Source organism: Runella defluvii (assembly GCF_014195535.1).
In the GTDB taxonomy this organism is placed as follows: domain Bacteria; phylum Bacteroidota; class Bacteroidia; order Cytophagales; family Spirosomataceae; genus Runella; species Runella defluvii.
Genome location: NZ_JACIBY010000023.1, coordinates 1 through 57,671 on the forward strand (window position 1 = coordinate 1; position 57,671 = coordinate 57,671).

A 57,671-nucleotide genomic window follows, 5' to 3' on the forward strand; every position below is an offset into this window, starting at 1 on the left:
TAACGTCTGCAATATGCTTTGAAAGACTCCCGAATTTAATCATGTTGCTAACCTTCAAATCTTCACACACAATCAAAGAATTATCTCTGACGTACTGAAAACTGATTTTGTGCAAAAAGTCTTTGCGAACATCGGCAATTTTTGAATGCAGCTTCTTGAGTTCTGATTTTGTTTTTCTGAACCACTACTCCCTTAGATTTGTGTGTTTGTTTAGACGGTGGTTATCAATTATCATGCCTGTCTAAATTTAGGGGGCCATCACACAACCGTGCAACCAAAATGAATTAACTAATCTTGTAAAGCACAGTGTATGTTATTTGAGTGCCACTCTAAGCCCCTTACTAGTATTACCTAACTTGCCAACTTGCCAGATACTGATTAACCAAAAATATTTGGCGCCGTGCAACTTCCAACTCTACACCATCAATCATTTGTATTTGTTTTATTCGTTTATACTTAGGTAATACAATATAAGTACAGTTGATAATAAGCCCTTTTCGTATCTTCAAAAAATGCGATGGCAGAGTTGGTTCATAGAATGATAAAGTTTTTGAAGATAACACCTGAATGCTATTTCTGAGAATAAACGCTGTATAATTCCCTCGCCCCTCTACTCTTAAGATTTTATCAAATGGAATCACAGTTTTATTTCGATTTAAGTAAATAGCGGATTCTGAACAAGGGCGTAATGATGTTTGCATATTTTGAGATGTTTAATTACAGACTTATACCAGCAATCCCTCTTTTTGTAATGTATGTTCTATATTTTTTATCCAGTAATGCAATATTTTAAATATTTTCGCCCCATACATGATAAATTACCCCACTAGAAGTATAATATGAGTATGAGTTTTAAGCGAGGGCTTTCGGATGATGATATTGTCGATGGAATTTTAGCTGGAGGAAGAGAACGAGACAAAGCGATTGAAGCTATTTATACACAAAATCGGAGTTTCCTAATAAAATTCCTGTCAAATCGCTCAAATACCAAAGACTATGTTAAACAGCCTGAGGATATTATTTGGGAATCGGTAGAAGCTTTAGTGCATAATATTATTGAGGGACGTTATGTTACCCAATCAAGTGCATCACTTTCGGCATACCTAACTACGATTTGTAAAAATTTATGGCATAAATTTCTAAGTCAGGAGTCTAACCGTGAAGAACGAGACGATAAATTTGCAAAAGAAATTTATGAGGACGAACCAGATATTAGTATTTTACTAGCTGAAAAAGAGAGGTGGGATAGGTACTTGGCCATTTTTGACAAAGCAGGGAAACACTGTAAACAAATTTTTACACTGTGGTTAGTTGAAGGAATGAGTGGTAAAGAAATGTCAGACATACTCATATCAGAAGGAAAACTCAAAAGCGAACAGAGTGTTAGGAACGCAAAAAGCGACTGCCTCGAAAAAGTGACATCTCAGTTGATGTCCCGATAATTTACAAAAACAATGAAACGAACTGAAGCAGAAATTCAACTGATAAGTAGTTACCTTCTGAGTCAACTTACGGAAGAACAGAAAAGAGCGTTTGAAGAAAGAATTGCGTCTGATAGCATTCTACAAGAAGATGTCACAAAATTAAAACTTCTGGCTCAAGTCACAGAACGGCAGCTACTAAGGGAAAAAATTCAACAAATTCAAGTAGCTAAATTTGCAGAATGGGCTAACGAAGAAACAACGATTGCTGTAAAAGTTATACCACTAAGGAATAGGTGGTTATTCACAAGACAACTAAGTGCTATAACTTCTGTAGCATCTATCGCAATTGTTATGGGTTATTTGTCATTTAGCGATGTAACTTATGAACCTATGGCTTTTTCAGAACGAAGTAATAATCATGTGATGAATGACCCCGTATTAGAGAAACTTAATAAAGCAGTCTCGTTAGTACAACACGGAAAATCTCTTGAAGCCACCTTGTTTTTTGACCAAATCGAAGAGATTCCCAATTTACACCCTTATTACCGTGATGTGGCTACATGGTATGAAGTCGTAGCTCTACAAAAAACAGGTAAAAACCAACAAGCAAAAGATTTATTAGAACAAATTGAATCCAACCCTAAATTCCAATTTAACATACCAACAATTGATAAATGGAAAGTGAAGTGGAAATTGTTGTTTTAATTTTTTTGTTTTCTCCACAAATAATACCCACTTGCAAGTCCTATCAAAATACATAATACTACAAACCATTGGAAATGGTTTGTTACTGAGCTTTCAATAGGATTCGTTCTTCCGATGAGTATTAAATTTGCCCAGTAATAGGGATGGTCATACCTTCGAGCAAGATGAGAACTCAAAAAGTCCAGCTTAGCCCTTTGTAATGCCTGATCGATTGTAAGACCCTGATTAAGATAAACGTGCAACTTCGTTGAAATGTAAGCTGTTACGTCGTCATTGGCGTTCCAAAGAGTCGTAACTACCGAACGGGTACCTGCATACGCAAATGCCCTAGCAAGGGACATTACGCCTTCTCCTCTATGTAACTTCCCTGCTCCCGTCTCGCAAGCACTCAAAACAACCAGCTGAGTATGGTTCAAATTCAAATCATACAATTCATTGGTAAAAAGACGGTATTCATTGCTATCAGGATAAAAAGCTATGAATGAGCGCATAGGGTCATTGTCATTGGTCAGCGCATGTGTGGCAAAATGAATGATACCGTGATTTCGATATTGCTCCAAGAAGTGTTTTTTAGTAGCATCTTTAGCAAGATAAACATCACCACCAATCTGTTTTACCTCCCTTTCAGAAGCAGGAAGTGGTACAAGGGGGTTATCCCTAAAAGCGCCATTGTTGGGTGCACTACCCGTAAAAGGGGCAATTGATAATCTCGAAGGATAAGACTTTGTTTTAAGGGTATCCAATAAAAGACTCACCGAATAAGCGTAACTGATTGCATACTTTTTTAGTAAATAATCATCAGGTTTAGCAGCTAATACTTCAAACGGCAAATAGTTCAACTCTGTATCACGCACAATAACTAACCGCTTTTTGCTTGAAATCAATGGTATAATAGGTGTGATCAGATTAGTATAAAGGTTTGCAGAAGATTGTTCACCTTCATACATTTTGCTTCCTGGGTTTTGGCTTAACAATGTTCTAAATTGCAAAACTGATTTTCGGAAACTACTATCAACCCCCTGAACTATTACCTGTGAATGTTCACGTGTTAAAACCAATATATAAAGTTGAGTAGGTGTCAAAAAGTATTCAACTAAGGCTGCGTCATTACTAAGAAGTTTCTGTCTAATGTAATTTTTGTTAAATGACTGTGTAGCGTATTTAAGCTGAAAATAGGCGGGAAATTCTCTCTCAAATCGTTCGGTAAGTAGTTCTAATTCAAGTTCTTTATCTAGCAGCTGTGCTTTGTACTTTTTTGTATTGAGGCTGTCAATTTGCTGAATTATGGCTTTTAAACTTGCTATCTGTTGAAATAATCTTTTCTCCTTGGCTAGTAACTTAGCAGGAATTGTTTTAGGCTTGATATCGGCTTCTCGAGTAATATCTGAGAGGGTTGCAGCTCGGCTTTTTTCATAAAAATCATAAATAAGATTTTGGTAGAGAGGTTTATGCGTACGTTTATACATTTCGTGAGCTACCTGAATAGCATGTTCATAAACTGAGTAGCTATTTTCGGTAAAAAATAATTTCGCTTCTGGAGATTGATAACTAAGTCTCATTTTATCGGCTAACTGTATAGCTAACTGATAGGTGTCCAAAGCTGCTTTTAAATCTTTCTCTTGGTGTGTTTGGTTGTGCAGTTGGCTGAAAGCACTGGCTTTACCTAGAAGAGATAGAAAAAACTCACGCTCAATTAAAATATTATTCAAATCTGGGTTTTGATAAAAATCGTCACTTATAGAGTGTCGATGGCCTGCCTCTAGGGATTTCTGGTAAAATGCTAATGCTTTTTTTGGTTGGTTTTGTATAGTGTATAATTGAGCCATTTGCCCCAAGATATCGGCAGTTTCTATGCCTTTCGGGTTGTTTTTTTTGCTTATATTCAACGATAAGTGAAAACAATGAAGCGCCTTTGGCAATTGTGAAATTGCTTTATAATATATACCCAAAGCACGCCAGTAACGTTGCTCAAAGAGTTGATTTGCAGAAACTTTACCCCCAACTTGGTTTAGTTTGTACTTTTTCCAGGAGACATTAATAATTTTGAAAGCTGCTTGAAAATTTTGTAAGGCCAGATAACACTCTGCTAAATTGAGCCATATCCGTTCCGCATTGCTATTAATACGGCTAGATAGAGCCAGTTGGTAGTATTTTAACGAAGCATCATATTTTTTTTGATAAAATAAACTCAATGCCATGTTATTGTACAATACCCCTACATCAAAAGTTGAGACACGGGAAGATATTGAGAGTGTTTTTTGAAAATAAGTATCTGCCAGTTTAAAATCGTTCTCGTGTAAAGCTCGAAGACCTCGATCAAGAAAATGATAAAGAGCTTCATCGCGGGTTTGAACCAGTTTACTTTTTTCAATAAGTGCATCTGCTTTATCAGCAAAATAATCAGCAGAATCACGTTTGTAAAGCCCATCATAAAAAATGGATAAATAACTCACAATACGAAACTCAATCGTATCATTTTGAAATTTTGGAAGTAAACTCAAAGCACTACGGCCTAATTGTACTGCTTTTAAAGTATTACCCTTGGTCAATTCTAGGGCAGCTAAGTCGGTGAGGGCAAAAGCAAATTCTGCAAACTTTTTCTGTTGACGCCGTATTTCAACTACTTGGTGATACCATTTTTCTGCATCTTTGATATTCCCTTTTAAAAAACTAGAATCCGCTTTACGTTTATAATTTACAGCAACGTTTTGTTGTGCTATAACCTCTAGGCCATAGCACAACAAAACAATCATGAAAAATATGTATTTTGTTTGCACGTCTATATTATTTAATTCCCCTCGCTTTTATCATCTGCTGACGACGGGTCTGGTGTATAGCCAATATTAACGGGGCAAACAGGGCATCCAAGCATGGTTTGGCCAGAGAAATCTTTATTTGAATTGGGTATAAAAATTTGAATGGGCAAAGCAAATTTGGCACCTACGCCTTTAAATTCATACTTGATATAATAAACCTGATTGCGTTTTGGTTTCGCTTTGGCTGTTGCAGGTAAGTCTATGAATCCTATAACTGGGTATCCTCCGATTGGGGCTGTTTTGTTACCAACTTTAATCTGCTGATAATCAGGTTTACCCATTCCCACTTTTATGACCGACGATGCTCCTTCAGTCCACACACGACTTTGGAAAACAGTAGGAACTTTATTGTAGTCCAAGTGTACTAAATACGCTTTACGGAGCATTGGTTCGCTTGCTTTGTAATGTCCTTCCAATATGGTATAAAAGTAATTCTTACTGATATTTGGTGCTACATAAATGAGGTCTGCGGTAATCATAGCTACTTGCTTCCCATTAATAGCTACTACCTTGCGGTTATGTCCCCATAAGTCGATGTTTATCACACCATATGAAGTAAGATTGTTGAGATTAAAAAACATATCCTCCTTTATTTTACTGTTAGTTTGGCCTTGTGCTGCCTCTACAGCAGCCATAAACTCGGTCACATTGAAAGGTTTAGGCAATTCCTCCGTTATATACAACTTTATTTTATTACCTTCTACAACATAAAAAGCATTGCCAGAATTGGCCTGTGCTAATTTCAAGCTTTTGATGGGCTTTTGAAGCCAATCTGACGTTGATTTAGCATCAATTTTTACATTAACATATTTGATTGAGAGTTGTTGGTTTGGTTGAAACGATAAAAATCCCGTTACAAAAAGTGCAATAATTGCCAATAATGTTTTCATTCGATTGGTTTGTTTTTTTTCTTATACGTTAGGACAGGAGTTATGTAACCAATTCTTGGTTATTTTTTTAAAACTACTTTTGATGATATTCCAATGCTCCTCAAAAGACATTAAACAGTCAGCATTTTTGGGGGGTAAATAAAAGAGGCTGCCCCCTTTTAAGACAGCCTCTTTTAGACTCCTTTGACATAAAAACACCTACTCTTTGACATCCTCCCCTGCCTAAAGGGCGACCATGCATTCTTGTCCTATGAATTCTCGGTCTGCGTTAAGCATTCAATGGAACCCACCCAAACAATAAAATGTATCTCATTATAAGTGCTTTACGCTTATTTTGGTTAGAGCTTCCCCGTTTATCAAGCATCATCCACAGCAGAGGTGAACTAATCCTATCAGCTACAACAGTTAGACAAAGTATATTATAGTTTATGCCCGCAAACTGCCAATAAGTTCAATCCAAACTTAATATATAAGGCTCTTCTACAGGGTTAATAGCCATCAAAAGCAAAGCGATTTGGTCGAAATCAATGATAAAGTCACTAAAAAAACGTTGTATTCTTCTGAAATTATTATAAATTATCCTATCGTTTAAACTTACAGCATTTAGACTGTAAATGACGCCGTGAGTCCGAATTAGTGATATAATCAGTAACTCTAAGAATTTAATCCTTGCCTTATTCCAAGGTAAATGAGACTGTAAATCTAAATCTATGTGCGTATTTTTAGCCTCCATGTGCCATTATGATTTTTGAAGTGTGAGTCTGGTAAACCCATTTTACAAATCTTTTGGCCCATAGCAAAGTTTTGACATATATTCAGCCCAAACGGTCTATATTCAACAGATTCTTTTTTAAATACTAAATAAATCGCATTTTTGATTGTATATTATTGATATAAATTAGTCGTACAACAAAGCCTTTGGGGGTTATCGGTGACGATGCTTATGAATTAATACCTGCGTTTTCGACGAAATTCAATGTTGATATTAGTAGATTCAGATTCGCAGAGTATATCTATTCAGAACCTAGTGTGGTTTCTTTTAATCAAGCGAAAAAAGATAAGGAATTAACAATTGGGATGTTATTGGAAGCTGTAATATTTAGAACGTTAGAATAATTTAAAAGAGGAAAGTCCTTTAATGGAAATTTCACTCTGTAAACTCAACGGTTGCCTCAACAGCGGTGTTCAAGGTAAAACCATCACTTCTACCCAAAAAATTGTAGATGGGCGATACACAGCTATTAACCAAGTTACCCTATTGCCAGGCTTTGAGGCCACCGCAAAAGATGCGTTCTTAGCTAAAATTGGCTCGGTCAGTGCTTACTAACTTATAATACTATACTCCTTATAGATATGGGTGGGAGTGGGAAGGAGAGTAGGGGTTTCACAGGCAAAACGCAGGGGAGCGTGCGTAAGGTTTTCAACTCCTTTGTGCGTAGGGTGTTTTTTTCAAACACGCTAAAATGGCTGTGCGATGCCATAAAAGGGGTTGAAAGCGCCAAGAGTAGGGAAGGGGTTTGCGTGGGGTTATCCCTACTGTGCGGCTGGGGGTGGGCTAACACACTAGTCCTTATTACGAAGACTCGCGCTATTCCTAGCATCAATTAGTTGTTTTTTTTCTACGTCTGAAAGTTCTTTTGCAAAATAGGCAACGGCTTCTTTCATCGAATTGTTAAAGTACAGCGAGACAAATCTAGTAGTTATGTACCTTTGATATTCCTCTTTGGTAATAGCAGGGCTATACATGTACGTCCTGTTATTAAGGTTTCTGTGCTTTACAAAACCTTTGTTTTCAAGAATGCGAATAAACGTAGAAACGGTATTATAGAGGGGCTTTGGCGTCATTTGAATACACTCTAAAATGCTCCACACGGTCCCTTCTTCAAGTTCCCACAAAACCAACATTACCATTTCTTCTGCTTTAGTTAACTCTTTCATCCTTGTTTAATATTATTTTAGCGTACAAGTAACAAAAAATAATGACATAGTCTATTTTTTGTTGAAAGGCTAAATGAATTTCTTTGTACGTTACACGGCAGTGGCTGATGAACTATACTTTTTGGCCACACGACCTATGATTTGTCCTACCGTTTTACTTCTTCCATACTGCAATTACGGCCACAACATCCAGCAATGGCGGTTAGGTCTGATATTTGGCGCGAGCGCGCTTTCATACACGGGCTAAAATAGAAGCTTGCATAGGACGGCTCTTTAGGCTGAATAGCCGCCTAATGTAACATAAAGCGCCGAGATAAATCGGCATATCCTTCGGGTCGCTTGTCCAAGGGGGTATTACAATTCTACTCTTTTTCTCAAAAATCTATAAATTTCCTAATATTCATCGCTTTTTGGGTCTCTAAGTTAGCCTATTGTCAACACATATCTGCAATCACTTGAGTACTCCTATAGATAATAATCCCAGGATAGGATGATAGCTCGTATGGATATTGAAGAGTATAATTTGTTACTCAATGATGAGATTCTGGAAGAATCCATGAAAATCGCACAGTTTTGAACTAAAGAAGCTATTTCAATATAATTCAAACTCGGATTTAAAGCGAAAGTATTATTCACTGAAATCATTCACTCGTATAAATTTTAAACTTTCTTTAAAATTGAATATCACCTTTGAGCCATAAAATCTAATAATATGATGCAGAGAACCTCCTTGATTTCGTTAAAATGCACGCTTTGGTTTATGTTCTTACTCACGATTCAAGCACCACTGTTTGCTCAATATTCCGCGGTTAACGTTTCGGGCGTTGTCAAAGACAATCAAACCAAAGCGGTGATTCCTTTCGTAAATGTTATTCTAAAAAATGCTCAGGACAGTACGTTCATAGCAGGTACCATCAGTGGCGATGACGGGCGTTTTACGTTGGCAAAAATCAAACCCGGTAAATATACATTACAGTACTCATCCATTGGCTATGCGCCTGGGCAGCAGTCGCTTTTTGTCGGAAACTTGTCAGAATTTATTGATTTGGGCAGTATTGAACTGCAAACCGATACCCACACGCTCAACGAAGTAGTCGTCACGGGTCAAGCCGATGAGATCAGAGAAAAATTGGATCGAAAGACCTTTTCGGTGGAAAATAATATTTCACAAAGCGGCGGTTCTATCCTGCAAGTGATGCAAAACCTGCCAGGTGTTACCGTTCAGGAAGGCAAAGTCATGCTGCGCGGAAGCGATAAAGTAGCGGTGTTGGTGGATGGTAAACAAACGGCGCTCACGGGTTTTGGAAGTCAGACCAGCCTCGATAACATTCCTGCTTCGGCCATTGATAAAATAGAAATCATTAATAACCCTTCCGCCAAATACGATGCCAACGGCAATGCAGGAATTATCAATATTATTTTCAAAAAGAACAAGCAGGATGGCTTCAACGGAAAAGCGGGAATGATGGCGGGTTTGGGAGCGTTGTGGATGAAAAAAGTAAATTTGCCCAATATTCGTCCTCAGTTTCAAAATACTCCGAAACTCAATCCATCGCTGGCGTTGAATTATCGTAAAAAGAATATCAATACGTTTTTTCAAGGAGATGTACTGTACACGCCTACACTCAACAAAAATGAATTTGTCACCCGTACGTATGACACGGGAGAGGTAATCAACCAACAAACTAAACGTAACCGCAAAACAACCATAAGTACCCTGCGGGCAGGGATGGATTGGAACATTGACCCCAATAACTTATTTACGATTTCGGGTCTTTTCAGCAGCGAGAAAATTTTGGATGATGGCGACGAGCCCTTTTTTAATCAAACCCTGACGGAAAGAAAACGTTTGTGGCAATTTTTGGAAGATGAACTAAAAACCACCATTACTGCGGCTTCGTCCTTTCAGCACAAGTTCAGCCAGCCCGGGCGTTTATTGAATTTTGGCCTTAATTATACGTTTCACAGAGAAGACGAAAAGTATTTTTTTACCAACATCATGCCCACCTTTACGGGGTTGGATGCGTTCAAATTGCTCTCAGATGAGCACGTGATTGATTTTACAGCAGATTATATTCGCCCGCTTCGATACGGGCGTTTGGAAGCGGGAATGAAATACCGTTGGCGGCAAATCCCCACCAATATGCAGTTTTTCCCAGGCCAAAATTCTCCGTTGGACGTCAACGCTGGAGGGAAAGCTACCTATAAAGAAAACATTCCGGCACTCTACGGCAATTACGTCTATGAAAATACAAAGGTTGAATTGGAGGCGGGACTTCGCATGGAATACGTGGATGTGCGCTATCTGGTTGATCCTAACCACAATACCTATAAAAGTGATGGCTACCACTACACGCAGCCGTTCCCGAATCTTCGGGCGGCATATAAAATCAATGATCGGAACAAACTGTCGTTATTTTTCAACCGTCGTGTAGATCGCCCCAATGAAGTGGACATTCGCGTATTTCCCAAATACGACGATGCTGAGATTATCAAAGTGGGAAATCCTGCTTTAGCGCCGCAGTTTACCAACACGTTGGAATTAGGTTATAAAACCAATTTGGCAAAGGGATATCTCTACATGGCGGCTTACCATCGCATGGCGAAGGGCACTATTACCCGTATCGCGAGTATCGTTTCTGGCAGTACATTGATTTATTCCATCATGCAAAACGCTGGCAAAAGTTACAATACGGGTCTCGAATTGATGTGGTCGCAGGAAATGTCTAAATGGTTTTCGTTCAATCTAAACCTCAACGGCTATCGTAATCAGATTAATGCGTTTAGTGTAGTTAATAAATATCCTGCGCTGAATACCTTTACAGCACCTACCGAGCAACTTCTTTCGGGCAACGTAAAATGGAATGGACTTTTTCATTTTCCAAAACAAATTGACCTGCAAATGACCGCCATTTACTTAGCGCCCGATTTGATTCCGCAGGGAAAAATAGGACAGCGGTTTTCGTTAGATGTGGGCATTAAAAAGTCAATGCAAAACGGCAAACGGGAGTTTTATCTCAACGCTACTGACTTGCTGAATACAATGCGAATCAAAAAGACCATTCAAGGTGCTGGTTTTAATTATATTAGTACGGACTATTACGAAACACAAGTGGTCAGAGTAGGATATAACTATAAATTTTAATCAAATTCCGACGCGAGGCGTGCTTATGAAACTGTTGTTGATTGAAGATGAACCGTTGTTGATGGACGAAATGGAGGTCTATTTGACCGAGCAGGGGTATCGCTGCGAAAAAGCGATGTCCTTTGCAGCGGGAGAAGATAAAATAGCCTTGTATGAGTATGATGTTGTCATTCTGGACATTACGTTGCCGGGTGGAAATGGACTTACTTTATTGCAAATGCTCAAAAAACAGCACAGCGAAGCTGGTGTATTGATTGTTTCCGCCAAAGATTCACTGAATGATAAATTGATAGGACTCAATCTTGGAGCCGACGATTACATTACCAAACCTTTCCATCTGGAAGAACTGAACGCGCGGGTCAATGCGCTTGTAAGACGAAAATCGTTCAAAGGAAATGCGCAGATCATTGTGGATGATTTAGTCATCGACCCTGTTGCCAAAACTGTTTTTTATAAAGACACGCTCGTGAATTTCACCAAAAAGGAATATGAATTGCTGCTTTATTTTATTGTCAACAAAAACCGCGTGGTGAGCAAACAATCCATTGCCGAGCATTTGTGGGGAGATCATTATGATATGGCCGATAATTTTGATACTGTTTATGTGCATACAATGAATCTGCGCAGGAAAATTGCGGCACATACGGGAATTGACTACATCAAAACGGTCTATGGAATGGGTTATAAATTTACGTCAGTGTGAAACTGCTTTATAAAACCACGCAAAATTTTTTGTTGGCAATGGCCGTCATTTTATCCATTGCTGGCATTGCTCTGTACCTACTGTTAAGGCAGGAAGTAACTGCTGAGATGAAAGAACAGCTTGAATTACAGGCGGATATGGTTACGGATCAAGTGGCCCAGCGCAAAGCCGTAAATTTTCCACTTACGACAATTACGGAAGTCTCCGCTGATTTCCCTCCCAACAAACATTGGGGTGATACGCTGATCTATGATCGGTTGCAGCACGAAAAAGAGGGTTACTATTATCTCACGCTTGTTAAAAAAGTCAATCACCGCAATTACCAAATTACGGTAATGACCTCTTACATTGGTTGGGAACGTTACTATAAAACCATTTTTATCTCTTTTTTGGGAGTGGCGTTGTGGATGGCATTTTTTGGCGTATTGATCAATTACTACTCTAATCGAAAAATTTGGCGACCTTTCTTCTTAAATCTGGAAAACTTAAAACAATTCTCGGTGCGTTCAGCTCAACCGCTGGAATGGCATGATTCTACCATCACCGAATTTAAAGAATTGCAGTACTCTCTTAAAGACCTCACCGAACGCAGTCGCCGCGAATATTTGGCCCTGCGGGAGTTTACCGAAAATGCTTCGCATGAAATTCAAACACCGTTGGGAATTATTCAATCCAAATTGGATCGGATGAGTCAATTGGAGGTCAGTGAAGAAATGGCACGTTATATTGTGCAGGCCAAATCGGGCGTGGAACGGTTAAGCAAAATGAATCGTAACTTATTGTTATTGGCCAAGTTAGACAATCAGGTTTATTCCGAAAAGCAACTGATTCGTGTAGATGAGCAACTTCAGCAACATCTGGAGCAAATGGAGGAGCTGTTTTCGGTTCGAAACAATGTACTGATAACCACACTGAAGCCCGTTACGGTAAAATCAGACAAGTATTTATGCGATATTTTGCTTTCTAATCTGCTTTCCAATGCGCTGCGTTATACTCCTTCTCTTGGTGAAATAGCCATTTTTTTAAGTGAGCAACAACTCATCATCAGTAATCCCGGTTCAGCGTTAGATTTCCCGTCCGAACATTTATTTGAACGGTTTACCAAAAATGCCAGTCATCCTCAGGGGACAGGGTTGGGGCTAGCCATCGTCTATCAAATTTGTTTATTAAACGGCTGGACTATTGCACACACCTATCAGATAGGAGTTCATTATTTTTCCATTGATTTCAATTGATTATCAATCATGTGGAAATATTACGTGATTTTCTCCGCTTTTTTTGCCGCCCTAACAACTATACTGGCAAAAATAGGAATTAGCGGTGTTAGTGGTAACGTTGCTTCTGCAATTCGGACGGTCCTTATTCTTGTAATTGTGTGGTGCATTGTTATCATTGGCGGCGAACACCGACAAGTAATCGACATTCCAAAAAGAAGTTTATTATTTGTCGTTCTCTCAGGAGTTACGACTGGTTTCTCATTTAAAGCCATGGAAACGGGATTGGCGTCTAAAGTAGCTATAATTGACAAATTAAGTTTAGCATTTACACTTATTCTGCTGAGAGAGCCCATCAGTTTGAAAATTTTGATTGGCTTGCATTATTGCAGGGATGCTTATTGCCTTGAAGCGAATAGCAATGCAGCTTTATAATGAATTTTATGTAAAGTAAAATATCTAAATGTACTGAAATAAGTTAGTGGTTAAATCGGTACACCTCTCGCATAAGCGGCCTAAAAAGCTGTACCTCCCTGAAAAAGTCTTGAGTTCGAACCTCATTCGAGCTTAATTTAGTCTCAGTGTTTAGATGTTGAGCAACTTCGCAATATTGTACGGCACGGGTCGCCCCGATTTCTACTTTTTATTATTCCTACAACAAATAATCCGATGAACTTTTTGCGTGATAAGTTCTTGACAATTGGAGTTTTTGATAAAACACTGGTAATTTCGCTTTCAGGCCTTGGGTTCATGGGAAGTGAGATGTTTTGGAGCTTGGTAACTATAAAACTCTTATTTTCTTCGCTTCTTACCTAATTTGCCCTTTTTTTTGCAGGGTATAGTACTAACTGTATTTCCTAATATACGTTTTTTTGTTTGCCAATTAAAATGAAAAAACCACAATGTATTACTTCTAAAAGATGCTTGGAAATGGATTAATCGATGGAAGGTAAGAACTACTTAGCTTCTTGAGTGACCTATTAACAGAAAACAAATAAATATTTATGTGTTTTATTGTCAAATGATTACATCTAGAGCGTTTTATCTTGCTAATAAATCGTGTACAGTGTTGACTGGAAGTTTTGGAAAGAGGTCAGTATATTATTTTCATATATCACTTCTCACACGGTAAAATTTATTTTTGTAAAAAGCCTCTCTGATTTTAAAGATATATCTCCAGCTTTGAATACCCTTTGAAGCTAGTAGGCCATCCTGTTGTCCCTCTTCATCAATTGTTTCATAAAATATATTCGCTACTGGAATAGCTATTTCAAAAATAGGATCAAATATTTTTTTTGCCGATGGTGTAATTTGTAAAATAGAATATATTTGTTCCTTAGCGGTTACAGGGAACTGAAATACTCCTATAGGTAATAAGTTAATAAAATAAATATCGGTTTGAGTTTCATCTTCAGTTAACAGTTCATTTTCATCCATTTCTTCCATTTTGCTCACTAGATATTTTATTTCATTCTCTGGGGAATTTGGTTTATTAAATATTTCTTCTAATCTTTCTTTAAGTTGTTCATGATGTGTACCTTTATTTTTTAAAAAAATCAATTTTTGATTTTGCTGGTCTAAATCATAGGCTTCGATTAAATCTTCTATTTCTTCTATTACTTGTTGGGCTTCTATAAACTCTTCATTAAAATGATATAGTTCATATACAATCGATAAAGTGGCAATTATATTTTCAAGATGATTTATTCTTTTAAAGTATGTATATGCTGAACTAATCATATCAATTAAACTAGCAATAGATTCCTTATTGTCTGGAATTTCAGGCCTATTCATTCCTGGGATAGGCTTCACTATTATAATATACTTTGTGTAAAGCAAGAATTCATATCTGACTTTTACTTCATAAATAATTATCCAGTAGTAGTTAAATTCGTTTTTTCCTTTGATAGCCTCTTCTTTAAGATCTTGAACATATTTAAACCAATTTCTATTAGATAAAATAAATTCGTTTGCCAGCCGTAATCTTTCCCATATATTTATATCCTGCACAGTATCTAATGCATTTATCAAACTTACTTCTGTCGCATATTTTATATTATTTTTATAACCTTGAATTAAAGCCAATTCGCCTTTAGCATTAAATATAATATCTTCATTTGCATTTGGATGATTAATAATGTCTAACAAGTCATGTTCCATTTTTTCATTAGTATTTCCTGAATAATCAAATGAGTTAGTGTACCCATTTTTTATTTTCTCTAATTTTACATATAACCCCACAGCACTTGATTCTTCAAGATTATTTATCTGAGCTATATATTCTTTGTCAGATAAGATTCCAATATCATGCTTAACTGTAAGGTAGTAAAATTTTAAATACTCTAAAAGGCCATTATTTAGGTTAAATTTGAAGTTTTTTGCATGTTTAAAAAAGCTCAGTGCTTCAGTTAAGTTACCACTATAATAATTTGCGACACCTAAAATAAAATTATATATCCCTGTTGAAGCAATAGTGTTTGAAGAATTTTTATGTATTTTTATTATCTCACTCCATCTTGCTTCATTTATTAAATGTAATCCAATAGATTCAACCATTTTTCTTATTTGGGAATCATTTGACATCGACAAATCCTTTCCAATAAGTATTTTATCAGCGAAGTTTGTCGATAATGATTGTAGGACTATATTTTCTGTTAGTTTTCGATAAAATACTCCCTTTTCAATTGTTACATTATAAATATTATCAACTCCAGCGGTATCCAAAACTTTGAAAAACCTTAAAGTATGAGTTGGTTGATCATTCCAATTCTCATTTTTTTCATCCAAAACTTTAACAAAAGAGTTAATATCTTCATAATAAAACTTGTTTTCGCTTTTCAAGTATAAAACATAAAATGCTGGCATAGAATTATTTAAAAGATAATTGATATTACCAGTATCTATTTGAAGGCTAATACTACCGTCGTGGTTTAATATTTTTGTATCTGTAGCCTTAAGTTGAACTGCAAACTTGAAGTTCAGATAACCCGCTTTACCAGTCTTTTTACTAACTCGTTTTAGCTCGATAAAAAAATCAATGCCTTTGTCTCTGAGATTCTCTGGGCGTATTTCGAACCTACCAGTATCAAAAAGCTGTCTAAAATAATTGTTGGAAATAGTTTCTAAATCTTCATTTGAATTTGACAAAGGTAAATTCAAATCATCTAACATATCATCTTCCATCTATTTTAGATTGTTGGTTGTAAAATAATGAGATTAAAAAATTATAAAATTAATACAGAAAATCTCATTTCTAAACTAATTACAAATTCCTATTAATCAATTGCTTACTAATCAAACGGAATGCTCTGTCTTGATTCTCACCCTCTAATAATTATGAAAACCAAATAAATTGTAATTTTTTATGAGAATAAAATGTATTCAGTAATACCTCTTGCTTCTTTTTGGCTTGCAATGCCTGACGGGTGCGAATGCTGATAAGCTCCCGCTCTCGTTGGGCTATGCCTGCATATATCGAGAGGGTTAAAGCATCGGTAGTTGGTAAATCGCAACTCTTGAAATAAGCACCTAATTGTTTTTGTATTTTAAAGATGTGTACTACATCACGGCTTAGGCGGTCAAGCTTGGCAACTATTAAAACCGCCTAGTGAGTTTGGGCATATTCAATAGCGGCCTTTAAGATAGGGCGGTTTGAAATATCTTTACTGCTTTCAGTTTCAATGAATTCTTTAACAATCGCCGCTTTATCAATTTCTGCGTAATGCTCAATGATTACTTTCTGGGCATCAAAAGACAGGCCGCTGCGCTCCTGCCCTTTAGTGTTTACCCGTATGTAAGTAATGTACTTCATTGCAAAAATATTTAACAAGAATTATATTTGGATACTCCAGAATACTTTTAACTTATTTAATTAAATAAGTTAAAGAATAAAATATTTACAAATTCAATTGTTTTTTATCATTTTCAAACATATTTCTAACATTTATCCAGTCACTTTTCCCCTCAGTAGCCGCTTCAATTAACACTTTTTCACTTGATGCTATTAATAATTTATTTGCATGAGAACAATGACAAACGTTATATTCTATCACTTTATTTGGCGCCCATAAAACAGGTATTATTTTTTCTGCTCCTTCAAATAAATTATTATCTTTTTCTCGTAAATGAATTAAAAGTCCATTCAAAGGAGAAAGTGGAAAGAAAAATCTATCAATACCGTGATTTTCAAAATTTTCAAAAACTAATGACCATGTATTCTGTCCACCTAAAAAAAGTCCCGGATTATCTGATGTAATAAACTGATGCTTTAGGCTTGTTCTTATTATTTCCCACCTAGTATTCAACAGTCGATTACCAAGGTTTTGAAATTTATCTATTAAACCACCTCTATCATTACCCATTTGAAAAGCGCCAGAGTGTAATGTTTTTAGTAGTTCGTTAGGGTTATTCATGTCGTACTCAAATTTCTTATAAAGCTCATTTGCATAATTTAATAATTGAGTTTCTTCAGGCGGTACTTTGGAAATAATTTCATCAATTAGTTCATAAGCGCTACTTCGATTATCTTCCACAACATGTATACCTGTTTCATAAGCCCTTCTAGTGTACGGATTTCTGAACTTTATACTGATTAAAGCATATATAAAAATATTTGTATCTTCCCAAGATAAAGCTTGAGAATAAATACCTTTTTGAGTCAATTTTTTTAATATTTTTGGTAGATTATTTTCATACGAGAAACCTTTATCTTCAATAATATTAGGGTCATTACCAATACTAGAAGCTAGAAAGCTTTCTTGTGGGTTAATTCTATAAAAGTCTTTCTCTGAACACAAGTCTTTCCCTATATAAGTTTTCTGTGGCCTAAGATTAGGTTTACTCAAATCTATTTTCCAAAGGTGTAAATCATTGTTGGCACCTAAACCAAATTGTCTTAGGTATCCTTTTGGCACAAAATGGTGATTTTTTGTTGCTGACACGACTATTTTAGAATTTGTCAGGTTATCAATATATATACTTCATGGAGCAATATACAACAGGGGTAACACTTCTGCAACGGTCGTCCCTGATTTGTAACACGAAAGAGTTAATACCCTCCATTTGGCACAAATTAGGTAAAATCAGAAGCTAAATACCATCCTTTGAATTGCCGTTAGCGGAAACTTCTGGTAGGTTAAAGTGAAAAAATGGTCTATTGAACTTGCTCAACTTAAAATTATACAGCCTCAAAAATCGAACTCTCAACCGTTTAAGACTGTCTAAAATTCATAACGCGAATTATAGCCTTCAATACAGACTTCTTATTTTGAACGCCTTCCACCGTCAAGGTCTAACCATGCTGTTATCGGAGAAGAAGATTCTTTCTTAGCGAAACATATACGGATCACTTGCTCCGCGCCAACGTTTCAAAGGCACCAGTTTCATTATTGTGATTTTTTCGAGTGATAACGGCGGGGTGAGTTATCACTAGAGTACCCGAAATGCCGAATTTAATGGTTCTCAACCAAGCACTTCATTTTCTGGGCAAAAAACGGAAGCCTACGAAGGTGGGGTACACGTGCCTTTACTTGTCAGATGGCCGGGAGTTACCAAAGCAGTGATTCTAGCGAGAATAGTAATTTCTATGAAACAAACAGTTAGTGACTGGATTGAGGGCTAAACTGCGACAAATTCAATATGGTGGACGAAGTCGTTAAAAAACCAGTAATTAAAAGTGCTTACCAAGTTTTATAGGTCAGAACTTGTTCAATCTCAACAATTATCCAATTTACACACTAATGATAACTACCCGCAGAACCTTTCTTAAAAGCTCTTTGGGGCTGGCTTTGACTCCAACTTTAGCTATTTCAGCAAAGAATGTTAAACCTCGATTAGCTTTCTCGACCTTAGGTTGCCCGACTTGGCCTTTACCCAAAATCATTCAAACTGCGGTGGCTGAAAAATACGAAGCCATTGAAATTCGAGGCTTGGAAAAAGAAATGTTCTTACCTAAACGTCCAGAGTTCAGTACGAACATTGCCCAAACGCGCCGCTTATTGGCCGATAACAAGCTCAAAATATGTAACTTAGGTGCTTCGTCCAACTTGCATTTTATGGATGCGACTAAGCGACAAAAAAATATGGATGAAGCCAAGCGCTTCATTGACCTTGCGCAACAATTAGCATGCCCTTATGTACGGGTTTTTCCTAATGACTTGCCCAAAGATCAAGAGCGTCAACAAACGATTGACCTAATTAGTGAAAATCTTTTAGAATTGGGGCGGTATGCCAAAGACGCCAGTGTAACGGTATTGCTGGAGTCACATGGGCAGGTAATTTGGAAAGCTGTATTGTTAGAAATCATGCAAAAAGCCGAGCACCCCAACGTGGGGCTGATTTGGGATTTTTTTAATATGTGGTCTGTTACAAACGAATCTCCGACGGAGGTGTACAGGGTTTTGGGGAAGTACATTCGTCATGTACATGTAAAAGATGGAAGTATGGTCAATGGCAAACCAGCATACACTTTTATAGGCAAGGGAATTGCGCCTGTGAAAGAAACTGTTGACCTCTTGAAAGCAAGTGGTTACAAAGGATATTACAGTTTTGAGTGGGAAAAAATGTGGCATCCCGAAATAGCCGAGCCTGAACTTGCCTTTACCGATTATCCCAAAGCCATGCAGCGGTATTTTTAGAAGATTGTATTCATAAAAATCTGTTTCCTTACCCTATGTTTAAAATATCAAATCTTTGCCTGATTGTTGTGCTAATAGTTGCTTGGGGATTTCAGACCTTGGATAGTTACATCGATTGGCCTGAATACAATGGTAATGGTGCCCGTAGCCATTATTCACCTTTAACCCAAATCAATAAAGCCAATGTCGGGCAACTGAAAGTAGCCTGGAGCTACGCTTCTGGAGGAGCAGATACCCTTCAAAATCGGACTCAAATGCAATGCAATCCGATTATTATCGACGGGGTTCTCTACGGGGTTTCGGCCAATACACAAGCGTTTGCAGTAGAAGCGGCTACGGGAAAACCACGTTGGAAAACCGATTTTGCCGACAACGGCGGCACTACGAGCCGAGGCGTTACCTATTGGTCGGAGGGATCAGACAAACGTATTTTCTTTGGAGCGGGCAAATGGCTTTATGCGCTGGATGCTAACACTGGAAAACTCATTGGAAATTTTGGCGACAATGGCCGAATTGATCTTAAAATAGGCATCGAACGGCCGGGTGCGGATAATTACGTGGTATCAAATACTCCCAATACCATCTATAAAAATCTGCTTATTACCGGCACACGTGTGGCTGAAAGTGAAACGGCTCTGTTGGGCGATATTCGCGCGTATGATACCCGAACGGGCAAGTTGGTTTGGACTTTTCACACGATTCCCCAAAAAGGAGAACCTGGCTACGAAACATGGTTGCCCGAAAATCCGCGCCAACGCATTGGAGCGGCCAATGCATGGATGGGCATGGCTATTGACCGCGAGCGAGGAATTCTTTACGCACCTACAGGTTCGGCAGGTCCTGATTTTTACGGAGCCAATCGAAGAGGGAATAACCTCTATGCCAACTGTTTACTGGCGCTGGACGCTGCTACAGGCAAACGAATCTGGCATTATCAGTTGGTGCATCATGACATTTGGGACCGCGACCCACCTGCTCCCCCCAACCTGCTTACTATTACCCGCAAGTGTCTCGACGGTCGGCCTCAAAAAGTAGATGTCGTAGCCCAAATTACGAAGCAGGGGTTTACGTTCGTTTTTGACCGTGTAACGGGCAAACCGATTTTCTCCATCAAAGAGACCGCCTTTCCACAGGAAACGGCTTCGGGAGAGCAGCCCAGTCCCACGCAACCGATTCCACAGTTGCCTGTACCTTTCACCCGGCAATCGTTCACCGAAAAAGACATCAATCCTTGGGCTGCCAATCGCGATTCTTTGAAGGTAATGCTTAGTAAAGCCCGTACGGGAACGCCTTACATTCCATTGAGCGAAAAAATGACAATCTTTTTTCCTGGCACCGACGGAGGGGCACAGTGGGGAGGAGCTGCTGCCGATCCGGAAGGCATACTCTACGTACCCGCCAAAGAAAATCCCGTACACATGACCCTAATTCGGCGAAATCAAACAGGGAAAAACGGAAATCAAAACAATAGCCCCTATAAATTGTACTGTTCGGCCTGTCACGGATTAGACCGCAAAGGCAATCACGACGGTTCGTATCCTTCGTTGTTGCAACTGGAAAAGCGGCTTTCAAAGCCACAGTTAGTCAAACTATTGATGACTGGACGGGGCATGATGCCTTCTTTTTCGCATATTTCGGCAGCGGAACGTACTTCAATTATTGAATACCTGTACAATAATGTGACAGATAAGCAAGTAGTTACGACCCAAAAAGAGGTAATTCCGTACCAACATACCGGCTACAATCGCTGGTATGACAGCGAAGGATATCCCGTAAGTACCCCACCTTGGGGCACCTTGACGGCCATTGACCTCAATACGGGTAAGCACCGCTGGCAGGTACCGCTGGGTGAGTATCCCGAACTCACCAAAAAGGGAATTGCACCTACGGGAACCGACAACTACGGAGGACCACTGGTGACGGCAAGCGGATTGATATTCATTGCGGCGAGTCGCGATGAAAAATTGCGGGCTTTCGATAAAGAAACTGGTAAAATTGTCTGGGAATATCCCTTGCCTGCGGGGGGCTATGCCTCGCCGAGTACGTACGTAGTCAATGGCAAACAATACATCGTGATTGCCTGTGGAGGGGGAAAACTCAAGACCAAATCGGGCGACAAATACCTGGCTTTTTGTTTGGGAAATTAAACGAAAACCTAAGCCTTGGAAAGGTTCCAAACTTTTCAAAGGTTAAAATTTCTTATCATGCTTAGAATTCTTCCTTTTTTCCTGATTGTCATCGTGGCTGTAGCTTTTTACCCGCGCTTTGACGATAAAAACAATGACGATTGGGCTGATTATTTGGGCGGCCCCGACCGAAATCACTATTCAGCTCTGAATCAGATTGATACCACTAACATAAATCAACTCAAAGTGGCTTGGTCGTACTCCGCACCCGATACCGGACAAATGCAAATGCACCCGATTATTGTAAAAGGCGTATTGTACGGGATTTCTTCGGCGCTACAGGTGTTTGCCTTAGATGCGGCTACGGGGCGTGAACTGTGGCGGTTTGGCGACCCTTTCAAGTCGGGCGTCAGTACTAGTCGAGGAGTAACGTATTGGACAAATCGGCAAGGTGACGACCGCATTTTGTTTACATCCGGGGCATGGTTGTATGCCTTAAATGCTACTTCGGGCAAACTTATCGAAAGTTTTGGTGAAGCCGGGCGCACGAGCTTACGGGCTGGATTTGGCGAACAGGCCAAAGAAAAGTTTGTCATCTCCAACACACCGGGTACCGTTTTTGAAAACCTCATTATCATGCCCATGCGCCTATCTGAAAGTGCCGATGCCGCTCCCGGACATGTACAGGCCTTTGATATACAGACGGGGAAATTGGCATGGGTGTTTCATACTATTCCTCAACCGGGGGAGTTTGGCTACAACACGTGGCCCAAAGACACGTGGAAAAATACCGACGTAGGTGGAGGGAATAACTGGGCAGGGATGGCTGTTGACCTTCAACGCGGAATTTTGTTCGTCCCGACCGGTTCGGCAGCCTTTGATTTTTACGGTGGCAATCGCAAAGGACAAAACCTTTTCGCCAATTGCCTGCTGGCATTGGATGCCCGAACCGGCAAACGACTTTGGCATTATCAATTGGTTCACCATGATGTATGGGATCGTGATTTTCCTTCTCCACCCAATTTAGTAACGGTTAATCACAATGGAAAACAGGTAGATGCCGTAGCCCAAACGACGAAGTCGGGGCATGTGTTGGTGTTTGACAGAGTGACGGGCAAATCACTTTTTCCCATCAAAGAAGTGCCCGTTGAACAAAGCAATCTACCGAGAGAGTTCACTTGGCCGACCCAACCCCAACCGCAAAAACCCGCTCCTTTTGCGCGTCAATCGTTGACCGAAAAAGACCTTAATCCTTATAGCAAAGATTATGATTCGTTGGTGACGGTTTTCAAGCGTCTTAAAAAAGGGTACATGGCTCCACCAAGCAAACAGGGTACTCTTATTTTCCCAGGCTACGACGGTGGGGCTGAGTGGGGTGGTGCTGCTGTTGACCCCGACGGCATCATGTACGTCAATTCCAACGAAATGGCGTGGATATTGACCATGGTAGATACGCCCAAACAGAGTGAATTGGCGCACCTAAGTGAAGGAGCCAAGGTGTACACCTTATACTGTACGGCTTGCCACGGCCCCGAACGAAAAGGGAATGCCAAGAGTGGGTATCCTTCCTTGGTGGATATTCAGTTGAGGCAAAATCGGGATTATGTCAAAAACATCGTGAGCAATGGTAAAGGAATGATGCCTGGATTTATGACGCTGAAACCCGCAGAGAAAGCCGCGTTGATTGCGTTTTTGTTTGGGGATGAAAAGCAGGAAGCGACGGGAGTCGTTAAAACCAATACGCCCCAAAAGCCAGTACTTCCCTATAAAAATACGGGTTATAACAAATTTTTGGACAGTCAGGGTTATCCAGCTATTGCACCTCCCTGGGGCACATTAAACGCTATCAATCTACATACGGGCGAGTACGTCTGGAAAAATGTTTTTGGCGAATATCCTGAATTGAAAGCAAAGGGTATCCCCCAAACGGGCAGTGAAAACTACGGTGGCCCTGTGGTGACGGCGGGAGGGTTGCTCTTTATTGCCGCTACGCGTGACGGGATGTTTCGGGCGTACAACAAACGCGACGGCCGCCTGCTTTGGGAATATAAACTTCCCGCTGCGGGATTTGCCACGCCGAGCACGTATCAAATCAATGGCCGTCAATACGTGGTCATTGCGTGTGGAGGAACAAAATTAGGAACCAAAAAAGGAAATCAAGTGGTGGCTTTTGCGCTGCCATGACAATAAATGCTTTTCTTTGAAAGTTGTAAGTCGTTTAAAATGAATATATTATGAAAAAAATGTGGTTGGTTGTTCTCTTAGCAGGAATGATGGAAGCAGGATACGGGCAGCGGAGTTCGCAACCCAACATTGTCTTTATTCTGGCCGATGATTTGGGTTGGAAAGATTTAAGTTGCTACGGCAATCCGTTCAACGAAACTCCCCATCTGGACAAATTAGCGCAGAACGGTGTACGTTTTACGCAGGCGTATGCAGCCTGCCCGGTTTGTTCGCCAACGCGAGCTTCTATTATGACGGGCAAATATCCCGCCCGTTTGCGGCTGACCAATTACATCGCTGGTAATCGGACAGACAAAGCTTCGCCCGTTATCCCACCGAAATGGGAGGCACAATTGGAGGCTACAGAAACGACCATAGCGGAATTGCTGAAAAACAAAGGATACGCTACGGGTATGGTGGGAAAATGGCATTTGCATTCCAAAGAAGCGGGAAAGTTGCAAACTCAGGGGCCGTGGAGTCAAGGATTCGACTACAGCCGTATGATTGGTAAAAACGGACTGGATTATTACAACTATAGCATTCTCAAAGATGCCCCTAACCAGACTGATTATGAAGATAAAGGCACAACGTACCTGACCGATAAGCTAACGGATTACGGCGTGGAGTTTATCCAACAGAATGCCCGTAAGCCGTTCTTTTTGTATTTGGCGTATTCGGCTCCGCATATTCTGATGATTCCGCGAGCTGACAAATTGGGCAAGTATATGCAAAAGCATAACCAATTTGATGGAAAGTACAACCCAAACTACGGTGCCATGTTGGAAAGTCTCGACGATGGGGTAGGGCGGATTATACAAACGCTGAAGGAGCAGGGACTTCTGGAAAATACGCTCATTGTTTTTACCTCAGACAACGGAGGATTGGGGATGAACGAACAGGGACCAACCCCGACCACCAACGAGCCGCTGCGCAAATGGAAAGGCCACATTTATGAGGGCGGAACGCGCATTCCGGCCATTGTGAGTTGGGAAGGAAAAATCCCCAAAGGCGTAACCTCCGATGTGTATTACAGCAGCATTGATTACTTACCCACCTTGTGCGATTTAACGGGAATAACCGCTCTGCCAACCGACATCGATGGGATAAGTCAGCGGTCATTGTTTTTAGATCCAGCAAAAACTTCATCGTCCGAACGGCCTATTTTTTGGCATTATCCTCATTTTTCCAACCAAATGGGTCGCCCGGCAGGAGCTGTACGAATGGGAGATTATAAATTAGTTGAATTATATGAGACCAATACCTTTGAATTGTATAACCTTCGGGATGATGTGTCGGAAGCAAAGAATTTAGCTGTCCAAATGCCCCACAAAACCCAACAAATGAAACAATTATTGGTCGGTTGGCGCAATCAACTCAACGCACAAATGCCGCTTCCAAATCCTGATTACGCACTGAAAAACGCTGAAAAAAAATAGAACATGAAACATTACTTTTTGATACTTCTATTCGCTTTCCTCGGAGGGAATGGTGTTGCTCAACAAGCTGTTGTACGCCAGCCCAACGGTACACTTACGTTGGAAAAAATTCCCAATTCCCCTCCCCGAAATATTATTTTTATCCTAACCGACGACCACCGGTATGATGCTTTGGGTTTTTTGAATACCCAAACATTTATCCAAACTCCCAATCTCGACCGACTAGCAAAAAATGGGGCGTATTTGCCTAATGCTTTTGTAACTACGGCCCTTTGTTCACCTTCGCGGGCTTCGATTTTGACGGGTTTATACGCCCACAAACACCGAGTGGTAGATAACAATAACCCCGTGTCTAAACACCTTATTTTTTATTCTCAATACCTTCAAAAATCGGGTTATCAAACAGCCATGATTGGGAAATGGCACATGGGAGGGGAGTTCGACGACCCTCAACGCGGGTTTAATTATTGGGTATCTTTCAAAGGGCAAGGGTCTTATTTGCCCGAAAAAAACGGATTCAATGTAAACGGCAGGAAGGTGCCACAAAAAGGCTATATCACCGACGAACTGACCGACTACGCTATGGATTTTCTTCAAAATCGTAAGAAGGATAAACCCTTCATGTTGTACCTTTCCCACAAAGGGGTACATGCGGATTTTATTCCTTCTGAGCGTGATAAAGGCCGTTTTAAAGACCATACCTTTAAGCCTCCTGTCAGTATGGCTGTTGACAGTCAGAAAGATGCGCCCATGTGGTTACAGAATCAGCGTAACTCGTGGCACGGTGTGGAATTTCCCTATCACAGTCAATTGGATATTGGCGAATATTACAAACGTTATTCAGAAACCCTATTGGGAGTTGATACGTCAGTGGGGCGAGTGTTAGACTACTTAGAAAAGGAAGGATTATTGGGCTCGACACTCGTGGTGTATATGGGGGATAACGGGTTTATGTTTGGCGAACATGGCCTTATCGACAAACGTACGGCTTATGAAACCTCCATGCGGGTACCAATGCTGGCGCACTGTCCCGACTTAATCAAACCCGGAACAGTAGTAAATGAAGTCGTAGCCAATATTGACGTAGCGCCTACTTTTTTGGAAGTAGCAGGTCTGAAAATGCCTAAATACATGGATGGAAAAAGCTTTTTGCCGTTTTTGCGCGGGCAAACGCAACCTTGGCGAACAGGGCTTTTGTATGAATACTATTGGGAAAGAAACTACCCGCAAACGCCCACCATGCACGCGCTGCGAACCGACCGTTATAAATATATTCACTACCACGGCATATGGGACACCGACGAACTCTATGATTTACAGGAAGATCCCAATGAAACAAACAATTTAATTCATCAGCCAGCACAGCAATCAACCGCAAAAAAATTGAACAAAGATTTATTTGACATATTGCAGCAGACCAACGGCATGTCGATTCCGTTGTATGAAGATCGCGGGCAACGGAACGACTTACGAAGTAAAAAAGGGGCAAAAGCCGCCGAATTTCCTGTCTATTTGGAACGAGAGGGCAAAAATGAAAAATAGAAGACATAAAAAATGCAGTGGCAAAGCCTCCTGTTAGCCGGTATCTTGTTTTGTTTAGGGTTAATCCAAAATCAACTCAGAAGTTTGGTTTGCTAAGTGTCAATAAATGAGTTAATTATCGCATGAGACGTTTTTCTAAACATGTTTTTTTCTGTTGGATTCTGTTTTTAAACAGTTATGCTGTTGTGATTGCTCAACAGGCCGATACCTTGCAATTGACCCAACGTGTGTTGCCAGGCGCGCAGGTTGAAATCTATAAACAGGTAGGGGAAAGTCAGCTACGTATCAGTATTTTTTTCCCGCGTGCTCACCTCAAAAAAAGTGCATACCCAGCCGCTATATTTTTTTTCGGTGGCGGTTGGCGGCGCGGGACTGTTAAACAATTTGAGGAGCAGTGCCATGATTTAGCAGCACGGGGAATCGTAACGATGGCGGTTGATTATCGCGTCAGTACCCGTCAAAAAAGTACACCCATGCAGTCGGTGCAGGATGCCAAATCAGTGATGCGATGGGTACGCAAAAATGCAGTAAGGCTACATATTCAGCCCGACAGTATTGTGGCTTTCGGCGGTTCGGCAGGGGGGCATTTGGCATTGGCCGCTGCGGTTTTAACGGGCTTCAATGAGCCAGGCGAAGATACTACCCTAAGCACGCGACCCAATGCCCTTGTTTTGTTCAATCCCGTTGTCAAAACGACCTTGGGCGGTTATGGACACGAATGGTTGGCCGAAAATGCCGAAGCACTTTCTCCCGTTGCGCATCTACAAGAGGGCGTACCACCAACCCTTATTTTTCACGGAGAAGCCGATACAACAGTTCCTATCGCTAATGTGGAAGAATTTTGTCAGCGAATGCAGGCTTTGGGGAATCCATGCGAGCTGTATCGCTTTGAAGGACAAAAGCACGGATTTTTTAATTCCCTCCCCAAAGATTCCCCTATTTACGAGGACATCAACACGCGTATAGACCAGTTTTTAACAAAATACGGTTATTTGAAACCTGGCACAAACAGAAATTAAAAATTGCCCTACTACTGTTTATTATCTTAAAGCTTTCTGAATTTCGCTTTTATACAGCATTCAGAAAGCTTCTTTTTTTAGCTTACTGCTTGGCAGAAGCAAGCTAAAAAATATATTTTAAATATATATATTTTTTATGTGGGGTATAATAATACAATTTTGTCTTGGTGTTGTTCAATAATAGCTTAAACCAGTATTATGACACAACCTTTTACTCCGAATCCAAAAGAGACAGTTCCAGAAATACGACTTTTGCCCGATGAAGATACAACTGTGATGAACCAAGAGGAGTTTCTTCGAAAGCTTTTTGAGCAGGATCCCCAAAAGGGCTGCGAGCACTTGTTTAGGCGTTATTATGCCAATTTGTGCAATCATGCTATTCGGTTTGTATATGCCAAAGACATTGCTGAAGAAATCGTTGCGGAAGTATTTGCTAATTTTTGGCAGAATCGAATTTTTGAACGCATCACGGTTTCTTATCAGGCGTACCTCTACAAAGCAGTGCGTTATCGTGCTTACAATTACCTTAAATATGAATTAAACCGATCTGCCGATTTGGAGTCGGTCATTCAATTGAGTGAACCAAGTATGCCGCCCGATGCACAATTACACTATAATGAGTTGGCTCATAAGGTAGAAAACCTGATTCAAGGATTGCCCCCGCAATCCCGTAAGGCGTTTCAATTGAATCGGATTGAGGGTAAAAAATACGCAGAAATCGCCGAAGAATTGGATATTTCGGTAAGTGCAGTCGAACGGCTTATCAGCCGAGCGCTGGCCAAGCTTCGTCAGGGACTGAAAGGGGAATGGTTAATTGTATTCTTTATTAACCTGCTTTTCTAATAAAAAGTCAATACGCTCAGGGTAAGGTACTCCCTGATTAGTTTGTCTATATGCAAAAATAATGACATGAAAATGAATACGTCTATTCCTAAAAACGTACTGTTTGACTTCTTTGAGGGGAAAGCCACTAGCCTTCAACGACGGCTGATTGAGGAGTGGTTGGCTCACCCTGAAAACGAAATACTTTATTTCCAGTGGCTTAACGAATGGGAAAGTCAGCACCCGCAATATATGCCAGAAACTGAGCTGGCATTACAACGTTTTAAAGGGCTGATGAATGATTCTGATTCACAAACACCACCGAGAATCAATGACGTATCGACAGAGCAACTCACTCCTACTATTAATCGTTTTTGGAGAAAGTGGGCGATCGCGGCATCTATCATATTTCTGGTAGGTATTTCAGCCATTTTTTTTCAGCGTACGCTACGCTATGAACGTTTCCAAACGGGCAATGCCCAAACAAAAAGTATTCTGCTTTCGGATGGTACACGGGTAACATTGAATGCCAATTCAACGCTGTATGTTCCGCGTTGGGGATTTGCCAAGACGCACCGCCAGGTCGTATTGGAAGGGGAGGCGGAATTTGTGGTTTCGCATACTGTTGACCATCAGCGGTTTGTGGTTCAGACTGACGATGATTTTAACGTAGAAGTGTTGGGGACGGAGTTTGTGCTATTTGCCCGTGAGCGCGGCAAGAAGGTGATTCTCAACAAAGGAAGTGTAAAAGTACATTATCAGGAAGGTAAACAACTGGCTCTTAAACCGGGCGACATGATTACGTTTAATACCCTCGATAACCGCCCTCAACTTCAGAAAGTAAATCCCCAACATGTACATAATGCCTGGAAAAACCACCAATTTTATTTTGATAATACACCGCTTTCAGAAGTAGGAGAGATTATTAAAGAACACTTTGGGGTTGAAGTCGTATTGGCCGATACCAGTTTAAACCAGCGCCGCTTGTCTGGCTACTTCAAAGCGGATACACCTCAGGAAATTGCTCAGATTATATCCACACTGCTTAATATTTCCATTGAACAAACTGAAAAAAGATTAGTAATTCATAACCCGTCATCTAAAAATCTATGAAAAACTTTACCCCTACTTATCAGTTGCCACTGTTATTGCTGATTTGTCAACTCGGCACGGCAGGGTGGGCACAAACGATGGCTTTTACAAAAAGTAAAGTGATACCGCAAACGGATATGTCGGTAAATGTATCAGCCCCAAAGCGACTCAAAGATATTTTGAATGAACTAAGTCGTCAACACAAAGTCAGTATTTTGTTTGAGGAATCTGTGGTGAAAGGCATTACAATAGGTTCTGAAACAGTACAGACGTCGAGCAGAAAGCTCGAAAAACAACTGGAATCTTTACTTAAACCCTATGGGCTGAACTACAAAAAGATTGGACAATCACAATACGTTGTTTTTTCAACTAAATCCGAAATGTTACCAAGTGGGCAAAATACTCCTGGGACTGTCGAGATGAAAAATCCCCTGGTATTGCACGTGGAAAGAGAAATTCAGACCCCACCTGTAACCCCATTAGTTACGATGCCTACTTCAACATTAGTGAACAAACCCATTGCTGAGATTTCGATTTCTGGGAAAGTAATCGACGAAAAAGGAGATGGTTTACCTGGGGTAAGTATCGTTGTCAAAGGAACACAGCGGGGTACTACCGCTGACGGAAACGGCAAGTATAGTCTGCAGGTTCCTGACGAAAAAACCGTATTGGTCTTTTCTTTTGTAGGGTATTTACCCAAAGAAGTAATCGTAGGAAAACAAACCCAAATCAACGTATCTCTGCAAACGGATACAAAAGCGCTGGAAGAAGTCGTCGTTGTCGGTTATGGTACGCAGAAGAAAGTAAATCTAACGGGTGCTGTTGCCACCATTGATATGGCCAAAGTGGCCGAAAGTCGCCCCATAACGTCCTTGTCTTCAAGTCTGTATGGCTTGGCTCCTGGCTTATCAGTCAACCAAGGAAATGCCCGTCCAGGGGGCGATGGTGCTAGTTTATTAATTAGAGGCTCAGGAACGCTCAATAATGCCAGTCCGCTTGTGATTGTTGACGGGGTCGAGTCAAATATGAATAACCTTAACCCGCAGGACGTCGAAACCATTTCAATTCTGAAAGATGCCGCTTCGGCGGCCATTTACGGATCGAGGGCAGCCAATGGTGTCATTCTTATTACGACCAAAAAGGGAAAAGAAGGTACCATGAAAATCAACTATAATGGTTACGTGGCTGCTCAAAAAGCTACTCGATTGGTCGAAACAGTCAGTGACTACGTTAGACATATGGAACTTTATAATGAGTCCCTTCAAAATACCACTCCCGGAGTTTCCCCAACCTTTCCGCAGTCATCCATTGATCTTTGGAAAAATGATGCTGGTCAAAATCCTCTGATGTATCCCAATACCGATTGGCGTGATTTGTTTGGACAGAACGTAATTTCGCAAAATCATAACATTTCCATGAACGGTGGCACCGAAAAAATCAAGTTTTTTAGCTCGTTTGGCTATTTGAACAATCCTGGTATTATTGAAAACACAGGTTTTCGGCGGTACTCAGGTCGGGTAAATCTGGAGGCGAAAGTAAAACCGTACTTGACGCTGGGATTATTGGCCAGCGGTACTAACTCCAGTACTGATATAGGTACTGATGCCCTTGATAACAACAGTGCCTTTCGCTGGAGTGCTTCTACTTCACCCGCCATGGTGTATCGTTCTCCCGATGGTCGTTATGGAGCGTCTAACAGCCCCGACGGCAGTGGAGTGACGAATAACGCCTTGGCTACTGTCAACTCCCGTAAAGGTGATATTAGTCAGAATCGTTTAGCTACCCGCTTTTTCGGTGTTTTCAATCCCATAAAAGGGCTAACACTGGAAGGGTCTTATAACTATGAACAAACAGGGTATTTGAAAGAACAACAACCTGTCTTTTTGGATCGCTGGAGTTTTCGGACCAACAGTGTTGTCGTAGCGGGTACAGGAAGAACATATGTCCTGAACCGGAGCGAACGAACTCTCCGTAAGTACATGGATGGACTGATTCGGTATCAGAATAACTTTACCAATGGCTTGAATATACACGCTATGGTAGGAGCCAGTCAGGAATATTATAAATCCTCTTGGTTTGAGGCGCAAAAATACGATCTTACCGACCCATCCTTACAAGTAATAAATTCGGCAACCATTGATGCTGATGCTTCGGGTACAGCCAGCGACTGGGCCATGAACTCTTACTTTGGGCGCTTAAATTTAGGGTGGAAAGATAAATACTTGTTGGAAGGAAACCTCCGTTATGATGGCTCGTCGCGGTTTAGAGCTGGCGATACGCGCTGGGGAGTTTTTCCTTCCATATCGGCGGGTTGGCGCATCACCGAAGAGAACTTCATGAAAGGAATGGGCTGGCTGGATAATCTTAAACTTAGAGCTTCCTATGGCGCTTTGGGTAACAATAGCATCGGTAACTACGACTATCAGGCTCTTTACAACTCATCTAATTATATCTTAAATGGTACGTTACAGACGGGTTTTGCCCAAACGGCCATTGCCAACGCTATTATCACTTGGGAGAGTACGTATGTGAGCAATATAGGATTGGATTTTGGAATGTTACAAAATCGTTTAAGCGGTTCATTGGAGTTATTTAATAAAGATACGCGCAATATCCTGATTGGATTACCCGCCCCAAACGTTCGCGGAACGGCCTCACTACCTCAGCAAAATGCCGCTCGGGTGCGCAACAAAGGAGTAGAGTTGAACCTCAACTGGAGCAATCGGGTGGGTGAGTTAAAATATCAAATCGGTGGAAACATGGCTTTTGTTGACAATAAAGTCACAAAGTTCAAAGGAGATGAACGTACCATTTCCAACGAAAACCTGTTGCAAGAAGGCTTGCCAGCTAATGTACTTTTTGTATTGGCTGCTGATCGAATTCTGCAAACACCTGCCGATATGGAAATAGTTCAGGCAATCATTGCCAACGCACCAGTAAATGCCGCTGGACAGAAACAAAACCCATTTGCAGCTTTTGGTACGCCCCAATTGGGCGACATTCTTTATAAAGATTTGAACGGCGACGGTATTATCAACAACGACGACAAATACGTTGTTGGCCATGGTACTTCACCTCGCCTTATTTATGGGATTAACCTTGGGTTACAATGGAAAGGATTTGATTTTGCGTGTTTACTTCAGGGAACGGGAGGGTTTAAAGATTACTGGCTCGACGATTGGCGAACACCGACTCCTGCCGCATTGTATTTAATTAATAAAGATGTGGCCGATGGGCGCTGGGTACCGGGTCGTACGGATGCTACTTATCCACGCCTTTTAACTTCAACGACTACTATCAACAGAGCTCTCAGTGATTTTTGGATCGTTGACAAATCCTACCTGCGGGTAAAAAACATTCAGTTAGGGTATAGACTTCCGAAAGCCGTGACCCAAAGAATGTCCATTGAAGGGATTCGGGTATATTGTAGTTTAGAAAACTTCTTAACCTTTACGAACTACAGAGGTTTTGATCCTGAAATTCGAGGCGGAAATTCGGGTATTGACAGTTTCAATTATCCTACAATGAAGCAATCAACCATTGGACTAAGCATTGATTTTTAAGCATTTACTGATATGAAAAGATATTCCAAATTCTTATTGTTGACTTTAGTGTTGGGAAGCCTTAATGGCTGCATTAAATTAGACACTGTCCCCTACGACCGCATCAGTTCCGAAACCTTTTGGCAAACCCCCGAACACGCCAAGCAAGCCATTATGGGGGTCTATGGCGGATTACGGCGCGACGAAGCCTTTGGCAAGAAATACATGCACGATAACATGGGAGGGTTAGCTTTCGGCTGGCAGGAAAACGGTTATTTAAGTTTTATGCTGGGTACTGCTACCGAACAAACGACCTACATCAGTAATTATTGGCGACACATGTACGACGAAATTCAACGGGCAAATCAGGTGATTCGCCGAGTGCCGAAAATGGAAATTGCTGATAATATCAAAAATCCAATTGTGGCCGAAGCTAAATTTTTACGGGCGTTTCACTATGCTGAATTGTTTAGTTATTTTGGGGGAGTTCCTTTATACGATGAATCCGTAGATTTGAATGCCGATTTTAATAATTTAAAGAACCCACGCAGTACTCCTGAAGAAGTACGAACATTTATCTTGAAAGATTTGGAGGCTGCTATTAAAGATTTACCTGTGGCGTGGCCTCAGGCTGATTATGGACGAGTCACCAAAGGTGCTGCTTATTCATTACGTGGGAAAGTGCACCTGTACGCAAAAGATTGGAAAAAAGCGATTACTGATTTTGAAGAGGTTGTTTATAACAAATCAAACAACTATGGCTACGCACTTTATCCCAAATACGCTGATATTTTCAAACTGGCCGGTCATAAAAGCAATGAAATGATTTTCGCCATTCAAACGCTTGCCGGTGTGGGTTTGGAATATGGCCTACCCTTTGCCTATAATATCGGTTTCAGAGGGTCTTTTGGAGGGGGGAATTTCGGAATTCCTACCACCGAACTGGCTGATAGTTACGAAAACAAAGACGGTTCAAAATTCAATTGGAATGACTATATTCCCAGATTCAACGAAGATATTGCCGTCAAACGCAAAGCCTTCATGGCGACCCATACCAATGGAAAACTTAACTCTATCCCGGACACAGCTTTGCTGGGGAAAATTTATCGCGGTCGAGACCCCCGCATGAACGCATCTCTGATTGTACCTTATTCCTATCATATTGGATTTGTGGCTAATCAGGTACGGACATTACAGTTTGTGGTGGCTACTGGGGTAAGCGAAAACTTCGGACAAACGCGTAACAATTCGGGCTGGTACACCTACCTGTGGCGTAAATTTGTGCCTGAAGGCAATGAAAACGGAGCCATGAGTGTTCGCGAACATACGCCTTTCAACTTTCCTTTAATTCGTTTTGGGGATGTTTTGTTGATGCTTTCGGAAGCGTATAATGAGGATGGTCAGCTGGCCAAGGCTGTAACCGAACTCAATAAAGTACGCGCTCGCGTCGGAATGCCGGGTCTGAATAGTGGAGCGGCGTGGTTGCAGGTGACGACCAAAGCCCAGATGTTTGACCGAATTGTACACGAACGAAAAGTCGAATTAGCGGGTGAAGGGCATCAATTCAGTGATGTCAGACGTTGGGGCATTGCCAAAGCACAACTCGATGGAACAGTAGTTCGCAATTTGTTTGGCGAAACCCATTTTATTCGCAAGTTTACCGAGCGTGACTATTTATGGCCAATTCCTCGTACCGAAATAGAAATGAATGCTGCACTTACACAAAATCCAGGTTGGTGATAGTAGTTCTAATCCTGAAAACTGATAGGTGAATTAAGTGAGTGAATTAGGAAAGCCGGAAATCTTTTCCGGCTTTCCCTTAAAATAGCACTGCCAGTTTTTTATTACCCTACTTTATATTATTGGATTTACATCAAACAGATAAATCAAGCTCGATGAAATCTATAAATCGTCCTGTTGTTTTATGCCAACTCTTATTATGGGGGTGTATTTTTTTCTTTATGTCAACAGAAAAGGCAGAGGCTCAAAAAGAATACAATGTTTTGCAAAATTGGTTTTTGTTGCGCTCAGATGATAATGGGCTTTTTCGACATCTGCTCCAACAATCTACGAATCATCTTGAAAAACGCACCAAGACCATCGCCCAAATCAATACCCTCAACGACTGGAAAAAAAGACAGCAATGGGCGAAAAAAACACTCCTTGAGGCCATCGGCCCATTCCCCGAGCGAACCCCTTTAAATGCCAAAACGCTTCGGGTAATTCATAAAAAGGGATACCAAGTGGAACACATTTTGTTTGAATCTCAGCCCGGATTTTATGTTACTTCTACACTTTTTATCCCAGAACCCCTGACAGGTAAAGCACCAGGCATTGTGTATTGCAGTGGCCATTCACCTACGGGCTATAAAGCTGCCCCTTACCAACAGGTATTGTTAAATCTGGTTCAAAAAGGTTTTATCGTCCTAGCATTCGACCCTATTGGACAGGGAGAGCGTTTAGAGTATTTGGATGAACAAACGGGAAAGTCAAAGGTAGGTAGTCCTACACGTGAACACGATATGCCAGGCCCACAAACGTTTATAACGGGCAGCAGTCAGGCTCGCTACATGATGTGGGATGGAATCAGGGCGGTGGATTACCTTCTGAGTCGTCCCGAAGTTGACCCTGCTCGCATCGGCATGACGGGGCGGTCGGGGGGAGGTACGCAAACAGCTTTCATCGGAGCACTGGACGATCGAATATTGGCTACTGCTCCTGAATGTTACATCACTAATTTTACCCGATTGCTACAGGCACTTGGCCCGCCCGATGCCGAACAGAATTTGCCGAATATCATAGGAAAAGAGTTTGACGAGCCTGACTTTCTCATTGCCCGTGCGCCCAAACCTACGTTAATGATTACCACGTTGAATGATTATTTCAATCATCAGGGTTCTCGCGATACCTATAAGGAAGTGTCGCGCATCTATAAATCGTACGGCAAATCGGAGAATTTTGGCATGGTTGAAGACATCGCTTCGCACGCATCGACCCGTAAAAACCGTGAAGCGATGTACGCTTTTTTTCAGAAAATGCTCAGTAACCCGGGCAATTCCAAAGAAGATTCCGTTGAATACCTAACAGCAGACGAAATACGTGTAACGACCACCGGGCAACTGTCAACTTCCCAAAAAACAGAAACGATTTTTAGTCTCAATGCCCGCCACGCTGATAAACTCGTAGCCGATTTAGAGATTGCTCGAAAAAATCCAAGCGTTCATTTGCCTATTGTGGTTCGACAAGCTAAGAAACTATCGGGTTATCTTCTGCCAAATCTCACTGATAAGCCTGTTTTTGTGGGTATTATTCCTAAAAAAGGGTTTCAGATTGAAAAGTATTATATCAAGGGAGAAGGCGATTATGTCATTCCGTATTTGCTTTTTATTCCATCAAAAGCAAACGGTAAAGCTGTTTTATATTTCTCACCAAAAGGGAAAACCAAACTTGCCGAAAGTGAAGAGGTATTAGCTTTGGTCAATGGCGGATGCCATGTACTCATTCCCGACCTGATTGGAACGGGCGAAACCGGACCAGGGCAATGGGCTGGAAGTAATTATTTTCAGCACTTCAAAATGGAAGGGTTAGGCTATGATTTGTGGTATGGATCGGTATTAATAGGCAGAAGTTTGGTTGGACTAAGAGCGGGAGATGTGGTCAAATTAGTGCATCTATTAAGAACGAACGGTATGTCAGAAGTGGGGGGAGTTGCAGTCAGAGAACTTTCACCAGTGTTGTTGCATGCCGCTGCTTTTGATCTATTTATCTCGCGGGTAGCACTCATCAATCCATACGTTTCCTATCATTCCTTAACAAGGCATCAGTATTACACCCTTGATTTTATAGAGGGGGCAGTCCCTTCTTCACTTACGGCCTATGATCTCCCCGATTTGGCGGCAAGTTTGGCACCCCGTAAGTTGTTGATGACATATGTAACTGATGCAATGGGTAATGTGGATACAGGTCAGACGATAGTCAGACCCAAAGACAGCAAAAGGTCAACTGAGCCTCAGAATGTAATTCAAAAGGAGTTGTACTTTGTAGAGTCCATTTATCAACAAGTAGGCAAGAAAGAGAATTTAACTTTAGATAGGAATAACAGTAAAGAGAAGCCCCTAATTGATTTTTTTTCGGATTGGATAAAATAACAACCGGTGAATAAATAAAGATGAAATATACGATTGCTTTTTTGTTGTTACTTTTTTGGAAAATATCCGTAGGTCAGGAAAAACGAAACCTGCTTTTGGATAACTTTTCCCGAAAACTGGTCAGTTCTGTTGTTGTGAAAGGCCAAGAATGGGTCACCTATCCTTCCTATTCTGACCGAGAGGCATGGGCCAAACTCCCCGAATCAGTAAAAACAAATGCAATCAAAGAAGGCGAAAAATACCTTGGATATGGTTGGCCACTTACCACCGCTACCTTATACCTGACCTACAGCCGAACTGGCAATAGGGAGGCAGCCGATAATAGTAATCGGGAAAAACTGAATGCGTTACGTGCCTTGGCATTGGCAGAATTAATAGAAGGGAAAGGGCGATTTTTGGATGATTTGATTAATGGGGTATTTGCCTATTGCGAACAAACAGTATGGAGTTCTCCTGCCCATTTTTACATGTACGGCTACGAAGGCTCCCTTGGTAACATTACGACTTTATTGCCCGATAAAAATAACCCAATCATTGATTTAGTAACGGGTGATACTGCCGCTGATTTGGCTTGGATTTGGTATTTCTTTCATACTGAATTTGATAAAGTCAGCCCCGTCATTTCGCAGCGGTTGCAACAAGAACTATACGCCAAAGTACTCGACCCGTTTTACCAAAGAAACGATTATTGGTGGATTACGGGTTGGGGAGAAGGTCGGGTCAACAACTGGACGCCTTGGTGCAGTTATAATGTGTTGACTTGTGTTTTATTATTGGAAACTGACCCCCAAAAACGAGAAGATGGCATCTACAAAACAATGGGTGCCATTGACCATTTTATCAATTCTTATCCCGAAGACGGCGGCTGTAGCGAAGGCCCGGGCTACTGGGGTGCTGCCAGCGGTCGGTTGTTTAGTTACCTTACCTTATTGCAAAAAGCCAGCCAAGGGAAAATTGACATTTTTAGTAACGAGCTCATCCGAAACATGGGTCGATACATTTATCGCGTCTATGTCAGTAAGGGAGAGTATTACGTCAATTTTGCCGATGCGCTGGCAAAACTTCATCACAATGGCGGGCTGATTTATCGCTTTGGGAAAGCAATTCAAGAACCTGTCATGCAGCAATTTGGCGCGTATCTGTCAGGCAAATCCAATGGAACCGAAAGGATGACCGGCGGACGATTGGGAAGTAATCTGGAAATGTTGTTCAGTCATGAAGACTGGCAGAACGTTCCGAAAACAGAGCCACTTTTAAAACAATATTATTTGCCCAATCTGGATGTGGCAGTAGCCCGTGACAAGGAAGGCACTGACCAAGGATTTTATTTTGCGGCCAAGGGCGGTCATAACAACGAACAGCACAACCACAACGATGTAGGGTCGTTCATTTTGTTTTACAATGGGATACCAGTGCTGCTAGATGTGGGCGTAGGAACTTACACGCGTGAAACCTTCAGTAAAGAACGATATACTATTTGGACGATGCAGTCCAACTACCACAATGTACCACTCATCAACGGCGTTGCGCAGCGTCAGGGGCGTAATTTTGCTGCCCAAAAATCCACCTTTACCGATACTAAAAACGGCGTTCGTTTTTCGACCGACATCAGCGGGGCCTACCCAAAAGAAGCACAGGTAAAAAGTTGGGAGCGAGCCTATCAGTTGGAACGTGGAAAGCGATTTCTCATACAGGATACGTATCAGTTAGCAGCAAAAACGGGCGAAAATCGCCTGCACTTCATGACAACCTTGCCCAGTCAACAACCCAAGGAGGGAGAATTACTCCTCAACGGTGATAACTTCGACCTCCTGATGCGGTATGACCCCAAAATAATGATGATTACTGTGGAGAAGAAAGCGACAGACGACCCGAAACTGGAAAAAGCAATTGGGAAAGTTGTATATCGCATCGTTTTGGAACTGAAATCAACCGCCCTGAACGGAATTAACTCCATTGAAATTACGGAGGTTAAAAAATAAGTTTGCCTTTATGATGCTAAAAAACTGTCTGAAAACGAGAGACTTAATTCGTACAATGTGTACTTTTAATCTGTAAAGCTAAATGGGAATAAAGGTGTTGTACGAGTGGCCAATGCACTTAAAGAATTGCCGCTTTTGCCGTTTAGAACCGATAGGTGGCCAATCAAAAAAGTAGAATAAGAATTTGATTATAAACGAATTATGAAGTATGAAATTGAAGTCTTTTACTATTCTAACGGGTATTCTTCTGTTCCTGACAACGGTATCTCAAGCCCAAGATGAATTGGCCGTACTCCCTTATTGGAAGTACTATGGTGCTCAACCGATGGCGTTGTACCATCATTTGTGTGACCAAGCTTTTGCGCAGTTGAATCAACGAAAAAAGGCCGTGCAAGCACTAAAAACCCTGCAGGATTGGCAAAAAAGACAGGCTTTTGTTCGTCAGAAATTACAGGAAGCGGTGGGGGCGTTCCCTGAAAAAACACCCTTAAACCCAGTCATTACGGGAAAAATAGAACGAAACGGCGTCACGGTTGAAAAACTCTACTTTGAGTCTATGCCCAATTATTTTGTAACTGCGGCTTTGTTTTTACCCGCTCGTGAACGCAAAAATTTACCCGTAATCATTTTTTGCAGTGGCCATGGTGCCCCAGCTTTTCGAAGTGGCGTTTATCAGCAAATGGTACTGAATTATGTGCAAAAAGGCTTTGCGGTGCTGGCCTTTGATCCTATTGGACAAGGAGAACGCACTCAGTACGTCAAATCGAATGAACTCAAACGTTTCGGAAATCTCAAGCCCACACTGGAACATTCGTACCCCGGTGCGCAGTCATTTGTAGCGGGCGTATCTCCTGCGATGTATTTCATCTGGGACGGCATTCGGGCGGTAGATTACCTGCTGACGCGTCCCGAAATTGATGCCAAACGCATTGGAATTACGGGACGCTCGGGAGGAGGAACGCAAAGTGCGTATATCGCCGCAATGGATTCGCGCATTGCAGCGGCAGCACCCGAATGCTATTTAACTACGTATGATAAACTGCTCAAATCCAACGGCCCGCAGGATGCCGAACAAATACTGTCGGGGATGTTGGCCAAGGGCCTGGATTTGGGAGATTTGGTAGAAGTCCGCGCTCCCCGCCCAACCTTAATGGTGACAACTACGCGCGATATGTTCAGCATTGACGGGGCAAGAGAATTGTTTGACGAAGCAAAAAAAGCCTACAAAGCCCTTGGAAGTGAAGCAAATCTGGAAAAAACAGAAGACGATGCAGGCCATGCTTCTACCCAAAAAAATCGCGAAGCAACCTATGCTTTTTTTCAAAAACACCTTCACAACCCCGGTTCAAACGCCGATGAAAAGATTGTGCCATTTACTGAAGATGAACTAAAAGTAACACCTACTGGCAACGTTTATACTTCCCTGAAAGGAGAATCGCTGTTTTCCCTGACGCAAAAAAGGGCGAGTAAAAGTAAGCCCAAAAGCAATCCGCAAAATTTAAACAAACAAATCATTTCCCTAACGGGCTATACACCCCCTGTGTTAGAGGAGGTTGTTTTTTCAGGGAAATTTCCGAAAGAAGGTTACGACCTTGAAAAGTACCTCGTGAAAGGTCCTGGAGCTTACTATTTGCCAGTTCTATGGCTTCGCCCCCACACCCAATCAAATAAAACGGTGTTGTATATTTCTTCAAAAGGCAAAGCAGACATTGCGAAAAAGGAGGGTGTAGGTGAACAACTTGCCAAAGCGGGTTATCACGTAGTAGTACCCGATTTGAGCGGAGCAGGTGAACTGGCCAATGCCTATTTGCCGGGGGGAGATTCTTTCATCGACAGCACATCGCTGAATGTGTGGTTTGCAGGCATTTTGACCCAAAAAAGCCTTGTGGCTATTCGTATGGAAGAGATTCAACTGATAACTGAGTTTATCAAGACAAAAGCACCCAATACCACAGTAACCGCCGTCGGAGTTGGGACATTTGTACCTGATTTACTTCATGCTGCAGTGGTAACTCCTTCATGGAGTCGAGTTGCATTAATAGATGGATTGGGGGCCTATCGCTCCCTGACTGAGCATGAGCAATATTTGCCCCGATACATTCCTTCTGTAGTTTCGGGTGCCATTTTGGCCTACGATTTACCTGATTTAGTAGCTGCTCTTTCGCCTCGTCGGGTAGGGGTTTCGGGGATGCTGAATGGGGCGGGACAAGCACTTTTATTGGAAGAATTGAAGAAATTATATCCAACCAATGCCACACCCCTGCGTTTATCTACTTCTGCCGAAGCTAAGAATGAAGGTGTTGCGCTGCTTGAGTGGATAGAGAACGACAAATAAACTCAACACTTACACAAAGACTTGGTTTATGAATGCCTTGAAGAAATTTTATTGGACAATTTTTCTGTTACTTAGTTGGAATATATGGGCAAAATCCTCAGACCGCCCTAATATTGTACTAATCGTAGGCGATGACCACGATTTGAGCGCAGTGGGCTGTTATGGAAATCCTCAAATTAAAACTCCTAATCTGGACTATTTAGCAAAGGAAGGCGTACGGTTTACCCGCGCTTATGCCACCACGTCGAGTTGCAGCCCGAGTCGCTCGGTTTTGCTTTCAGGACGGCATAATCACAACAACGGACAGTATGGACTTCAGCAGGCTACGCATCATTTTCATTCGTTTGAGGGTATGAAAACCCTGACCCATTTTTTAAGTCAGGGAGGATATAAGACGGCACGCATTGGCAAATTTCATTTGGAACCTACTGGTACGTATCCTTTTGATGTAAGGCTGGAAGACAACGGAAATAATCCCGTCAAAATGGCTGAAAAATGTGCCGATTTTCTGGGAACTGCCAAAAATCAACCCTTTTTTCTTTACTTCTGCCCCACCGACCCGCACCGCACCAATCCTCGTCGTGACTTGCCCTTGCAGCCTAATGGGCACGGTAATCGCCCCAATGGACAAGAAGGAGTCAATGAGACATTATACGGAGCTGATTCGTTACGAGTGCCGTATTTTATTCCCAATTCTCCCGAAAGCAGGGCTGAATTGGCGCAGTATTACCAATCGGTTTCTCGGTTGGATCAAGGTATCGGGAAACTCATTGACCAACTGAAACAGAAGGGTTTGTGGGAAAAAACCATTTTTATCTATGTCTCTGACAACGGTATGCCTGTACCTGGAGCGAAAACTACGCACTACGAACCCGGGGTTCGGTTGCCGCTGATTGTGAGAAATCCGTTTTCTACCCAAAAAAACAAAACGTGTGAGGAGTTGGTCTCTTGGGTCGATATTGCTCCTACTTTGCTTGATTTTGCGGGTGTACAGACTCCTCCTGCTACTCAAACAGAGGAACGGGGAGGCCCTACCTCCTACATGCACGGCAAATCTTGGAAGTCAGTATTTGATGGTACAAATACATTTCGCTCGGACACGCTGTTTCTTTCGCATTCTTTTCATGGCTTGACGCAATACTACCCTATGCGAACGATTGTAACACGCCAATACAAACTCATCTGGAACATCGCACATGCCCTTGAGTTTCCTTATGCCTCGGATTTGTGGGACTCGGCCACGTGGCAAGCCTTTCTAAAGTCGGGGCAAAAACAATATGGGGTAAGAAATATAGAAGCTTATAAAAATCGACCCGCTTTTGAATTATACGACCTAAGCAAAGACCCGCAAGAGTTAGTCAACCGTGCCAACGACCCTGCCTACAAAGCTGTTTTTGATAAATTATTGGCATCCATTAAAATACAGCAGCGAAAAACGGGTGACCCGTGGTTGGGTAAATGGGTGCATGAATAAAAAACTTTAAATTTATTCTATTTTGAAAATTTTCTTAAATCACTTACTGTTAAGTGCTTTTTTATCAACATCTTGCTTTGGTCAAAAAGCGCAATCAACTGATTTGTTTAATCAGCAGGTTGAAGCTGTATTGGTCAGAATAAAGCTGCCTGCGTTTCCTAAAAAGGAATTTATGGTAAAAATCAAGCAGGGCCAAAATTTTCAAAAGGCAGTTAATGAAACCATTAAAATTTGTCACAAAGCGGGTGGGGGAAAAGTGGTTATTCCCAAAGGTGAATACCTCTGCAACGGCCCCATCAAAATGCTTTCAAACGTCAATTTGCACCTTTCCGAAGGAGCAATTATTCGTTTTGGGACAAACCCTACGGATTATCTTCCCGTCGTGAAAGTGCGTTGGGAAGGCACCGTTTGTTATAACTATTCGCCCCTGATTTATGCCAATGGGCAAACCAATTTGGCTATTACAGGAAAAGGTACATTCGATGGGCAAGCGGATAAATTCTGGTTTTCGTGGAAAAAACAACCTAACGGTGATGACCAGGAAAAGGCCAAAACCATTTTGCGAAAAATGGGCGAAACGGGTGTTCCAGAATCACAACGTGTATTTGGGGAAGGGTACAAATTACGGCCTACGTTGCTGGAGTTTTACGATTGTGAAGGAATTTTGTTGGAAGGCTTTACGGTACAACAGAGCCCCTTTTGGACAATTCACCCCGTTTTCTCCAAAAATATAACGATTCGTAACCTCAACATTCATCATGGTACCACCAATGACGACGGTATCGACCCCGATTCCTGCGAAGATGTTTTGATTGAAAATTGCGATATAGATACCGACGACGACCCTATTTCTATCAAAGCAGGACGTGACCAAGATGCTTGGAATCGAAAGGGAGCACGCAATATAGTAGTGCGTAAATGTATCCTTCGGTCGCGCATTGCCAATGGCTTTTGCATTGGCTCTGAAATGTCGGGAGGAGTAGAAAATGTGTGGGTCAATGACTGCATCATTCCAAATACCAACTTAGGAGTTACCCTCAAAGCCAATCTTGATAGAGGAGGTTTTGTTCGCCATCTATGGGTACGCAACGTCACGATTGATAGTTGTCGGCAGGCGGCAATTCGGATGCAAATGGATTATCACAGTTATCGGGGCGGTAACTTTCCACCTGATTTTGACCAACTTACATTTGAGAATATTCACGTTCGTTCAGCGCGTGATTATGGCTGGTGGTTAGTCGGCATCCCTGCCAAATCCATTGGCTTGGTAACCCTTCGCAATATTAAAGTTAGCCAGGTAGGTAAGGGAAACAAGGCTGAATTTGTCAATCTAAAAATGAACGAATAAACGTCTTGAGTTATGCAAAGAAGAGATTTTTTATCAGCAACATTAGCGGGGGCTGCTTCGGCCTCACTTCCTTTGACGGCATTGGGTCAGGAAAACGAACCGAAAGTACTCGTTGGCAGTAGTTTGAACGAGCCTGCCCGTGATATTCCTGTGGTAGATAATTACGATGTCATTGTGTGTGGAGCTGGTCCAGCTGGGGTGGCTGCGGCTATCGAAGCAGGTCGTACTGGAGCTAAAACATTGCTGTTAGAAGTTCACGGCTGTTTGGGGGGCGTTTGGACCTCAGGGTGCTTGACTTGGATTATTGATAATAAAAATAAAGGGGGGCTGGTCGCTGAAATCAAGGAAAAGCTTCGGGAGCGAAAAGGCAATGCCACCATACCGACTGGTAATTCCTTTTCTTTTGATGCAGAACAAATGAAAATCTTACTCGAAGAACTTTGCATACAGGCTGGAGTTACTATACGTCTATTTACTCGATTGGTATCTACGGCACAGACAAATGGACGACTTACTCACGTTATCACTGAGTCGAAGTCAGGACGGGAAGCGTGGGCAGGAAAAATCTTCATCGATTGTACGGGCGATGGAGACTTAGCCGCCCGTTCGGGTTGCAATTTTGACTACGGTGACAGTGCTGGACAGGGCCAACCTATGAGTATGCTTTGCCTGGTTACGGGTGTTCATTATGCTGAGATAAAAGAATTTATTCGTGATGAAGAAGACAGCAAGATAGGTTCAAGATCAAAGAAGCGATTGGAGGAGGCAATTATTAAAGGTGGTCATAAGCCATCTTATACACGTCCGAGTCTCTTCCCAATTTATGAAGATTTACACATGCTTATGGCCAATCATGAATATGGGTATTTGGGAACCGATGCTCGTCAGGTAACTGAGGCCACATTGAAAGGACGAGCCGAAGTCCACAAGATTATTCATAGTTTACAGTCTTTGGGAGGTTCATGGAGTAATCTAAAAATAGTTGCTACAGGAGAGCAGATTGGTATTCGAGAAAGTCGCCGAATTCATGGCCTTTATACGGTTTCGCGTTTAGACTTGATGAAAGGAGCTCGTTTTGAGGATGCGGTTTGTCGAGTTACGTTTGGGGTGGATGTTCACTCGGTTAAAAAAGAGGATGAAGTAACAACCCAATACAACAGGGGCACCAACAGCAAGCCTTACGACATACCGATTCGTGCGTTAATTGCCAAAGACGTTCAAGGGCTGATGATGGCAGGCCGCTGCATCAGTGGCGACTTTGTTGCCCATTCCAGCTACCGGGTCACGGGCAATGCCGCAGCGATGGGTCAGGGAGCAGGGAGGGTAGCGGCTTTGGCTGCACAAAAAAATATTCTACCACAGGATGTCAAATGGTCAGAGGTGAAATGGTCGGTTGAGTAATGTTTTTGGTGATTGCTAAGATAATATTGGAGTACATTCTCTATTCCTCCTTGAGCCCAATTTTTTCGATTTTAACTTGTGTCTAGTGTGTTATCGGGCTGGCAAGATATATGTTGTAAGAGAAAATCAAACCGTTAGATAACTTTCGTTACCGCTTAATAAATTAATATGTCTTTTTAGGTAAATATCACTTAGCTTGAGGTTACATTTCATTTATACCCGCAAGCAATCATGAGTGCAAACCAAAAGCAAGGGGAAAGGCAAGAGAGGGCCAATGTAGTAAGTACGTTGTCAGAAGAGCGATCTACAAAGTCAAATGCCATAGAAATACCTCAGATAACGCTTCCCAAAGGCGGAGGAGCGTTGAAAGGTATTGATGAGAAATTTCTGGTGAATGCGGCTAATGGCACGGCCTCTTTTGCCATTCCCTTGCCTGTTTCGCCCAATCGCAACGGTTTTACCCCGCAGCTTTCGCTGTCCTACAATTCGGGGGTAGGCAATGGCCCGTTTGGCATTGGTTGGGAGTTAGATTTTCCCTCTATTCAACGTCGAACCGATAAAAAGCTACCTCGTTATTTTGATAGTAATGATATAGAAAAAATCGCAACTGAAGATAGTTTTATGTTTTCGGGTGCAGAGGAATTAGTGCCTATGCTGGAGTTAGATGGAGGTCAATGGAAAGTAAAACAATTTTCAGATGACACCACTAACTTTATTATACGGCAATATCGCCCCCGTCTTGAAGGCTCATTTTTGAGGATTGAGCGTATTTTTGAAAAAGAAACGACCACTTATTATTGGAAAGTAACTACCAAAGAAAACATTACTACTTTTTTTGGACTTAGTGCTTCTTGCCGCATTGCCGACCCGACAGATGAGTCAAAGGTCTTTCAGTGGCTACCCGAATTTGCTTACGATGATAAAGGCTCTTGGGTATGGTATGAATACAAAGAGGAGGATTTGACAAATGTTGCCAACGAAGTGAATGAGAAAAACCGCTTTGAGGGCATTGCAAAATTTACAAACCGCCACCTAAAGCGCGTAAAATATGGAAATAGCGTAGCCAAATACGTGGAGGACTCTCCCTACCAACCTGCCCTACCTGTGGGCGAAAGCTATTTTTTTGAGTTGGTTTTTGACTACGGTGAACACGCCGAAACCCTTCCTAAGACAGAAGAACTAGAAAAATGGAGTGCTCGGAACGATGCTTTTTCGTCGTATCGGAGTGGTTTTGAGTTGCGCACTTATCGCTTGTGTAAGCGGGTGCTCATGTTTCATCATTTCTCGGAATTAGGTAATGAACCTACGTTAGTACGTTCTTTAGATATGGACTACAAAAAGTCGCGTATTTACGGCGGCATAGAACAAAAGGAAGCTGAAGTAACTTACCTCAGAGCCATAGAGCAGTGTGGATATGTCAAAAATGGGGCAGCTAGTTACAGCAAGAGAACATTGCCTAAACTGACTTTTGAGTACCAAGAACTGAACTGGAACAAGGACGTAAAAAACGTAAGCAATGAAAGCCTTATTCACTCCCCAAGCGGCCTCTCGGGGAACTATCAGTGGGTGGATTTGTACAATGAGGGAATTAATGGCCTACTGACCGAACAAGCCAATGCCTGGTTTTATAAGTCAAATTTCGGGGTTGTTGAAACGGATGAACTTCATTTTTCGCAAGCCCAGATGGTCATGCCTAAACCCTCTTTTTTGGGTTTGGGAAATGGCTCGCTCCAATTGCAAGACCTAAATGCTAATGGCGAAAAACAGTTAGTGGTAAACAGTGGCGGAGTACAAGGGTATTTTGAGCTGAAAGACGACGGCGAATGGCAGCCGTTTCGTACTTTTTTGAAAAACTTGCATTTGGACTTGAAAAACCCCAACGTTCGCATGTTGGATGTCAACGGCGACGGTAAACCCGAAGTGGTACTTTCGGACGAAGGCGCATTTTGGTTTTGGGAAAACGAGGGCAAAATTGGCTATGATGCCCCCGAATTAGCCGCAAAACCCTACGATGAAGAACAGGGTGCTGCTATTGTCTTTGCCGACCAGGAACAGCGCATTTTCCTTGCCGATATGTCTGGCGATGGCATGACAGACATTGTGCGTATTCGCAATGGCGAAGTTTGTTACTGGGCGAATATGGGTTATGGTCGTTTTGCACCAAAAGTTACTATGCGTAATTCGCCCGTTTTTGACCATTCGGATTTGTTCAATCCTAGTTATATTCAGTTGGCGGATGTTAGCGGAACAGGGGCGACGGATATTATTTACTTGGGGAAAAACACCTTTAAAGCGTACTTGAATTGCAGTGGAAATGCGTGGACCGACGGCGAAACCATTGAGCCTTTTTTTTCGACCGAACAGCCGAATCGGATAACCATCACGGATTTACTCGGTAACGGAACGGCCTGTATTGTGTGGTCGTCGGAAATGCCTGCTTATGTCAATGCACCTATGCGCTACATGGACTTGATGGGGGGGAATAAACCACACTTAATGAAGAGCCATGAAAATGGTTTAGGCAAAACGACCAGTGTAGCATATAAAAGCTCCACCTTTTTTTATTTAAAAGATAAACTGAATGGAACTCCTTGGATAACCAAACTGGCTTTTCCTGTACAAGTCGTTGCCAAAACGATTAGTACAGATAGCGTTACGAATGTCCGATTTTCTGCTGAGTATTCGTACCATCATGGCTATTACGACCATGCAGAAAGAGAATTTAGGGGGTTTGGGAGGGTAGAGCAACGCGATACGGAAGAATTTGAAGTAACCGACTTTGCCAATTTAAGCACAAGTGAACACCATCAACCGCCTGTTTTGACAAAAACATGGTTTCATACAGGCGCATTTTTAGATAGGGACAGAATTTTAAACCAATTCAAGCAGGAATACTGGTATAAAAATGAAGCATTAGCTGACGTTTCAGAGTATGAATTGCCCGATGCCGTTTTGTTGGCAGCCGATCATTTAGGAGCTTTTGATATCAATATCATCAGTGCTGACGAATGGCGCGAAGCCCTGCGTGCGTGCAAAGGTATGACACTGCGCCAAGAGGTCTTTGGTTTAGACGCTAAAAAACGGATTGCTGACGAGCGAAAAGCCAAAAATTACGTTGATGGCAACGCTGATTTTGAAGCATTCAAGAAGGAGGTAGCCCTAAAAGAGTTAATTCCTTACAATGTAGCCACGCACAACTGCGAGATACAATTGTTACAAGCACGAGGAAAAAATCGTTATGCCTCTTTTATTGTCAAAGAAAGTGAAGCCATTACGTTTACCTATGAGCGTGACCACGAAGACCCGCGCATTGCCCACACCTTGAACCTAGAAACGGATGAATTGGGTAATTTGTTGGAAAGTGTAAGCATCGTTTATCCAAGAAAAAAAGAAGAACCATTATTAGAAAATGAGCCAAGTGACAACGATGCCGCACGGCGTGCCAAACAGCACGGCAAAGACGGGCAGAAAAAAACTTGGATTACGTTTGCGAAAAATGATTTTACTAACGACATCCTAGCACCTGCCAATTACTATCTTCGTAAAAATTGGCAAACACAGACCTACGAACTAACAGGCGTAAAGCCACAGTCTGGATATTTTAAAATTGCTGATTTTAAGAACAAAGTAACCAATTTTCAAGAAATTGAATACCAACAAATTGCGTCAGGTTCGTTGCCTCAAAAACGTTTGATTGAACACATCAAGACCAAATTCTATGATGCAGATTTGAGCCTACCTTTGGCGGATGGGCAAATAGCGACACGTGCCGTACCTTATGAAGCGTATCAGTTGGCTTTTACCCCTCATTTAATCAATAATATTTTTACGCCAAGTACATCGTCAGCTCAATTTGAAGTGACAGAGACTGATTTGTTGGCGGCAAAATACTTGTCACTTGATGCCAAATGGTGGGTACAATCGGGCACGGTCATTCATAAACACAATGGAGAAAATTTTGACGATTTAAAAGGCCGATTTTTTGCATCTGTTGGCTACATTGACCCTTTTGATAGCGAAACTGCCGTTGAATACGATGCCCGCCACCTTTTTATGCAAAGGGCTTTGGCGTATATTGATAAAACGGCCAATATCTTCAATGAAACAAAGGTTTTGCGTTTCAATTACCGCACGTTGTCGCCTGATGTTATGCAAGACATCAACGACAATATCAGTTCGGTCATCGTTGATGAACTCGGTTTGGTAAAAGCAACGGCGATAGAAGGCAAAGATACCAATAACGACCAACAAGGCGAAGAAGCCGACAACCTCAATGGCTTCAAAGAACATACCGACCAGGCTGAAAAAGAGTTAATCGCCGCCTTTTTTGCCACCGCAAAGGTGGCATTGCCTAATGTTTGTGCCTACAATCAGTTGCAAACGTTGGCGTGGCAATTACTCGGCTCGGCTTCGGCTCGTATGGTGTATGATTTTTCGGCCCAGCCTACGGTGGTGGCGAGTATTGTCAGAGAGCAACATGCCAATGTGAACCTACAAAGCCCATTGCAAATCAGTTTTGAATACACCGATGGTATGGGCAAAGTTGCCATGAAAAAAGTACAAGCCGAACCTGGTATCGTCAAACTACCTAACGGAACAGAAATCAATACCGAAAACAAACTCCGTTGGATTGGCAATGGGCGTACGGTGTTGAACAACAAAGGAAACCCTATCAAACAATACGAACCGTATTTCTCTACGACTCCCGCTTACGAAGCCGATCCTATGCTGGTGGAGCAAGGCGTTTCACCAATCTTGTACTACGACGGTGCAGGACGGAATGTAAGGACGGAGTTACCCAACGGCACATTTACCAAAGTCGTTTTTGATGCGTGGAAACAACTGACTTACGATGTCAATGACACCATAGAGGAAAGTACTTGGAAAAATGACCTCAAAAATGCCACAGCTTATGCCAAAAGCAAAAGTCATGCAGATACTCCTTCGTGTATTATTTTGGATAGTTTGGGCAGACCAACGCTCGGAATTGACCACAATAAGTGGCTTGACTCCAATGGAAACCCCAAAGAGGAAAAATACTTTACCTATTCTACTATTGACATCGAAGGCAATGCACTTTCTGTCACCGATGCCCGTGGCAATACCGTTATGGCGTGGCGGTACGATATGCTGGGGCATAGAGTGATGCAAACAAGCATGGATGCAGGTAAACGTTGGATGCTCAATGATGCTTCAGGTAAGCCAATCCGTGCTTTTGACGAGCGAGGGCATGAGTTTATTTTTGAATACGACAAAGCGCATCGCCCAACGAAGAAAATTGTCAGAGGCGGCGATGGCGCAGTGGCACTTAACCATTGTTACGAAACGATTATCTATGGCGAAGGTTTACCCAATGACAAGGCGAAAAACCTAAGAGGTCAAGCGGCTGTCTTGTACGATACCGCAGGAAAAATCACATCTGAACGCCATGATTTTAAAGGAAATCTCTTAGAAAGTACCCGTGTTTTTGCCAAAGACTATAAAAACACACCACATTGGGATACTCCCAATCCAGATGATTTTTTGGAAGGTACAAAGTACACCTTTACCACAAATACGACATACGATGCGCTCAATCGCCCCGTACAGCAGATTACACCTGACGGTAAAGCAACTTTGTCAACTTTTAATACAGGTGCTTTATTAGAAAAAGTAATCCTACGAGAAGGTAGCCGCAGCACCGAATATGTTAGTAACATAGACTACAATGAAAAAGGACAGCGCACCCGAATCATATACGGCAACGGAGTAACCACCAAATACGATTACGACTCTCTTACGTTTAGATTGCAACGTTTGTTCACCTCTTCCCTTAGTGGAAGTAGAGAGGAGGTTTTACAGGATTTGAACTACACCTACGATCCAACAGGAAACATCACCACCATACAGGACCGTGCCATACCAACCGTATTTTTCAACAATCAGAAAATACAAGGCAAAAACGAATACACCTACGATGCCCTCTACCGCTTGGTAACTGCTACAGGCAGAGAGCAAAATACCAACTCACCCAACTTCGATACGTGCGACAATTGGAACGATGCTTTTGCGCTATTCAACCACAATAGCGGCGATACTATGGCAATGCGTAACTACACGCAACGCTATCAATACGACCAAGTTGGTAATATCCTGCAAATGAAGCACGAAGCAGGTGCAAACGGCTCATGGACCAGAAACAACGCCTATGAAAGCAAAAATAACCGCATTAAAAATACGACCGTAGGCAATAGTACTTACAACTTTACGCACCACGCATTACATGGTTACATGGAGGTCATGCCGCACCTAAGCAGCATGGTATGGACATTCAAAGAAGAACTACAAGCCACTGCCAAACAAGTAGTGAATAATGGCACGCCCGAAACCACTTACTACGTCTATGACAGCAGCGGACAGCGCGCCAGAAAAATAACAGAAAACCAAGCAGCAGCAGGGGTAATGCCCACTTTTAAGGACGAACGCATTTACGTGGGGGGCTATGAAATCTATAAAAACCAAAATGGCTTAGAGCGAGAAACGCTTCATATTATGGATGATAAGCAGCGTATTGCCATGATAGATACCGAAACCGAAGCACGTACCTTTTTAGGAATGAATTTGGGGCGAACTTCTCCTGAGCAGACGGTAAGGTATCAGTTGGGCAATCATTTAGGCTCTGCCAGTTTGGAGCTTGATGAAAATGCCGCTGTAATAAGCTATGAAGAATATCACCCTTACGGCACAACAGCCTACCAAGCACGCAATGCAGTAATAAAAGCAGCAGCGAAACGCTATCGCTATACAGGTATGGAACGTGATGAGGAAACAGGCTTAGAATATCACTCGGCGCGGTATTATATGGCTTGGCTGGGTAGGTGGATAAGCGGTGATCCTCTTGAATTAAAAGATGGCATAAATGTGTTTGTTTATGTGAAATCAAATCCTTTAAATCTTTATGACCCTAGCGGAACTTTAAGTTGGGGACAGGTTGCAGGAATTGCTGCTGCTGTAGTTGTTGGTACAGTTGTAACAGTTGCTACTGCTGGAGCAGCTGGCCCTGTTGTAGGTGTAGCATTAGCAACTGTAATTGGTGGTGCGGTCGGAGGAGCAGCAGGAGGAGCTGTTGGTGAAGTCGTTGAGGCGCACATTGATAACAGAGAAGCTCATGTTGGACGTGCTGCATTAATTGGAGCAGTTGCAGGAGGTGTATTTGCTGGCGCTGGTGTAGCTGCTGGAGCAGTAGCAAGATCGGCTGGAGGGCAAGCAGTAGCGAGTGCCGTGGGGCGAAGTGCTGTAGGGCGTACAGCAACAACAGCAGTATCAAGAGTATCTGCGGCAGCTGGGAGAGTAGCGGCTACCGAAGCAGGGCAAGCAGCTAGAAGTGTTGCTACTCGTGTTGCAAACTCATCCGTAGGTCGCGTTACTGCTTCTGCTGCAAGAAGGGCAACAACAGGGTTAGAAGCTATTGAGAGAGTAAGTGAACGAGCAGGATCTTCTCTTGCGAGAAGAATTCCTGGTTCTGCTTTAAATAGAGCAGAGGCAAGTGCTACTACTGAGTGCTTACAACAAATGACTGGTGCATTAAACACAACTGAACAAGTCGTTGCTTCACCTAGTAGATTATCAGAGAGAGCTTTAAAAGGTAGAGCTGATGAACTAGCAGAACAATTAAGTGAACAAGGTTTAAAGCGTTCTTTTGGAACAGTAGGGGTTTTGCAAGGGGAAGTAGATGGACAGGTTATAACACTAGTTGGTGGCACTAATCAAAGATTTACTGATGCTTTAAGACCATTACTAAGAGAGGGAGAAGAAATAGTCGAACCATTATTTTTTAATAGAATAAAAGACGGAACGGAGAGAGTACTTAGAAGTGAACGCTTAGGTATTTGGGTTCATACAGAACAAGTTTTAGCAAATGAAGCTAGCGAAAGAGCACTTGTTAATTCATGGGTTGCCACATCAAACAATGCCTGTAAAGGGCTGTGTAGATCAAGTTTTGGGCCATTAGGGGATTTGTTTCCTGAGGTATTACACATTAATCCTGGACATTGAAAGTGAAAACACTAAAAAATTATTAAATCACTCACAATGCGAATAATGGGTTAAAAATATTGAAATTGGCTAAAAAATAAGTTTTTGGTCAATGAGAATCGCTTAAAGCCGTTTTTGAACAAAATTGGAAGCTACAAGCGATTCTCTGACAATATCGTTCTCTATTTTTGCTTGCTTTAAGGCTAAAAAGGTACTTTTTGAACGATTTTAACCCATTATTAGCATTCACAATAAACTATATAAAATATGCAAAATCCAATCAACAACTCGCTATTTAACTTGATGGCAAATGACCTCAAAATAGTAAAAATACAAAAAGAGTCCAATGAGACCATTCGTGGGTTGCTTTTGGAGAAGGGACACCTCATACCTGCCGATTTAATACCCCATGCAGAAAAGTTCATCAGCGGTTACCGACTGCGTTGGTGTTTTTACCAAGTAACAGCAAGGCGGTGTTAAAACAAACAAAAGATGAAATCACTATCAGAAAATACCAATCTCTCTATCTTAGAGATATTCTCGGTGCTGTTCCCAGGCGGCGCTATGTCACTCTTATGTTGGCAAGTGTATGATATACAAGTAGTTGTGCAGGATTTGTTAGCCTATATAGACAGCGAGTGGCAGGTGTCTGTTGCTTTTTTAGGCGTATCGTACTTTTTGGGCTATTTGCTGTTTTATCTCAGTTCTTTTTTAGATACTTACGTATATGACCGCTTAAACAAAGACCAAAGGCAAGTACTAATCAATAGAGTTATCGAGATTAAAACAGCCGCCTTCGGTTATGACAGCAAGGCAGAAATCAACGCTTTCAAATGGGCTTGTGCTGTGCTTTTAGCCAAGCAACCCGCTATGTTTGCCGCCGTAGAGCGGTTTATGGCAGCTTCAAAATTTTTTAGAAGTATGGTGATAGTGTTATGTTTTGCTGCTGTACTTTTTGTACTACAAGGTACTTTCCTCGTAGCCTTCGTAGTACTCGTATTTTCTATTATTTCCCTATTTAACTACATCCAACAAAGAGATAAAGCCATTGATGCGGCTTATCAATACCTAATTACGACAGCAAATCTTAAACCCTGAAACACTCAACATCATGCCAAATACATCAAACAACCCCTTGCGAACCTTCTTTGTGGCTGATTTCAAAGCAGCTAATATTAGAGGCAATGCACTAAGTGCCAAACTCGATGATTTGTTGATTACTCACAACCATGACTGGCAAGTGGTCAAGCCGCTTTTGGCAGCTGATGATACCTTCAAGGCAGTTTTGCCCAAATTGGATTTTACGCATAGTCTCGCATCATGGAGCGGCAATAATGCTACGCTTATCACCGCTTTTCAGGCTGATGTACAAAGCAATAACATGCGAGATGTTGCACTGAATTTTAACCGAGAAAAGCTATTATCGCTTGTGAAAAAAGATGCCAATATTCCCTTGGAAGAACAGCAAGTAGTTACTCAAAAACTACATACTCAGCTTTTTCAGATAGAGCCAACGGCTGTGCTTATCAACATGGTGAAAGACCCGCAAGTGTCGATGTTGAACAACAACGTTGGGGCGAGTGTATCGGCTTTTTTGGAAAATCAACTCGATTTTAACATCAAAACAATGTCTGTTTATGAAGTTTTAAAAGCGAAAGATGCCTTCAAGGATATTGACGATGTGGCGGGGGTGACTACCCAACTCAAAAATCTGCAACGCATGGTGGCCATTAGCCCCGTACCGGAGGCCGTACCGATGCTCTACCAAGCCAAGTTACACACAGCTTTGCAAGTGGCAACTATGCCATTGGGGCAGTTTACGGCGGCTTTTCAAGGTAAACTACCCGAAAGTGAATTGATTCAGTTGCACCAAAATGCACAATATACCCAAGTACGCAATGAGCAAGCACTCATGGCTTTTAGAGAAGTAGGTAGAGGCACGGGCATTGCTATGATTGACAAAAACTTGGCAGTTGGAGAGGCAATGCCTACCGAAATGGAGCGCACTAAGCAAATGTCTATGGTGTATAATCCGCAGCAAGTAGCCAAAGAAGCCGCTGAAAAGCACAATCTAAGTTGGGATTTGCTCTTCGCCGATGCCGATTTTTGCGAATGTGGCGAGTGTACGTCAGTCTATAGCGCGGCTGCTTACTATGTGGAGTTGTTGCAATATTTGAGAAACAATAACCTCGACCCTGATGCAATAGGCCCAACGGCTATCAAAGCAAACCCAAAAGACATATCAGGCACGCCCTTAGAAAAGTTTTTTGCACGTCGCCCTGACTTGGGGTGTTTGGAATTGACTTGTAAAAATACGCATACCATTTTGCCTTATATTGATTTGGTCAATGAGGTAATGGAGCATTATGTGGCTTTCAAGAAACTCAAACCCTTCAACGTAGAAGACGAAACCAGCGGCGAGTTGCTATCTGAGCCACAACATACAGAGTATCAAGCCTATTGCATCCTAAAAAAAGAGGTCTATCCATTTACCCTGCCTTATCATCAGCCCATTGATGCCGCGAGAATTTACCTTAACTATCTTGATACGAGCCGTTATGAGGTCATTGATACTTTCCGAAAAAACAACGAAGGAACAGATGCGCTTTTGACTCAAGTGCAAGACGAACACTTAGACCGCGCGGCTGATGCCGAGTTTTTGAACATTACCAAAGAAGAATACGTCATTCTGACCAAAGAAAGTTTTGAGAGTAAAGCATTTAAAAATAAACTTCTCAATAAAACGCTTGATGATACGGAGTATCAAAAGTTGATTGGCGTAAAACCTTTGCACGAATATTATGGCTATGCCGATGCCGGCGCGATGATGGCTGAAAGTGGGATCAAAAACATCAAAAAGGAGTTTTTACGTCGCACGGGTATTGATTATTTCAATCTGGTTGATTTACTCAAAACCGAGTACATCAACCCCTGTATGCCCAAAGGAAAGTCTAAAGCTATCATGGAAAGCCTGCATTTTAGCTATCGTTTTTTACAAAATTATGCGGCGATACATGGCATAGATAAAATGGCCAACGACTTGGTGAAATTAGAAAACTTTGTCGCGATTTATCCGCAACTAAAAGAAGTCATTACCATTCTAAGCAACCAAAATCAAACCCAAGAACTCGCTTGTCCCGACACCCACAAAAACAGCATAAAAATAAGCGATAAGGACGTGATATGTTGGGTAAAATGTCATTTTGAAAAAATTGGAAAATTAATTGTGATTGAAAGCGGGAAAGCTTGTATAAATGGGCGATTAATACTGAAAGGAAGAGCCGTAACTATTAAAACTCCCACAATTACAGTCAAAGACTATATCATCTATCTTTATAATGAGAACGGCAATGAAGAAGCAGGAACGCTTGATAAAAAAACGGGTGAGGTAAAGTTTAAAACAGCGCTTTTGGAAACACAACTCAAAGACTTTTTCAGCCAAGGAACTTTTATAAGCGATAGAGGTGAACAAGGCGCATTTGTAGTTGTCGAAGGCAAGTCGTATTTATGGATGCTCAATCAACAAGATAATTGCAACCTTGACACCGCCATACTCCAACACCTCGACGGTACGCCACTCATCAAAGCTGAATACGACCGCATACACCGTTTTCTGCGTTTATGGCGAAAAATGGGCTGGACGATTGATGAAACCGACAAAGCAATTGTGGGTTTGAGTGGAAAGGAAATACAAGGCG

At 41.8% G+C, this 57,671-nt stretch carries 33 protein-coding genes and 2 pseudogenes (1 of these 35 running past the window's edge); 27 read left to right on the top strand and 8 right to left on the bottom strand.

Features of this window, described 5'->3' with window-relative positions; translation table 11 throughout:
* Together FHS57_RS32220 and FHS57_RS29245 are read right to left on the bottom strand one after the other, a co-directional pair.
* Nucleotides 1–166 (bottom strand): annotated as a pseudogene (locus tag FHS57_RS32220) (transposase); the annotation flags it as partial.
* A 181-nt stretch (nucleotides 167–347) separates the two neighbouring features.
* Complete coding sequence (locus FHS57_RS29245) at nucleotides 348–701, bottom strand: LytTR family transcriptional regulator DNA-binding domain-containing protein (RefSeq protein ID WP_183979963.1); 354 nt, start codon at nucleotides 699–701, stop codon at nucleotides 348–350.
* Nucleotides 702–845: 144 nt separating this feature from the next.
* Here FHS57_RS29245 and FHS57_RS29250 point away from each other — a divergent pair, with 144 nt between their 5' ends.
* Both FHS57_RS29250 and FHS57_RS29255 read left to right on the top strand, forming a co-directional pair.
* Nucleotides 846–1,442: an RNA polymerase sigma factor gene (locus FHS57_RS29250; RefSeq protein ID WP_221225763.1), complete on the top strand. Its 597-nt coding sequence runs from the start codon at nucleotides 846–848 to the stop codon at nucleotides 1,440–1,442.
* A gap of 12 nt (nucleotides 1,443–1,454) precedes the next feature.
* Nucleotides 1,455–2,129, top strand: a complete 675-nt coding sequence (locus tag FHS57_RS29255) for a hypothetical protein (RefSeq protein WP_183979967.1) — start codon at nucleotides 1,455–1,457, stop codon at nucleotides 2,127–2,129.
* Here FHS57_RS29255 and FHS57_RS29260 read toward each other — a convergent pair.
* On the bottom strand, nucleotides 2,126–4,882 hold the full coding sequence (locus tag FHS57_RS29260) for a CHAT domain-containing protein (protein ID WP_183979969.1): 2,757 nt from the start codon (nucleotides 4,880–4,882) through the stop codon (nucleotides 2,126–2,128). The genes FHS57_RS29255 and FHS57_RS29260 overlap by 4 nt on opposite strands.
* A 35-nt stretch (nucleotides 4,883–4,917) precedes the next feature.
* A complete protein-coding gene (locus FHS57_RS29265; protein ID WP_183979970.1) occupies nucleotides 4,918–5,835 on the bottom strand; it encodes a hypothetical protein in 918 nt (305 codons plus the stop codon).
* 918 nt (nucleotides 5,836–6,753) lie between these two features.
* Here FHS57_RS29265 and FHS57_RS32225 point away from each other — a divergent pair.
* Together FHS57_RS32225 and FHS57_RS29275 are read left to right on the top strand one after the other, a co-directional pair.
* On the top strand, nucleotides 6,754–6,951 hold the full coding sequence (locus FHS57_RS32225; protein WP_183979971.1) for a DUF1493 family protein: 198 nt from the start codon (nucleotides 6,754–6,756) through the stop codon (nucleotides 6,949–6,951).
* Nucleotides 6,952–6,973: 22 nt separating this feature from the next.
* Nucleotides 6,974–7,162, top strand: a complete 189-nt coding sequence (locus tag FHS57_RS29275; RefSeq protein ID WP_183979972.1) for a 3-coathanger stack domain-containing protein — start codon at nucleotides 6,974–6,976, stop codon at nucleotides 7,160–7,162.
* A 236-nt stretch (nucleotides 7,163–7,398) separates the two neighbouring features.
* Here the strand turns inward: FHS57_RS29275 and FHS57_RS29280 are convergent, their stop codons facing one another.
* Nucleotides 7,399–7,773, bottom strand: coding sequence for a BlaI/MecI/CopY family transcriptional regulator (locus tag FHS57_RS29280; RefSeq protein ID WP_183979973.1), 375 nt, complete (start codon nucleotides 7,771–7,773; stop codon nucleotides 7,399–7,401).
* A 712-nt stretch (nucleotides 7,774–8,485) separates the two neighbouring features.
* On the opposite strand from FHS57_RS29280, the gene FHS57_RS29290 reads away from it, so the two are divergent.
* The 4 genes from FHS57_RS29290 to FHS57_RS29305 are packed head-to-tail and all read left to right on the top strand — an operon-like array spanning nucleotide 8,486 to nucleotide 13,270.
* Nucleotides 8,486–10,918 (top strand): TonB-dependent receptor, encoded by a 2,433-nt coding sequence (locus tag FHS57_RS29290; protein ID WP_229601490.1) that lies wholly within the window; start codon nucleotides 8,486–8,488, stop codon nucleotides 10,916–10,918.
* A 25-nt stretch (nucleotides 10,919–10,943) separates the two neighbouring features.
* On the top strand, nucleotides 10,944–11,621 hold the full coding sequence (locus FHS57_RS29295) for a response regulator transcription factor (RefSeq protein ID WP_183979975.1): 678 nt from the start codon (nucleotides 10,944–10,946) through the stop codon (nucleotides 11,619–11,621).
* Nucleotides 11,618–12,856 carry a sensor histidine kinase gene (locus FHS57_RS29300; protein WP_183979977.1) on the top strand — a complete coding sequence of 413 codons (1,239 nt, stop codon included), beginning with the start codon at nucleotides 11,618–11,620 and terminating at the stop codon, nucleotides 12,854–12,856. The genes FHS57_RS29295 and FHS57_RS29300 overlap by 4 nt, the downstream gene beginning before the upstream one ends.
* A gap of 9 nt (nucleotides 12,857–12,865) precedes the next feature.
* Nucleotides 12,866–13,270: an EamA family transporter gene (locus tag FHS57_RS29305; RefSeq protein ID WP_183979979.1), complete on the top strand. Its 405-nt coding sequence runs from the start codon at nucleotides 12,866–12,868 to the stop codon at nucleotides 13,268–13,270.
* Between the two features lie 672 nt (nucleotides 13,271–13,942).
* On the opposite strand, the gene FHS57_RS29310 is transcribed toward FHS57_RS29305, so the two are convergent.
* The 3 genes and pseudogenes from FHS57_RS29310 to FHS57_RS29325 form a co-directional block, all read right to left on the bottom strand.
* Entirely contained in the window at nucleotides 13,943–16,018 is a 2,076-nt protein-coding gene (locus FHS57_RS29310; RefSeq protein WP_183979981.1) for a DUF4365 domain-containing protein, read from the bottom strand.
* A gap of 151 nt (nucleotides 16,019–16,169) precedes the next feature.
* Nucleotides 16,170–16,646: pseudogene (locus FHS57_RS31915) on the bottom strand (recombinase family protein).
* 85 nt (nucleotides 16,647–16,731) lie between these two features.
* Entirely contained in the window at nucleotides 16,732–17,775 is a 1,044-nt protein-coding gene (locus FHS57_RS29325; RefSeq protein ID WP_183979985.1) for a DUF4238 domain-containing protein, read from the bottom strand.
* A 798-nt stretch (nucleotides 17,776–18,573) separates the two neighbouring features.
* Here FHS57_RS29325 and FHS57_RS29330 point away from each other — a divergent pair.
* From FHS57_RS29330 to FHS57_RS29425, 19 genes are all read left to right on the top strand, one after another.
* Nucleotides 18,574–19,470 (top strand): sugar phosphate isomerase/epimerase family protein, encoded by an 897-nt coding sequence (locus tag FHS57_RS29330; RefSeq protein ID WP_183979986.1) that lies wholly within the window; start codon nucleotides 18,574–18,576, stop codon nucleotides 19,468–19,470.
* A 35-nt stretch (nucleotides 19,471–19,505) separates the two neighbouring features.
* Entirely contained in the window at nucleotides 19,506–21,617 is a 2,112-nt protein-coding gene (locus tag FHS57_RS29335) for a pyrroloquinoline quinone-dependent dehydrogenase (protein ID WP_183979988.1), read from the top strand.
* A 57-nt stretch (nucleotides 21,618–21,674) separates the two neighbouring features.
* Nucleotides 21,675–23,780, top strand: coding sequence for an outer membrane protein assembly factor BamB family protein (locus FHS57_RS29340; RefSeq protein ID WP_183979990.1), 2,106 nt, complete (start codon nucleotides 21,675–21,677; stop codon nucleotides 23,778–23,780).
* Nucleotides 23,781–23,830: 50 nt separating this feature from the next.
* Nucleotides 23,831–25,255: a sulfatase gene (locus FHS57_RS29345; protein ID WP_183979992.1), complete on the top strand. Its 1,425-nt coding sequence runs from the start codon at nucleotides 23,831–23,833 to the stop codon at nucleotides 25,253–25,255.
* Between the two features lie 3 nt (nucleotides 25,256–25,258).
* Nucleotides 25,259–26,797, top strand: a complete 1,539-nt coding sequence (locus tag FHS57_RS29350) for a sulfatase family protein (protein ID WP_183979994.1) — start codon at nucleotides 25,259–25,261, stop codon at nucleotides 26,795–26,797.
* A gap of 185 nt (nucleotides 26,798–26,982) precedes the next feature.
* A complete protein-coding gene (locus tag FHS57_RS29355) occupies nucleotides 26,983–27,816 on the top strand; it encodes an alpha/beta hydrolase (protein ID WP_310587025.1) in 834 nt (277 codons plus the stop codon).
* Nucleotides 27,817–28,014: 198 nt separating this feature from the next.
* On the top strand, nucleotides 28,015–28,659 hold the full coding sequence (locus FHS57_RS29360; protein ID WP_183979998.1) for an RNA polymerase sigma-70 factor: 645 nt from the start codon (nucleotides 28,015–28,017) through the stop codon (nucleotides 28,657–28,659).
* A 72-nt stretch (nucleotides 28,660–28,731) separates the two neighbouring features.
* The gene (locus FHS57_RS29365) at nucleotides 28,732–29,751 is read left to right on the top strand and encodes a FecR family protein (RefSeq protein WP_183980000.1); all 1,020 of its coding nucleotides are present in this window, start codon (nucleotides 28,732–28,734) and stop codon (nucleotides 29,749–29,751) included.
* The gene (locus FHS57_RS29370; RefSeq protein WP_183980002.1) at nucleotides 29,748–33,293 is read left to right on the top strand and encodes a SusC/RagA family TonB-linked outer membrane protein; all 3,546 of its coding nucleotides are present in this window, start codon (nucleotides 29,748–29,750) and stop codon (nucleotides 33,291–33,293) included. Before FHS57_RS29365 ends, FHS57_RS29370 begins: the two co-directional genes overlap by 4 nt.
* Nucleotides 33,294–33,305: 12 nt before the next feature.
* Entirely contained in the window at nucleotides 33,306–35,012 is a 1,707-nt protein-coding gene (locus FHS57_RS29375) for a RagB/SusD family nutrient uptake outer membrane protein (RefSeq protein WP_183980004.1), read from the top strand.
* Between the two features lie 221 nt (nucleotides 35,013–35,233).
* The gene (locus FHS57_RS29380) at nucleotides 35,234–37,420 is read left to right on the top strand and encodes an alpha/beta hydrolase family protein (RefSeq protein WP_183980006.1); all 2,187 of its coding nucleotides are present in this window, start codon (nucleotides 35,234–35,236) and stop codon (nucleotides 37,418–37,420) included.
* 20 nt (nucleotides 37,421–37,440) lie between these two features.
* On the top strand, nucleotides 37,441–39,402 hold the full coding sequence (locus FHS57_RS29385) for a heparinase II/III domain-containing protein (RefSeq protein ID WP_183980008.1): 1,962 nt from the start codon (nucleotides 37,441–37,443) through the stop codon (nucleotides 39,400–39,402).
* A 208-nt stretch (nucleotides 39,403–39,610) separates the two neighbouring features.
* The gene (locus tag FHS57_RS29390) at nucleotides 39,611–41,737 is read left to right on the top strand and encodes an alpha/beta hydrolase family protein (protein ID WP_183980010.1); all 2,127 of its coding nucleotides are present in this window, start codon (nucleotides 39,611–39,613) and stop codon (nucleotides 41,735–41,737) included.
* A 28-nt stretch (nucleotides 41,738–41,765) separates the two neighbouring features.
* Nucleotides 41,766–43,211 carry a sulfatase family protein gene (locus FHS57_RS29395; protein ID WP_183980012.1) on the top strand — a complete coding sequence of 482 codons (1,446 nt, stop codon included), beginning with the start codon at nucleotides 41,766–41,768 and terminating at the stop codon, nucleotides 43,209–43,211.
* A gap of 22 nt (nucleotides 43,212–43,233) precedes the next feature.
* A complete protein-coding gene (locus tag FHS57_RS29400; protein WP_183980014.1) occupies nucleotides 43,234–44,559 on the top strand; it encodes a glycoside hydrolase family 28 protein in 1,326 nt (441 codons plus the stop codon).
* A 12-nt stretch (nucleotides 44,560–44,571) separates the two neighbouring features.
* The gene (locus tag FHS57_RS29405) at nucleotides 44,572–45,960 is read left to right on the top strand and encodes an FAD-dependent oxidoreductase (RefSeq protein WP_183980016.1); all 1,389 of its coding nucleotides are present in this window, start codon (nucleotides 44,572–44,574) and stop codon (nucleotides 45,958–45,960) included.
* Between the two features lie 231 nt (nucleotides 45,961–46,191).
* Complete coding sequence (locus FHS57_RS29410) at nucleotides 46,192–53,994, top strand: SpvB/TcaC N-terminal domain-containing protein (protein WP_183980018.1); 7,803 nt, start codon at nucleotides 46,192–46,194, stop codon at nucleotides 53,992–53,994.
* Nucleotides 53,995–54,465: 471 nt separating this feature from the next.
* A complete protein-coding gene (locus FHS57_RS29420; RefSeq protein WP_183980022.1) occupies nucleotides 54,466–55,071 on the top strand; it encodes a hypothetical protein in 606 nt (201 codons plus the stop codon).
* 13 nt (nucleotides 55,072–55,084) lie between these two features.
* A protein-coding gene (locus FHS57_RS29425) for a Tc toxin subunit A-related protein (protein ID WP_183980024.1) crosses the window boundary here: on the top strand, nucleotides 55,085–57,671 show its 5' end (the start). The gene runs 6,869 nt beyond the window's last position; 2,587 of the gene's 9,456 nt are visible here — the first part of the coding sequence; it begins with the start codon at nucleotides 55,085–55,087; its stop codon lies off the right edge, out of view.

Excerpts from the sequence above, each read along its gene's own strand:
- FHS57_RS29360 (WP_183979998.1), top strand. The coding sequence starts at position 28,015 with ATGACACAACCTTTTACTCCGAATCCAAAAGAGACAGTTCCAGAAATA.
- FHS57_RS29345 (WP_183979992.1), top strand. The coding sequence starts at position 23,831 with ATGAAAAAAATGTGGTTGGTTGTTCTCTTAGCAGGAATGATGGAAGCA.
- FHS57_RS29310 (WP_183979981.1), bottom strand. The coding sequence starts at position 16,018 with ATGGAAGATGATATGTTAGATGATTTGAATTTACCTTTGTCAAATTCA.
- FHS57_RS29330 (WP_183979986.1), top strand. The coding sequence starts at position 18,574 with ATGATAACTACCCGCAGAACCTTTCTTAAAAGCTCTTTGGGGCTGGCT.
- FHS57_RS29290 (WP_229601490.1), top strand. The coding sequence starts at position 8,486 with ATGATGCAGAGAACCTCCTTGATTTCGTTAAAATGCACGCTTTGGTTT.
- FHS57_RS29275 (WP_183979972.1), top strand. The coding sequence starts at position 6,974 with ATGGAAATTTCACTCTGTAAACTCAACGGTTGCCTCAACAGCGGTGTT.
- FHS57_RS29365 (WP_183980000.1), top strand. The coding sequence starts at position 28,732 with ATGAATACGTCTATTCCTAAAAACGTACTGTTTGACTTCTTTGAGGGG.
- FHS57_RS29380 (WP_183980006.1), top strand. The coding sequence starts at position 35,234 with ATGTCAACAGAAAAGGCAGAGGCTCAAAAAGAATACAATGTTTTGCAA.
- FHS57_RS29335 (WP_183979988.1), top strand. The coding sequence starts at position 19,506 with ATGTTTAAAATATCAAATCTTTGCCTGATTGTTGTGCTAATAGTTGCT.
- FHS57_RS29420 (WP_183980022.1), top strand. The coding sequence starts at position 54,466 with ATGAAATCACTATCAGAAAATACCAATCTCTCTATCTTAGAGATATTC.
- FHS57_RS29410 (WP_183980018.1), top strand. The coding sequence starts at position 46,192 with ATGAGTGCAAACCAAAAGCAAGGGGAAAGGCAAGAGAGGGCCAATGTA.
- FHS57_RS29255 (WP_183979967.1), top strand. The coding sequence starts at position 1,455 with ATGAAACGAACTGAAGCAGAAATTCAACTGATAAGTAGTTACCTTCTG.
- FHS57_RS29245 (WP_183979963.1), bottom strand. The coding sequence starts at position 701 with ATGCAAACATCATTACGCCCTTGTTCAGAATCCGCTATTTACTTAAAT.
- FHS57_RS29350 (WP_183979994.1), top strand. The coding sequence starts at position 25,259 with ATGAAACATTACTTTTTGATACTTCTATTCGCTTTCCTCGGAGGGAAT.
- FHS57_RS29305 (WP_183979979.1), top strand. The coding sequence starts at position 12,866 with ATGTGGAAATATTACGTGATTTTCTCCGCTTTTTTTGCCGCCCTAACA.
- FHS57_RS29395 (WP_183980012.1), top strand. The coding sequence starts at position 41,766 with ATGAATGCCTTGAAGAAATTTTATTGGACAATTTTTCTGTTACTTAGT.
- FHS57_RS29375 (WP_183980004.1), top strand. The coding sequence starts at position 33,306 with ATGAAAAGATATTCCAAATTCTTATTGTTGACTTTAGTGTTGGGAAGC.
- FHS57_RS29280 (WP_183979973.1), bottom strand. The coding sequence starts at position 7,773 with ATGAAAGAGTTAACTAAAGCAGAAGAAATGGTAATGTTGGTTTTGTGG.
- FHS57_RS29385 (WP_183980008.1), top strand. The coding sequence starts at position 37,441 with ATGAAATATACGATTGCTTTTTTGTTGTTACTTTTTTGGAAAATATCC.
- FHS57_RS29250 (WP_221225763.1), top strand. The coding sequence starts at position 846 with ATGAGTTTTAAGCGAGGGCTTTCGGATGATGATATTGTCGATGGAATT.
- FHS57_RS29405 (WP_183980016.1), top strand. The coding sequence starts at position 44,572 with ATGCAAAGAAGAGATTTTTTATCAGCAACATTAGCGGGGGCTGCTTCG.
- FHS57_RS29295 (WP_183979975.1), top strand. The coding sequence starts at position 10,944 with ATGAAACTGTTGTTGATTGAAGATGAACCGTTGTTGATGGACGAAATG.
- FHS57_RS29390 (WP_183980010.1), top strand. The coding sequence starts at position 39,611 with ATGAAATTGAAGTCTTTTACTATTCTAACGGGTATTCTTCTGTTCCTG.
- FHS57_RS29260 (WP_183979969.1), bottom strand. The coding sequence starts at position 4,882 with ATGATTGTTTTGTTGTGCTATGGCCTAGAGGTTATAGCACAACAAAAC.
- FHS57_RS29340 (WP_183979990.1), top strand. The coding sequence starts at position 21,675 with ATGCTTAGAATTCTTCCTTTTTTCCTGATTGTCATCGTGGCTGTAGCT.
- FHS57_RS29265 (WP_183979970.1), bottom strand. The coding sequence starts at position 5,835 with ATGAAAACATTATTGGCAATTATTGCACTTTTTGTAACGGGATTTTTA.
- FHS57_RS29370 (WP_183980002.1), top strand. The coding sequence starts at position 29,748 with ATGAAAAACTTTACCCCTACTTATCAGTTGCCACTGTTATTGCTGATT.